Below are 57,671 nucleotides of genomic sequence, written 5' to 3'. Positions count from 1 at the left end.
TTATAGCATTTTGGTATTGGTGGCATTTTTGATTTATAGAAACCTGAACATTAACCAGAAGATGTTTAAGCTTCAGTATGATTTTATGAATAACCTTACTCATGAATTTAAGACACCAGTGAGTGTAATTAAAATTGCTGGGAACAATATTAAAAGTGCTTCAAGCCTTACTGATAAGGAATTAAAGCTTTATGGAAAAATCCTTGATGAGGAGGCGGATAAACTGAATGGATTAATGAATAAGCTACTTGCTTTTACACAAATAGAAAACAAAGCAATACAGCTAAATTCTGAGAAAATTAATATTGCAGATTTTATTGAAAGTACGGTTGAATCGCATCGTCTTAAACACCCGGATTTTGATTTTACCTTTGATGTGAATGGCTTCAAAACGCTTATAACTGATCCGGTGTTACTTGGCAGTCTATTCGACAATCTTGCAGAAAATGCCTATAAGTATTCACCTGTAGAACGTAAACGTCTTCATATATCTGCGCGTTTAATAAAAGGAAAGGTCGTATTTCGATTTATTGATCAGGGAATAGGGATTCCTTCGTCAGAAATTAATAATATCTTTAAGAAGTTTTTCCGCATTCAAAACCAGTACAACCAAAATGGAAGTGTGGGTCTTGGCTTGGCTTTCTGTAAGGAACTCGTTAACTTTATGAGTGGCGAGATTACGGTGAAAAGTAAAATTGATAAGGGAACAGAATTTAAAATTGTATTACCATATAATGACTAGAGTCATTATACGTTTGCATTTATAGTGAAATAAATAAAAAAAATATGTCTAAGGGAATTAAAATACTGATAGTTGAAGATGACGAGAATTTACGCTTTCTGGTTGTACATCGTTTAAAAGCTGAAGGCTATGATGTTTTAGAGGTTGGAGATGGCTTAGCGGCAGAGAAAATGATAATGGATGAGCAACCTGATATTGTTCTTTTAGATTGGATGTTGCCAGGCAAGCAGGGAGCAGAAGTTTGCGAAGAAGCCCGTAAGCAGGGATTTGAAAATCTTATTATCATGCTGACTGCTAAAGCCCAGGATGTAGATAAAATAGATGCATATAATTTTGGTGTTTCTGATTATGTAACCAAGCCATTTAATATGGATGTTTTGGTAGCGATGCTGGATAGTAAGGTTAAATATTTGCTTAATAATGATCGCTCTGAAGTACATCGTTTTGGAAATATGGAACATCATCCTAATGTTCACACCCTTTTCAGAAATGGGAAAAAGATAGAACTTACTATTCTTGAGAATAGAATTTTACTTTACTTTTTAAGAAATCCTAATAAAGTAATTAATAGAGATGAACTTATGTTAGTTGTTTGGGGATATAATTCTGATGTGAATACAAGAACCCTTGATATGCATATTGTACGCTTACGTAAAAAGATAGAGCTTAATCCGGATAACCCACAATTGCTACAAACAGTACGGGGTGTTGGTTATCGCTTTAATCCTGCATAATTTAAAGGAAAGTAAAAGAAGCAAATAATAATAGCGCGAGATATTGTAAGAGCATGGTTCCATCTAAGAAGAAGAAATAGTAATATTCATTCTTTTTGATGTTTGATTTAAAAATTAACCATCCTGTTAGGACTATGGTTAGGCTAAGGGCAAGGATATCTCCAGTTGTTGCTTGTTTAAACAGAATCAAGAGTACGATATAGAGGCCGAGTAAGAATTGACAGAATAAGTATGCTTTTTTCTCTCCTAGCATTACGGGTATTGTTTTAAGGGCATATAGCTTGTCCTGGAACAGATCTCTAATGTCAAAAGGAACAGTAATAGCTGCAATGAATAAAAAACGCTTGGCGACCAACAGAAGTGTCTCAGCTGTGGAAATGTTGATTGGACTGCTGCGTTCCAGCTCTACGATCGGTAATAATACACAACTGATAGACCATACCAAGGCTATGAGGAATAGCTTAATGCCAGGAATATTTCTTAAGCCAATTTGCTGCTTGTTAAGTGTTAAGAAAGGTATATTGTAACCTGCAGCCATTAGTCCTGTAAACACCATCAGCAGTTTTGATTCAAAACTGAGATACCATAAACCCAAAGGAATTAAGCACAAAATACAGATCAAGGTAATCGAAATGATTAGACGATGATGCGAGAATATCCACCTAACCCTAATATAGGGAGAGTTCCCGGGGTCTTTAGGCTTTGCTAACAACATACTAAAATTGTAAAGCCCTACAGTAGCAAAGAATAAGAAAGCAAGGATATATTTATCGGCAGGAACATGCAAAAGATGATAAGTTACCAAGCCCTGAGCAACAGCGCAAATGCCAATGAACAGGTTGCTAAACAGTAAGAAATCAAGAATAGAAAGGAGTACTCTTTTAATCATTTGCATGAAGCGGTTTTAATTATGCCCGCTTCAACTCAAATATCGTTATTTCCGGTAAAATTCCAACCCTTCCCGGGTAACCTAAAAATCCGTAACCAACATTTACATAAAGTTGTTGATTTTGCTCTTTATAAAGACCTGCCCATTCTTTATAAATATATTGTACCGGGCTCCATTGGTAATGCTCAGTTCTAACCCCAAATTGCATACCGTGTGTATGGCCACTAAACATGGCATCTATTTGAGGATATTTTTTCAGTACCTCTTGCCTCCAATGGGAAGGATCATGAGATAGTAGCAGTTTCACAGGTAAATCATCAGTATCCTTAGTTGCCAGGTCCATCCTGCCATATTTAGGGAAACGCCCCATTCCCCAGTTTTCAATCCCTAATATTCCAATCTCTTCACCGTCTACTTTTAGGCGTCGATGTTGATTCATTAATAAATCCCAACCCATTACTTTATGGGTTTTAATAACGTCTTGCAGATTTCTGGCTTTAGCAGCTGAGGGACCACCACCGAAATGATAATCGCCATAATCATGATTACCCAACACTGAATAAACACCCAGAGGTGCTTTAACCTTGCTGAATAAATCTTGATAATCACGCATTTCAGTAGCCATATCATTTACAAGATCTCCTGTGAAGAAGATAAAATCAGGCTTTTCTGCCAACAACATATCTACACCACCCTGTACAGCTTTCTTGTTGTAAAAACTTCCTGAGTGAATATCTGAAATTTGACCAAATTTAATCCCTTCAAATGCCTTAGGTAGATTAGGAAAAATTAATGTTCTCCGCTTTACCTTGTAGTCGTATGCTCCTGAGGAGATGCCCCATGTAAGAGAACTTAAGGGCACCGCTGCAGTAAGTAAACCTGCTTTGATTATAAATGATGAGCGGCTTATTGGTTTTTCAACGGCGTCAGCAACAGCAACTTTTTCAATAGAACCAACGGTATTCTTATTTTTAAAATGTCTGTTTATTTTGATGATTAATCTTCTGATGTCATCTATTAATAAAAACGGCAACATTACTACCTTGCAAATCAGCGTTAAAAAGAACGCGACAAGTATGATAGAGCGCAAGCTTAAATAGAGAGGTAAGTAAGAAGGCACATAGATCGCGGCAAACACGCCTATTACAAGGATACCCGTGTAAGTCCACCAAATTACAGAGAATAGTTTTTTTGTAGCTGGCTTCCATTTTTTAAACACGGATAATACTGCACGATAACAGTAGTAATCGAAAGCCAGCAGAAAAATAGATAAAAGTATAAGCGCGGGTAATCTTCCCATTTAAGTGTTTTTTATAGTAAAACTATCTGAAATTAATATCGTCTTCATCATCATCACCTAGCTCAGTGTTAAATAAGCTTTCAAACATATCCGAGAATCCGAAACCTCCTTCAAGATATTTTTTGTTTAATTGCGAATACTCTGCCAAGCCATGTAATACAAATTCCATGAGCAATAAAGTTTGAGCCTCACTTAGCTTAGGATGAAATTTCTTAACAAGATCATATAATCCATTAACCTCCATAAGCTGTTTTTCATATTTTTTCTGGCTCAGGGAGTCTGCAATATCTAAAGTATTTCCTTCAGTAAACCATTCTGTAATCTCATTATATGGATTTGCAGTTTTGCTTTTTTTGGCTCTTTCCGGATCAGGGAAATATCTGGCGAACGATGTTTTAATTGCTTTCCCAATAAGTGTATTTGCAACTTTTGCCGGGCCTTCCAATTCTCCTTCATAAACAAGCTCGATTTTGCCTGTTACAGCCGGGATGATACCAACTAGATCTGAAAGCCTAACAAAAGTGCTTTTCTCTCCATTTATTAGCATTCTTCGCTCTGCGGTACTAATCAGATTTTCATACGCAGTAATGGTTAGTCTAGCTGATACTCCTGATTTTTGATCAATGAATTCACTTTTTCTTGCCTCAAATGCTACCTGCTCTATCAGGTCTTTTACTAACCCGTCTACTTCAATATTTGCTTTTTGCTCTTCCGTAAGCTTGGCTTCCTGAAAAGTGATCATTCTTGATATCTCAATTGTTTTGGGGTAGTGGGTCAGAATCTGACTCTCAATACGGTCTTTAAGAGGTGTTACAATTGAACCTCTATTGGTATAATCTTCAGGATTTGCTGTAAATACAAACTGAACATCTAAAGGTAATCGTAATTTGAAACCTCTTATCTGAATATCTTTTTCCTGAAGCATATTAAATAATGCTACCTGTATGCGGGCTTGCAAATCGGGTAGCTCATTAATTACAAATATGCTCCTGTGTGCTCTGGGTATTAAGCCAAAATGAATTACACGCTCATCGTTATAGGTCAATTTTAAGGTTGCAGCTTTAATTGGGTCTACATCGCCAATTAAGTCAGCCACAGTTACATCAGGAGTAGCTAATTTTTCAGTATACCTTTCGCTACGGTGTTGCCAGCTCACAGGAGTATTGTCGCCATGAATCAAAATTTCGTGCTTTGCATACCAGGAAATAGGGTTCAATGGATCATCAAAAATCTCACTTCCGCTTATGTACGGTATGTATTCATCTAAAAGGTTTACCATTAATCTGGCAATTCGCGTTTTTGCTTGCCCACGTAAACCCAGTAATAAAATATTATGGCGTGATAGAATAGCTGTTTGCAACTCAGGAATTACTGTTTCATCATAACCTAAAATACCTTCAAATCCAGCGTCCTTATTTTGGAGCTGAATGATCAGATTTTTACGGAGCTCGTCTTTTACGGATAACGATTTATAGCTTGAGGCTTTTAACTGGCCAAGTGTTTTTATGTTGTTGTAATCCATGTTTTATTTTTATCTCACCGTTTTGCGTCTGTTCTTTATATAATCTTCAAATATGTATTCTCCAAGACCAGTTAAAGAACTATAAAAGGCTCTTCCACCATTAATTTGTGTAAACTCTCTTACGAACTGTTGAAGGTAGGGGTCTTGGGCTATCATAAATGTCGTGATTGGAATATTGAGGCGTTTACATTGCGCCGCCATATTCAGCGTTTTATTAATCACCTTTCTATCAAGCCCCATGCTGTTTTTGTAGTACCTGCCATTCTCTTTTAAACAAGTAGGTTTACCATCAGTGATCATGAAGATCTGCTTGTTATGGGTCTTGCGGCGGCGTAATAAATCGGCTGCCAATTCTAATCCTGCAAAAGTATTTGTATGATACGGCCCCACCTGTAAATAAGGCAAATCTTTTATTGATATAGGCCAGGCATCATTGCCAAATACTACTATATCGAGTGTATCTTTAGGATATCTTGTTTTTATAAGTTCAGCAAGCGCCATTGCCACCTTTTTGGCTGGAGTAATTCTATCTTCACCATACAAGATCATAGAGTGCGAGATATCTATCATTAGTACAGTGGAAGTAAGGGTTTTATAGTCTTTTTCCTCTACTTCCAGATCTCGTTCTGTTAAAGTGAAATTGGTAATGCCATGGTTTATTTGAGCATTTTGAATGGATGCAGTAATGTCAATCTGATCTAAACTATCACCAAAAGTAAATTCTCTTCTGTCTGCATTTTTTTCTTCACCAATGCCTGATATATTGGTGTTGTGATTCCCTTTCCCGGCTTTTTTTAACTTGCCGAAGATCTCTTCAAGGGCAGATTTACGTATAGTCTGTTCTGTTTTTGCGGTTATGCTTAAGTCTCCATTGGCTGGGTTTTCTTTCAGATAACCTTTTTCTTTAAGGTCATCAATAAAGTCGCCCATCCCATACTCATTGTTTGTAAACTTGTACTTCTTGTCCAACTCGTTCATCCAAGCCAGTGTTTCTGTTGCATCACCCGCAGTGTAATTCAGTAGCTGGGTGAAAAGCTTAAGCAATTCATCAAAGCCACCTTTAGGCAGATTATCCGGCTGGAAATTAGAAAAATGGAAACCTCTCATATATTCATTATAAACGAATTATCGAAGGTAAAAGTTTGAGGTGTTAATAATGTTATCCAGTTGTAAAAATACCTCAGACAGAGATGTTTCGACAGCCTATTTAGGGCTGCCGTTTGCCAATGCTCTCTCAGCGCGCTTTATTGCTAAGCGTTCTCTCCATTTTGCATAAGGAGCTTTAAAAGCCATTTTCAACACACTATCTAAACCACCTTTTATTGCCAGATTAAATACACTCTGAGCTTTTCTGGTAATCGAAGCATCCCAAGCCCTTAAGCTTAGTGAGAAAGACCCGTCAAGGTATTTCATCCAATGCCACATGCCAGTAGGCATAAATAAAGTATCTCCATGTTCAAGGAAAACCTCATAACCCTCAACCCCCTTAAGCGCCGGGAATTTCTCAAAGTCAGGGTTAGCTACATCATAATCTTCTAAGGCATAAGTTGCGTTAGGAATGCAGTATAGGCGTTTTTTCCATTTGTTATCAAATAGAATAATATGCTTTCTTCCACCAAAATGAGTATGGAAAAGGTGAGGTAAATCTATATCGTAGTGTAAAAAAGTAACTGAGTTTGATCCTCCAAAAAACATTGCAGGCATGCTTTCAATAAAGCCACCCATCAAATCTTTAGGGATAACGATGTCATCTACCAAGCCGGGAACATGCTTAAACAGATTAAAGAAAAAGATTCTTAATTCAGTTGGTTTAGATTTAATAAGATCAAGATAGTCTCCAAATCTCATTTCAGCTACCGATGCATTAATCGGTTTTGATGGATCAGCTTTAGAGTTGTCCATTAAACTTACTTTCAAATCGCCACCTATTTCCTTTAAATAGTCAGTAGTCCACTTTTCTCTTGCCGGCCATGTTTTTGTTAGTCCTTTAATAATTAAAGGGCGTCTGGCATCTAAATAATTTTTCTTAAAATCAGCAGGGCTGATGCTCTCAACGGTATCTACCGGCTTTAAAATAAAGCTCATAAGTTTTAATGATAAGATACTTGTTAACGACTAAATGCCTGTTTACCGACCTTATTTAAAGCAAACTTAGAGAAAAAAATCCTTGTCTCCATAACCCCATTCTTAATTTATTTTGCTCGCAGCTTCTAAGAGGTCAGAATCTTGAATATGTCATTCTATGAACATCTATCAAATCCTAAAAATATGTGTAAAGCCGTGCCTAATCCACAGGCAAATCACCTAGGGGTAAAGCAGGTTTTGGGCAGGGGCAACTCAGGCGTTTTACCTCAGGTAAGCCTGGGAAGAGCCTAATTATCCACGAGCCGGTACCCTTCAAATAGATGTGTGAATTGGGAAATTCTGACAAAATAAAAGCCGGTGCTTTTTCAATTACACCGGCCATCTCGATCACCACCCTAAAAGTCATCGAGATATTAAATTTTCAACGCTCTAGCAATATATACGATGGAAGTTCTTTAATGGATTTGCTTATTTTAGAATAAGTTATATTCTGATTAATCTTTTTGACGTTTTAATTGTCATACCAATATAATTCAACAAGATAACTATGAAAGCACCAATAAGGATTTTCTTTTCGTTTCTATTTGTCTTGTTTTTCACTATCCTCTTTTCTTCATTTCAGGGAGAGCCAATGTCCTTAAAATTTAAGTTTCCTTACAAGCAGGCCGGCTTAACCGAACGGCAGGCTGCGGCTCATCTTTTAAGCAGATTTACTTATGGTGCTAGCATAGGAGATGTAGATGCCGTCCTGAAAATTGGTTTGGAGAAATGGTTTATGCAGCAGTTGGAAGGGGATTTACAGGATGAAGCGCTTGATACAATATTATCTCAGTTCGATGATATCAATTTAACCAATACTGAAGTAGAAAATAAATATCCCAGAGCTGCCAGAGTATTACGGATGGCCATTAAAGATGGGACTATCAATAAAGATTCTGTAAATAAAGGAGATCAGGTTGCTTATAGAAAACAGATTAAAAGTTATATGGAAATGAACGGACTAAAAGCTCCACAGGAGTTGTACCGTCAGTTTATTAACCAAAAAATATTAAGAGCTACCTATACCAATAATCAATTACGGGAACTGCTTACCGATTTCTGGTTCAATCACTTTAATGTTTCCATTATCAAAAATCAATGCGCACCATTTATCCCTGCTTTTGAGCGGGATGTAATCAGACCTAATGTAACCGGGAAATTCAGTGATTTGCTATTGGCTACAGCAAAATCTCCTGCAATGCTCATTTATCTGGATAATTTTAACAGTAGCGGACAGCCTGTTCCAGTAGCCCAAAAGGACTCGAGCCTAATGGATGGAGAGACAAGGGTTAAGAAAATGCAGGTTAAAAAGAAACAGGGCGGATTAAATGAGAACTATGCCCGTGAGGTAATGGAATTGCATACCCTTGGTGTAGATGGAGGATATACTCAGAATGATGTAACTCAGGCTGCAAGAGTATTAACCGGATGGACCATTGCTCCAATGGGTGAAGAAGGTTATGGCTCAGCAATGAAAAAATTGATGGATAGGGTAGGTATTGATAACCTCGAAAAGCAGGGTTTTGTGCATCAGGGAGATTTCTTATTTGTACCGACTAAACATGACAATGGAGAGAAAACAGTTCTTGGTAAGCGTTTCTCTGCCAATGGTGGGTATGAAGAGGGTGTAACCTTATTAACCATGCTTGCTCACAATCCTTCTACAGCAAAGTTTATTTCAAAAAAGATAGCAACAAGGTTTGTGAGCGACCAGCCTTCTCCAAAATTGATAGATAAAATGTCAAAAACATTTATCAAAACTAATGGAGATATAAAACAGGTGCTGATTACTATGGTTTCTTCTTCTGAGTTCTGGAATGCCGATGCTTTAAGGGAAAAAACCAAATCGCCTTTTGAACTTGCCATTAGCGCAGTACGTAGCTTGGATGCTAAAATTACACAACCCTATCAATTGTTTAGCTGGATTAGTAAAATGGGCCAGAAGATGTACTATTATCAGGCACCTACGGGGTTTCCTGATAGAGGGCAATATTGGATCAATACCGGCGCTTTATTAAGTCGAATGAATTTTGGTTTAGCTCTTGCTTCACAACGTATCCCCGGAGTAAAGATTGATCTAGAAGCGTTAAACAACAACCATGAACCAGAAAGTGCTGAAGCGGCGCTAACTACATACAGTAAGATCATTATGCCGGAGCGTAATCTTGATGCTACTATAAAAAGATTGAAACCTTTGCTTAAAGAATCTGATTTAGATAAGAAAGTAGAAAAAGCTGCTAATACGATGGGTAATGATGATGGAATGGCTATTGTAAAAAATGACAAAATCAATAAAAAAGGGTCGGAACTTGCTCAGGTAGTAGGTATAATCCTTGGCTCTCCGGAATTTCAGCGTAAATAGGTTTAAACTAGAAGAACTATTATGACATCAAGAAGAGGATTTTTAAAAGCGGGAGGTTTAGCCTTATTCGGAATAGGGATGGGAGGAATACCAGGTTTTATTGTAAATGCAGTTGCAGGTATAAAGCAACCTGGCCTTTTTGAAAGAAAGAAAATATTAGTCTGCATTTTTCAGCGTGGAGCGATGGATGGCCTCATGGCAGTAACACCGTTTACCGACGAATATTTAAAAAACGCAAGGCCCTCGTTGTTTATGTCTGCGGCTAAGTCATCAGGCAATAATCCATTAATAGATTTAGATGGTCGTTTTGGGTTACACCCTTCGATGAGTGCTTTTGAGAAGGTATTTAGGGAGAAAAGAATGGGGATAGTACATGGGATAGGATCTCCAAACAATACGCGTTCACATTTTGATGCACAGGATTACATGGAGTCGGGTACACCTTTTAAAAAAGGCACTGATAGTGGATGGTTAAATAGGGTTGTTGGTTTGCTTGGGCATGATGGGGAGACAGCTCTTAGGGGAGTAAGCCTAACATCATCTTTGCCGAGATCATTTTATGGTGATAACCCTGCTGTAGCCATTGGCAGTTTACAAGATTTCAATATTCAAATGAAGGGTAATGTTAGCGGGGCTAATATGGCGGCCAAAAGCTTTGAAGATTTGTACGGTAAAACCTCTTCGGGACTATTAAAAGAAACTGGAAAGGAGAGTTTTGAGGCCATAAAAATGCTTCAAAAAACAGATGTAAAAAATTATAAACCTATCAATGGAGCTATTTATCCTAATTCGGCTTTAGGGAATTCTTTGAAGCAGATTGCACAGCTCATTAAGATGAATGTAGGAATGGAAGTGGCATTTGCTGAATCGGGAGGTTGGGATACGCACTTTAATCAGGGTAGAGAAACGGGAATCTTTGCAAGAAATGTAAATGACCTTAGTGAGAGTATTATGGCTTTTTGGGCAGATATGGGTACTATGCAGGATGATGTAACGGTTATGACCATGACTGAATTTGGCCGTACTGTAAAACAAAACGGAACAGGTGGTACTGATCATGGTCGGGCTTCATGCAATTTTATTCTTGGAAATGGAGTAAATGGCGGGCTAGTGCATGGAATAGTAAATCCGATGGCAATTGAAAACCTTGAAGATGGAAGGGATCTTGCTGTTACCACCGATTTTAGAGCGGTATTTAGCGAAGTGGCCGACAAGCATTTAAAAATCAATAATGATAAAGTGCTTTTTCCTGATTGGAGCGGTACGAAAATAGGAATGATGAGTTAGAAAGAGGGTGTCAGATCCTGAATTTATTTTAGGATCTGACACCCTCCTCAAGAAACTACCCCTTACGGCAGTTTTTTGAAATCAATTTCAGGATGTTCTTTTCCTGATGCTTTCCTTTGTAAAGGAGTCCTTATAGGAGTGAAATCATTAAAAAAGCCACAATTCTTTAAAAAGAACGATGAACCTTCTGTTCCTCCTGCATAATCTTTTCTGTAATTTTCTCTCGCGGTATTATCAGCAGTAAATGTTGCTGCGGTAACTTCATGCCAGTTTCCTTCTGAATCAATAGCCCATTGGTTTTTATAATTTGCCTTGCGCGATTGATCGCCGGTTGATGGATTGAAGTTCTCTAGAAAGGAGTGAAGCCCTTTTAAGTATTCTCCAGATTTTGGACGGTCAAAGCTGGCTACAAGCTGCCAGTTTCCCTTTTCTAAATCTTTAAAATAGGCAGTATAGGTAGTTGTTTTTTTATCTGCATCAGGCTGTGCTCTTATTAAGAAAGCATAACTCTTGCCTGCTTTCCAGGGATAAAGCATATAGCTTTGTCCGCCAGAACCTTCATTGCCAAATTCACCTGTTTTAGTTGTACTACCTTTTTTAAGTAATACTACCTTCATGCTATCAGGAATAGATTTAGGATCATCAGTAGAGAAAGGGCTCCAGATAGAAAACAACACTCTACGCTCTGTCGGTGAGTTCACTTGCATTCCGAAATATCCTCCGCTAAATCCATTAGACATGAAGTAAGTTCCCTGTTTATCTTCACCAACTGGAACCTGGATTTCATTATAAAACCATTCTGTATTATTTTCTGCTTCGGCAGGTATTTTGTATCCTAAATGTACAGATGGGCCTCTGTGACCCCAGTAAAAGTAATTTCCTTCATTGTTTTTAACATATGCTGCTCCTTTTAAAATGTCAGTTCCGCTAACTAATAGGTCAGATATTTCTGCAAAAACACCGCCGGTTTTCGATAAGCCCTTTAATTCTACTTTTACATAGCCAGGGTTCTTAATGTTAATACTTCCTATTTTAACAATGGCAGAGCCAAGGTTTCCTACCTCTTTAACGAGGGTAGTACCTTCTGCTGTTAAACTTATTTTACTTTTTCCTTCAGGGACACTCAATTTTAGCGCAAATTCTGCAGTTCCTGCGGCTTCGGTTCTAAAATAAATGGTAATTACATCGCTAGCGGCCGACCAATTGGCAATACCATCATTTTTAATCTTGGCGGTAGCATTTTCGTTTACCCATCCATTGCCGCCAATCGGTATGGTAATGGTTTCAGGTTCTGCTTTATCTTTTGTTTTTGCCAGGCAAATGGTGCTAAGTAAAAACTGAAATGCAAGCAGAAACAATGTGGTTCTTTTCGTGTTCATTTATGTGTAGTTTGTGTTATAAATTAAATGTATGAAAACGATGATAAAAACATTAAACTAAAATTAAGTCAAACGTTTGCGCTAATGTTTTAGCCAAAATATATTTAGGTTCGACTGCAGATAATACAATCTAATTATTCAGATGAAAACTTTTTTTACCACCCTATCTCTATTATTGGCCACTTCGGCAGTAATTGGGCAGCAGTTACCTACTGAATTGCAAACACCCGAAGTGGTTTCTGTAAATAGAATGCCAATGCGGGCATCAGCGTTTGCATTTGAAAACCAGGATCTGGCTTCTAAAAGAGAGAAAGAGAAATCTAACTACTTTTTGACGCTAAATGGTCAATGGAAATTTAATTGGGTTCAGGATCCACGTAAGCGACCGGAAGATTTCTTTAAAACGGATTTTGATGATAGTAAGTGGGATAATTTTAAGGTTCCTGCGAATTGGGAAACCAACGGATATGGCTTACCTATTTATGTAAATCAACCCTACGAATTTGCAGGGCGCAAAAATACTGGGGCTAGAATGAATCCTCCATTTGATATTCCTGTAGATAACAATCCGGTTGGATCCTACAGGAAAAAAATTACCATTCCAAAAAATTGGGACGGAAAACAGGTATTTATACATCTTGGAGCTGTAAAATCAGCCTTTTATATTTGGGTTAATGGTAAAAAAGTAGGCTATAGTGAAGATAGTAAGCTTGCCGCAGAATTCGACATTACGGAATATGTAAAACCAGGAGAGAACCTGGTCGCTTTGCAAGTTTACCGTTGGAGTGATGGCAGTTATTTGGAGTGCCAGGATATGTGGCGCATATCTGGAATAGAACGTGATGTTTATTTGTATGCTACTCCGAAATTGGACATAAGAGATTTCAAATCAATAGCCACTCTTGATAAATCTTATAAAAATGGAGTTCTTTCTTTAACAGCGGAAATAGACAACTATAAGATAGAGAAAAATACTATGCACAGCAAGCCAGATACTTTTGCTGTTGAACTGAACTTAGTAGACCCTAAAGGGAAATCAGTTTATAAAGACGAGACTAAGGGTGTTAAAACAGTTCTTGGAAATTATAAAAGTACTGTAAGTTTTAGCACTCAGATTGAGAATGTAGCATCATGGACAGCAGAGACACCAAATCTTTATACGCTTTTTATCACTTTAAAAGATAAAAAAGGAGAAGTATTAGAAGTTATTCCTCAGAGAATAGGTTTCCGTACTGTTGAACTTGTGAATAATAATTTCCTTGTGAATGGGAAAAGGGTGTTCTTTAAAGGGGTTAACAGACATGAGCACAATGCAACACAAGGGCATACCCTTACTCATGCTGATATGCGAAAAGATATGGAGATGATGAAAAAGCTGAATGTAAATTCAGTAAGGCATTCTCATTATCCTCCTGATCCGTATTGGATGGAGCTTTGTGACGAGTATGGTCTTTATGTTGTTGACGAGGCAAACATAGAATCTCATGGTCGTTATTATGACTTGGCGTATACGTTAGGTAATGATAAGCAGTGGAGAATTCCTCATTTGGAACGTATTAAAAGAATGTATGAACGCGATAAAAATCATTCATCAGTAATTACCTGGTCATTAGGAAACGAGGCAGGTAATGGTTCGAATTTCTATGAGGGGTATGATTGGTTAAAATCAAATGACATCAGACCTGTACAATATGAACGTGCAGAAGAGGATTACAACACTGATATGATTGTTCCTCAATATCCAGATCCGAACTGGCTTAAAGAGTACGCAAATAGCAAACCAGACAGACCGCTAATTATGAGCGAATTTGCACATATTATGGGTAACAGTTTGGGTAACTTTAAAGAATATTGGGACGTGATAGAAGGTCAGCCTAATTTACAGGGTGGTTTTATCTGGGAATGGATTGATCAGGCAATTGATACAGTGAAAAATGGTAAACGCATCAATGCTTATGGTGGCGATTTCCCACTAAGTGGTCCGGTTAATCAGGATTTTAGCGATAATGATTTCTGTGTAAAAGGTGTGGTTACCAACTACAGGGGAATGACACCTATGGCGGTTGAAGTGAAAAAGGTTTATCAATACATCAAAACTGCTTACAAAGGCGACAATAAGGTCAACATCAATAACTCTTATTTCTTTAAAAACCTGGATAACGTGGGCCTTGTTTGGGAGCTTCTGGAGAACGGAAAGGTGATAGAGAAAGGGAATCTGAATACTTTAAATATAGCGCCTAGAACAGAAAAGGAGATCAGTTTACCTATTAAAACCAAGGCTAAGCATGGTGCAGAGTACTTCTTAAATGTTTATTATAACCTTAAACAAGAAGAACCATTTCTTCCTGTTGGATACAATATAGCGGCCGAACAGTTTGTGTGGAGTGGATCTGCTAAACCTCTTGAGAGAATAGCTGTTAATGGCAAGTTGTCCATTGAAAAAGAGTCGGGAAAAACCCTTGTAAAAGGCAAAGACTTTTCTATAGTGTTTGATACGACAAATGGTACTATGAGCGGTTACAGTGTTAAAGGAACTCAATTGCTTAGCGAAGGGCCAATCCCTGCATTTTGGAGAGCACCTACTGATAATGATATCGGTGCAGGTTTTAACAGTAGCTTAAGGAAATGGCGTAATGCTTATACTGAGGGCAAACTAAGTTTGGCAGATATTAAGCAAGAAACCTCTGGCGATGTAACTGCAACTTTTACAAAAGAATTGATAAATGGTGATGCAAGTGTAACGCAAATATTTACAATCAAAGCTGACGGAACAGTTAAAGTTGACAACAGATTTACAGCTAACAAAGGGAAATATCCATTAATGCAGCGCATTGGTAATGATTTGCAATTGAGTAAGGAATTTAATAATATAAAATTCTATGGTCGTGGCCCCGGAGAGAACTATTGGGATCGTAAAACAGGTTCATTTGTTGGTTTGTACACCCAGACTATTGATGAGCAATATTTCCCATATGCTCGCCCTCAAGAAAGTGGGAACAAAACAGATGTGCGTTGGGTAAACTTTACTGATAAAAAAGGCAAAGGCTTAAGCTTTGGTATGGCTGATAGCTTATTGAATTTCTCGGCACTACCATATTCATTAAATGATTTGGATCCGGAGGAGCAGAAACAGCAATATCATTCAGGAGAGTTGGTAAAACGTGATAAAATTTATATGCACCTGGATTTGATTCAAAGCGGCGTTCAGGGAATTGACAGTTGGGGTTCTATGCCACTTGAGGAATATAGGGTTCCTTTTGTAAAGCATGAGTATTCTTACTGGATTAAACCAATAAAGTAATAAAGCAAAAAGGGAACGTCATGACGTTCCCTTTTTGCTTTATTACTGCTTTGATATTGAAATGATTGCGCAAACGTTTGCAATTTTGAGACATTACAAATCATTGCCGCTATATCAGGTAACTTTTGCTGTTCTCAGGTATTTGGAGAATCTTAATGGGAAAAGTCTTTTAAATAAAACACCCTTCACTTCCTTGCCTCCAATATATACTTCCTCCTTGTTTGCTTTAACCGCTTGAACGATTTGTTTAGCACAATCTTCTGCCAGCATTCCGTTTTCCTGTGCGCTATCCATAGTGCCCTGAGGAGTGCCATCTGCTGTTAAAGCATTAAGAGTTACCTTGGTTTTAATGAACCCAGGGCATATAATCGTAATGTTTATTTTCTTGTCATATACTTCTGAACGAAGTGAGTCAAAATATCCATGTAATGCATGTTTAGATGCAGAATAAGCAGAACGCATTCTTGTTCCAAATTTACCAACCAAACTGCTTATGCAAACAATATTACCTCCTCCATTTGCAATCATATTGGGTAGTACAGTTTTGCTCAAAATAGTTGTTCCCCAAAAGTTAACATTCATTAATCGCTGTTCGGTTTCAAGGTCAGTCTCTAATGCCAATCCACGCTGACTAATTCCACCGCTATTGATTAAAATATCAATGCGACCATAAATACGAATGGCCTCTTCTGCTTTGCCACTTAAGGAAGCAGTGTTTTCAAGATCTAATGGCAATACATGAATGTTTACAGGGTTTTTGCAGGTAGTTTTAACTCTGTATAGCTCATCGCGATTGCGTGAGGATATGATCAGCTTTGCACCTGCTTTATTGTATTCATAAACCAAGGCCTCACCAATTCCAGATGATGCTCCTGTAATCCAAACAACTTTATTATTCATTACTTAATATTTAAGGTGATCATCTTCTGTTACAAATAACTCAGATGCAATATGATCTGCAAATAATTTTCCATTTGAAGTTAAAATAATATAGCTATCCTGATTCAGTAGCCAGTTTTTTTCTATAAAAGGCTTTATATTTTTTATAGTATCTGTTAAAAATATTTTGCCAAAATCTGCTTCAATTTTATTCAAACTAGTGCCCCACATTGTTCTGAGCGAAGTCATTATGTACTCATTAAACCTATCGTAAAGGCTAAGTTCTTCGATGGTTTCAGCAAGCTTACCTGCTCGTAATTCGCTTAAGTAAGCAGCATTGTTTGCAATATTAAGGTATCGCGTTGTACCACTAAAACCATGTGCAGAAGGCCCTATTCCTAAATATGGAATGCCGCGCCAGTAATTGGTGTTATGCACGGCATACTTGCCGGGTTTGCTAAAGTTCGAAATCTCATAATGCTCAAAGCCACCTTCTTTTAATTTATCAATAAGCGTGATAAACTGTGACGCACTTTGTTCGTCGTTAACAGGAGTTTGTTTGCCCTTTTTTATAGCACTTGCAAGTGCTGTACGAGGCTCAACTGTTAATGAATATGCCGAAATATGTGGCGTTTGGAACTCAATGGCTTTATTGATATTGCTCAGCCACTTGTTGTCAGTTAGTAATGGGTAACCATAAATAAGGTCGATACTTAAGTTTTCAAATCCTGCATCCTGACTGCGCTTAATACAAGTTTCGGCTTCTCCTGCATTGTGCGCCCTGTTCATCCAGATTAGGTCTTCATCAAAAAAAGATTGTATTCCAATACTGAATCTGTTAACGGGTAGTTGCCTTAATTCGCTGATCTTTTTAGCATCAAGATCGTCAGGGTTAGCCTCTATGGTGATTTCCGCATCTGATGATACCGAAAAGTGCTTGGTTATGGTGTTAAATATTTTCTCAAACCCTTTTGATGGGAGTACAGATGGGGTTCCTCCTCCAAAATAAATAGTGCCAACCTGGTCTGTTATTCTGGATTTTTTACGAATAATCTCTTCGCAAATAGCATCAGTCATCTCATCTACATACTTTAATGAGGTGCTGAAATGAAAGTCGCAGTAAGTGCAGGCTTTCTTGCAAAATGGAATGTGGATATAAATGCCGGACATAATGTTTTAAGGTCGATTATATAAAAGTAGCCTAATACAAGCGACGACAAAGGTAAGGTTATAAATTTACTGATCATCCAATAAGATCGATGTCATTTGCTCAGGATTATCTAGAAAACCCTTATATAATTGATACGTATCGGTCTTTTTATATTTCACTCAATTGTCAGGCGCATTATAAAGCAATTGATGTTTTTCTCCTTTTTGTTCTGCTTCCGCTGCTTTAGGTAAGTCTCCGGCGAGTCTATATAGGTTTGCCATTTTTTTATATTTCCCTGGCATATCACCATATTCCGGGTAGGGATTGCTATCAATTAGTGCCTGGTAACATTCTGCTCCTAGCCTGTAAATATTTTCGGGGATCTGTAATTTTTCAGAATTTTCCTCTATTTGTGTAATCAGCGTACCATATAGAGGGGCATCGCCATCAGTGGCTGTAGCCATTGCTTCTAAAGCATAGTTATATGCTTTCTGTGGGTCTGTTTCTAATAACGCAGGAAATTTAAATGCTATAATAAGGGAGAGATATTTTAAACTAGGTACGTTTTTTACCATTTCATCTACTACCAAAAGTATTGAATCGGGGCTAATCATTTTTCTGTCATAGGTATTGCCAGCTAAATTAACGCGATACCGCGTTATTCTGTGTAATAACTCCTCTGAACTGGTAGATTCCAAGTATTGTAAAAATAGTTGGTTGTTACGCTTGATCAATGCAAATTCCGGCCTCCAGGTTTTATTTAAGATTTTGATTAAAACACTATCAAGATCTTTTGGATGGCCAATCCAATCTATTTTACCATTATTAATAATAAATGTGCTCGGTATAGCCCTAGTTTCAGATGTATCAACCCAATTCTTGGCCATAAACCTATTTTCTTCAATACCTACGGTAAAATCCATACGGTTCCCCATACTGTTTACTAATTTTTTAATTTCTGTTATTGGAGTGTTTTCTTTTTCATAGATATCTATAGATAAAACGGTAATCTTATCTTGATATTTACGTGCCAATTCTGAAAGACGAGACATTGATGCCATGCATGGCGCGCACCAGCTTGCCCAAAATTCTACGACATAGATTTTATCTTTTTCAAAGCTTTGTATTGGCGTACCTTTAATCCAATCTTTTACTTTCAAGGGCGGCGTTGGATCCCCGATATTAAGTCCAATCTTAAAGCCAGTACTAATGAATTCTTGTGCGTTAATATTAAAACTTATTGCACATAACAATATCAACAATTGAAATTTCAGTTTCATATGGTCTGATAAGGAGGCTGTTTTACAGTTTCTAACATAGAAAGAGTGTTATCCTAAAAGTAATCAAAATAATATCTTTTGGAGCAGGAAACTTATGGGTTTCTGACATTGAAAAAGCAGAATAGGATGTTTAAGCCTTTTTAACAAGAAATTGAGTGGCTGATTTACAAGGGTGTTCTATTGAAAGGCTACCGTCACCTTTTGATTTTATCTTCTTAATCACACCATTTATGGTTAATTGGTAATTTTGATTGGCTTCCAATCCTTTAATTGTAAATTGATATTTATCAAGTGAGGTAATGGTCCAAGCAAACGCATCAGTTTTCCATGAATTAACTTCCATTTTAATACTGCGACTAGTAGCTGCCCCAATCTGAAGTGTCATGTTTTCTTCGTTGTTGGGGTAATAGGTAAGGATATTGCCCGTTTTATTTGCGCCAAAGCTTCCACTGCTTTTTATGGAAAAACCAGAGGTGCTCATTAAATAATCGTTAACACTTAGCTCCAGGTTATAAACCGTGTTGCGGTTCGTATAGGAGAACTTTGTTCCATTCAGGGTATTACTCATATTCGGTTCTAAGCCCATTCTGTTCCATTTGGGGCGAATTCCGTAAATATCTCTATAGAGAGCCGTTATGCTTGTACTTATTCCAGCCAAAATATCATCTCCTAATCCGAGTTGAGTAGTTCTGCTATATCGTTGAGAAGAAAGCCCGTCCTTTTTATATTGATCAAGGAGATTATTAATATACTTGAGTGCAATGGCCTTATCATAATTTGCATAAGCCCTTACGCCAAGGTAGCCCCAGGTTGGAAATATATCGCCATTTTCATATTTTGGAAAAGGCCAGTTACCCTCGCTAACTTCTTCCCTTTTGAAAGAATCAAAGCACAATGGCCAGTGAAAAAGATTTTCAGCCGCAGATCTTTGCTCTATCTGATCAAGGATCATTGCTGTTCTTTTTGGATCATCACATATACCAAATGCAATAGCTGCGAAATTTACCGGGGTAACCAGGTTGTCACCATGTACGGAGCCATCTTTGTCGCGCCAGTATACATATTGCTTTTTGGATGACGACCAAAAACCACCTTCTTCAATAGGCTTGTTAAATGCAGTTTTTAGACGTAGAGCCACTGCTGAATAATAATCTGCTTTCTGTTGATTGCCCAATACCTTTTCACATTTTGACCAAAGTGTTAATGCTTCATATAATTGAGCGTTTACAAAGGAGTTTTCAAAACTTGCCCATACAATATCTAACCAGTCACTGGCTTTTTGATCCGCAATACCATTGTTCATCATTTCAAAAATGCCGTTATTGTTTGAGTCGCGTCTGATTAGCCAATCCAAAGCTTTTTCACAACTCAATTGATGTGAGCGCAACCAATCAATGTTTCCATTCAAATCAAATTGTTCGCTTGCATTAATAACATAACCAGTTTGAGAATCTATAGTATAGCCCCACATTGCCTCATAATATCCGGTTTTGGAATTGTAGGTTCCCGGGATCTCATCACCCGCAGCATTGTGCCAGCGTGATAAAACACGACCATCGGAAAGCATAGCTAGATCACGTTCCTGATCAAGTGTTGACGACATGTTTTTGGTATAGTTCTGGTCGTTAACAGCCATCCCAATCTGGGCAAAGAAAGGTTCGTGCAAGCATTTCCAATTGGTTAGCCAGCCATTTGCGCCTATTATATTGTTGTCAACTACACCATATCTGCCGGTTGTATTCAGAAGCTCACGGACTGCGATTGCGTCAATACCAGGTAGTGTCCCCCTGGAATATTCACGGTTGTAATCAACATATTGCAATTCGAAACTTACTTTTGTTTTTCCCTTTTTTACTTCAAAAGGAGCAAATACATCAGCCCTTTGTGAGACAAATCTGCTTAAATCATAGCGTTGTTTTAATTGTGTATCGGTTACTAGTTGTGTACAGGTAAATTCATTTTTATCGCTGTGCGAATATTTTGCAGCAATCTCTTCCCCCTTTTCTGTTTTTGCTGCGATTCTTAATGCATCTCCGGAGTCGGCATTCCAGAATGTAACTCCGCCTGTATGTACACCATAAGTATCATTTACCTGCTTAAGGTACTTGCACCAAACCATACCTCCATTATCCATAATTCCACCTTTCCAAACTGATAGGTCGGCAAAGTTCCACTTAGGGAAAGCCATTTCTTCTAGTTGGATTGTATTGCTGTACTCACGGGTGATATCCCAAATTATTTTGTTGCCTTTCAGTTTAAAATTCCAGACTTCCGTAACTGAGATAGCCTCATTACCATAGCTAATACCACTTAATACTACCCCGTTTGTGTTCTTTGCTACCGTTACCCCACTATTCTGATCTGAAGAGGAGAAGCTAGCCTTGTTGGTTCTGATTCCGGTGTAGACACCGGAAGAGGATAGCACATTTTTTCCATTTAAACTCAATTGTTTAATTACACAGCCATTAGAATAATCAATTGTAACCGATGTTTTTTTGTCAGGAGTAATGATGGTAATGGCTTTAGCCTTAGGGTTATGCTTAATGTCATTATTACCGCCTCCAAAAGAAGAGCACGTATTATAAAAGAAAAATAGAAAAGCGGAAAGTAAGAGGGTGAATTTCATATCGAGTGTATTATCGGAGTATGCATCAAAGCTAAATTGAAATTAAAATAGAGCTTTTATAGTAAAGCACATTTTTTTTGTACTTTTTGATATATGGGGCGGGTGGGCATAACAGTACAGGATGGTTAAGGATTTCATAATATTAAATTTGTGGCTTTAGTTTAACCAAATATTTTCTTACTCAAAAACATCTTTTGATAGTTTCATAATCAATGAAAACCAATTACACACAGTTGAAAACCAGCTTTTTATTTTTATTTTGTTTGCTTACAAGCGTGGTTGCTCCACTATCTGGACATACGAAGGAAAAACCAAAACCCAAGATCATCAATATTGTAAACTTTATCCGTTTGCTCGAACCCAGAGATACAAAAATTACGGAAGAAGTGCTGTATCAAACCGTAGTTAAGCAAGTTGAGATGATGAAAAAATACAATTTAGGTGGTACTTTTTTATTGCAATATGATGCGTTGATGGACAGCCGGTATCAGAAATTGCTCAAAAGCTTACCTAAGGAAGCTTTTGAAATTGGTGCATGGTGGGAAATTCCACAGCCAATGGTAGAGAAAGCAGGACTCAAATGGCGCGGTCGTTATCCTTGGGACTGGCATGCAGACATCGGCTTTTCTACAGGATATACTCCTGAAGAGCGGGAGAAACTGGCAGATGTATACATGGCAGATTTTAAAAACATTTTTGGCTATTATCCTAAATCGGTAGGCTCATGGTTTATAGATTCTCATACCTTAAATTATTTGTACGAAAAATACCACATCGTAGCATCCAGCAATTGTAAAGATCAGGTGGGTACAGATGGCTATACCTTGTGGGGCGGTTATTGGAATCAAGCTTATTACCCCAGCAAAATAAACTCTTACATGCCTGCGCAAAATGAAAAGAATCAATTACCTGTCCCTATTTTCAGGATGCTAGGGAGCGATCCGATCCGTCAGTATGATAATGGTTTGGGCAGCGACAGACAAGGTGTGATTACCCTTGAGCCTGTATATCCTGCTGCAGGAGGTGATGCTACATGGGTAAACTGGTTCTTTAAAGAATTTGTTGAAGGGGAGTCTATGGAGTTTGCCTACACACAAGCAGGTCAGGAAAATTCATTTACATGGGATGCTATGTCGAAAGGATTTCAAATTCAGTTACCGTTAATTGCTAAACTTAGAGACGAGAAAAAAGTAAAAGTAGAAACACTAGCAGAATCAGGGCAATGGTTTAAAGACAATTACAAGGTTACTCCGGCAACTTCTGTTACGGTAAATAATGATCTCCCAGGCAGCAATCGTAAAACAGTATGGTTCAATAGCAGGTTTTATCGTGTTAATTTATTGTGGGAAAATGGAACTTTAAACTTCCGTGATATTCATATTTTTAATGAAGCTTTTCCTTCGGTTTATACAAAGAACAAAGCAACATCTAATGAGTGTGCTTTTTTTACACTTCCATTTGTAGATGGCTATATTTGGAGTAAGCCCGGAATAATAGCAGGTATGCGTTTTAAAGCTTTGATAGATGGTAAAGAAGAATTGCTTGAAGGCGGTACGCCAATTATAGAAAGCCCGGCTACCGGAAAGCTACATATTGTATGGCCGCTAAAAAACAATAGTGCGTCATTGGTAATGGATATTGATGAAAAACAAATGATGCTAAGCGTAAAAGGAGGGAAGCCTATGGATTGGTTTTTAGATATGACTGCTGCGGAAAATGCTGTACTCCCTTTTAAAGCAATCAGTGCTAATAAAATTGATTGCCAGTTTGAGGGAATGGACTATTCTATTAAAGCCATTAAAGGTAATTTTAGCAAGCCAAATGATAGAACAGTTTTCAGGATAAAGCCAAATAAGAATACTGTTCAGATTGATTTTTCTGGTAAAAATTAAAGAGGACTGAGATCATATGAGAAATTTAATAAAAGGTATTTTAATAGTATTATTGGTGTTTGGCGGATTGATTGGACGTGCTCAAACTGTAACCACAGCCTCCTTGCTTAAAGAAATGACAGATTTTAACACTGTTACTTATTGGCCCGAGCCTTATTATAGCGCCGGTATGGCCAGCAGTTACGATCGTCTTTCTATCTCTCCGGATAAACCGGGATGGTTTGCAAACGGTGATAAATCACAATTTATAAGAGTTGAGCAAAATGAAGGGCGTAAAGAATATGTAATGTTAGATGAAAAGGGGCCAGGTGCGTTAGTGCGTTTCTGGATAACCACTTTTAAAAGGGCAGGCAAACTGAGGATTTATTTTGATAATAACTCAACACCGGAAATTCTTATCCCATCTTATGATCTGATGAAGATAGACCTAAAACCAGGGCCTGCCTTACTGATTCCACATTCCAGCTATCAGCCTTTAGAAAAGGGAGGAAGCACACTTTATTTACCCATGCCTTATGCAAAACATTGTAAGGTTACCTGGGAAGATGCCGAACCTGAAATTAAAGAACCGAGGTACTATCAAATCAATTTCAGAAAATATGCTCCCAATACAACTGTAAGAACTTTCAGCCTAAAAGAGACTCGTAACTTAGCCGGTTTAATGGAAAAGGTTAATACTCAGCTTTTAAATCCTGTAAACATTACGAAAGGGAAGCAATCTTTAATAAACCAGACTATTTTGCCAAAGCAAATGGCCTCTGTAAACTTGCCTAAAGGATCTAATGCTGTTAAGTTTTTGAGTATAGAGGTTTCTAGTAAAGACAACAGTAGTTTGGAGAAGCTATTGAGGTCAACGATACTTAAGATCAAGTTTGATGGCGAGGAAAGTGTAAAATGCCCAATAGGTGATTTTTCTGGATCTGGAGTCGGTGGCAAGCCTCTTCAAAGCTGGTATAGAACTGTTACTGCGGAAGGAAAAATTATATCCCGATGGACAATGCCTTACCAAAAATCTGCTACAATATCATTGGAAAATCAGGGTGATGAATCGGTATCGATAACCTTAAAAGCAATCAGCCAACCTTATTCTTGGAATAGTAATAGCATGTATTTCAATGCTTCATGGAAGTTTACGGAAAAAGTGCCTATAAAGAACTGGGATGGAACTGGAGCAATTGAGTGGCAGCTTAGTAAGATTAAGGGGAAAGGTATTTTCTTAGGTGATAGTTTTGCCGTCTTCAATCACATGCATACATGGTATGGAGAGGGTGACCAGAAGTTATATGTAGATGCTGAAACTTTCCCTTCTGAATTTGGTACCGGTGCAGAAGATTACTATAATACTTCATGGGCACCGGTGGTACTTTATCAATCTCCTTTTGCCAACGCACCAAGGGCAGATAAGGAAGATTCTTATGGACATAACACTTTTACCAGAACAAGAAATCTTGATGGGGTAACCTTTAATACAGATTTTAAATATGATCTGGAAATGTTGGGTTGGGCAGATGGTGAGGCTGACTGTGCCGCAACAACTTATTGGTACGCATTTAGATGAGATTTGAACTCCCTTTTATTTAAGGGAGTTCAAAACCGTATTTGCTGTAAATGGTACGAGCCTCTTTACTTACAAGAAAATCCATAAAGTCTTTTGCTGCTTTAGGATGTGGTGCTTTTTTAAGCTGTCCGGCATAATATTGAGCTTTGATGTTTTCATTTTCAGGAATTTCGATTGACTCAATTGGATGGCCAATCATTTTCTGATAATGCACCTCTGAGTACCAAACTGGTCCGGCGTCACTCTGTTCATATAAAATACGCATAGGTGTTTGTCTGTGATGAATTTGAGTTAGGTATGTGGTAGAGTCTTTTACTTTAGTTTGCATAATAGTATTTCTTAGTGCTTCACCACCCACTTTTCTGTAAGCTTCTTCAATACGTTTTCCAATCCCTTCCCATTCAGGGTTAGGCATGCTTACACGTACATCGCTGCGGCCGAGATCAGCTAGCTTTTTTACCTGTTTTGGATTTCCTTTACGGGTCATAATAGCTAGCTTATTTTTAGCATAAAGTTCAGTTCTGCTAAACCATTCATGGTTTTCATCTATTCTGCTTTTACCGGCTGTATATACGTCAGGTTTCAAGGTTATCCGCATATTTCCAATAACAATACTTCCTTCCGCTATTTGTTTTGCCAAAATCCCTGGAGGTAGTGTTTCTGCAAGTACGCGTGTATATTGCGGGTATTTAAGCTTGAATGCTTTCATTAAATCATCTATAACCATAAACTGGTTGCCGGCAAAAAAAACAACCAATTGAGGGTCGTTTATGTCGCCATAAATGTCAGGTATATTGTCGATCCCTGGGATGGTAAACTGAACCTTTGCTTCGGGTGGCGTATTCCATGGCGGATCAAAACGATGATCCTGTGCTTTTACAATTGAATTATTGAAAAACAGTACCGTTAGTATGAGTATGATTAGTTTTGTTTTATTCATTATTAAGGGCTTAAAATTTTATTTAAAAGATGGTTATGGGTGCACGATTGCCCATCCTTCATAATGGCGGAGGATAATTTCGCCGTTACCGCTGGGAACATAGTTGATGAAATCATACAAGGAGCTCTTCTCAATTTTGCGTTCTCTAAGTGTGTTTTCGCATTGAACCAGGTCTACCCCACGAGATTTTAAATCAAGTAAAGTTTCCTTAAAAGGACTTTTCTTGTCGTAAACGGCTACACCAGCACTAAAGGCAATCAGCTCAATGTGAAGTTTTCCTTTTAGGCGTGGATCTTCCAATGCGTTTTTAATATTTCTTAAAGTTCCTGCTATCTTTTGCTCATCCCCACTGTTTAATGCATATAAAGCATTGTATTGTTTATTTTTACTTTTCGCTGCTTGAAACTCCTTAGTATTTTGAGCCATTGCCGGTTTAATAGCAGTAAATAATAAGATTGCAAATATTGCAAAGGCATATTTTGTTAAGTTTTTCATTTATGTTTTGGTTTTATATGTGTTTTTAATTGGTTGAAATGGTCCGTATTTATGCTGTTTTTCAGAAAATTGATCTCCGTATGGACCGTATGGAGCATCGATTGGTTTTTTCTTTAAATCAGGATAATCTGTTTTTTGGTCTTTGTGTGGCCGTGCTTGCGAGTTAACGAAAGCTGCAATATCCCACGATTCTTCATCTGTTAATATTGGATTTTTATAAGTCGCACCAAAGGGCATGTTGTTCTTAATAAATCCTGCAAAATTAGAGAGCCTGTATATTCCTGCACCATCGTTATAGCTCAATTTGCCCCACAATGGTGGATAAATAAAGGTTTTCCCTCCGGCAGCAGCAATACCTTCTCCATTCCCACCATGGCAGCTTTGGCATTTAGAAGAATAAAGTAAAGCGCCTTTTTTAGGGTCAGCAGGTCGATCCATTAGTGCTATTTTCTCTGTCCCTCTTCCGTACATATTTTCCGGATCTTTTACACCTTGATTAAGCCACTCCATGTAAGCAATCATTGCTCTTATTTCTTTTGATGTAGAATCGGGCATTTTACCATTCAAACTACGCTCAAAACAACCTTTTATTCGTGCAACAGGGCTGGTTACTTTCCCAGATCGTGCAGTAACTTTAGGGTAACTACTCATCACGGCTGCGTAGTTATTTGCAAATATCCTGGTGCCGCCATCTAAATGACAGTTTTGGCAATTCAATCCATTAGTAAATATACCTAATCTACCTTTGGGTCCAAAGTAAGCTGAGGTATTTGCAATTAAATCTTTGCCATAGCGGATCATTTCACCCTTGGCATTTTTGGGAATAGTGCTTTCATCAGGAGCTTGCCATACCTCTTTGGGAGTTATTGCGATATCCTTTGTAGTTTTAGCTACATTTTGCTGTGCGGGTGTCTTTTCTCCATTACAACTGCTAATTAAAGAAGTAGCTCCAATAACGGCGAAATAGATTTCAAAGAGAACAGTAGCCGCAATTACTTTTTTTGGAATCATTGTGCATTGCCGTTCTAGAAATTTTAATTGGTTTCTTAACATGATTTTTCATTTGTGTGTAAACCAAAGATGGCATTAATGGATTTAACTCTAAAGATGTTTATCGTTATAGGTTATAACAAAATGTTATCACAGGTCATTACATAATTCTATGGATATTTATATCTTGCGCATATGATATTTGATTTTCGGTTAAAGGTATTTCAGACAGTTGCGTTAAAACTTAGTTTTACTAAGGCTGCTGCCGAGTTATTTATTACGCAACCGGCGGTAACTAGGCATATTCGTGAACTCGAAAAGCAATTAAATACGGCATTATTTGTTCGCAATGGGAACCATATTGCCCTAACAACTGCCGGTAATATTTTATTAAAATATGCTGCAAAAATATTTGAAACATATTTATTGTTTGAAAGTGAGCTAGCCCAGTTAAATGATGGGCTTAAAGGAAACCTTCGTATTGGGGCAAGTACCACATTGGCACAAACTATTATGCCTAAAATTCTGGCTTTATTTAAGACAGCGTATCCCGAAATTCAATTCACCTTTACAAGGGGTAATACAGAATCTATGACCCAACAGGTAATAGAGGAAAAGATTGATGTGGCAATAGTTGAAGGGCAGATGCACTATCCACAGATAAATTATGAGAAATTTAGTGATGATGAATTGGTTTTAGTAACAAAATCTGGGAACCCTTTGGCTAGAAAAGGAGAGATTATTCCGCAACAGTTATTGGATTTACCATTGGTACTAAGAGAGCATGGTTCAGGTACACTCGATGTGATTTCGAAAGCATTAAGTGACGTTGGTATAAATCTTAAAGACCTGCGAATTGAACTACAACTCGAAAGTAATGTCAGTATTAAACAATACCTTCTGCACTCAGAATCGGCGGCATTTTTGTCAATGCAAACCATTATTGGTGAATTGAAGCGAAATGAGCTTAGCATTGTCGATATAAAGGGAGTTGAGATGTTTCGTGCATTTCAATTTATTCAGTTGCATGGTAGAACATCAAAAATTATAGAGTCATTTAAACTTTTTTGTCGAAGCCATAGTAATATTTGATCAACTTAGTAGTGATGCTACAGTGAGTAACTTCTTCAAAAGTTTTATCTAAATTTGGAGCAATGAATTTGAGTCGTATTATTCTTGTTGTCTCGTTTTTTTTTATTTTGAGCTTTAACCGAGTTCATGCGCAGGTAGAACAGGAGATTGTAGATACTGTTGCATCAACAAATACCTATACACGTAAATTTGTAAAGGATCCAGCTTTTCTTGCTCGCCAGAAATTTGTGACAGACTCCATAATGACGCATAGCTGGCTTTTTCCAGATTCTATGATCAATAAACATATGATTATGGATAGCATCATTAAGGCAAATGTGGAAGGTCGATCTAATTTACTTTCTAGATATAAAGAGCTTACTGCAATGAAGGTGAGTAAGTATCGGTTGGGAAAACCTGTGCCAAAAGGAGCGCTTTGGGTGCCAGCTGTAGTTGCCCTGCTCTTAGTTTTATTTGCGGTGCTGAAAATATCCTTTAATAAACAGCTGCAGACAATTGTGCAATCCTTTTTTAGTAACAGGGTATTGAATAACCTAAATAAAGAGGATAATCTGTTTACATCCTGGCCATTTTTGCTTTTATTTGTTCAGTTTGGATTTACAATCGGAATGTTTTTTTACCTCGTTTCGGGCTTTTATCATATTTCTTTTCCAGGTACAGGTTTTCAATTTTACCTCAGTATTTCTATTCTTATTGTGGTTTTGTACATTATGAAAATTGTTCTTTTAAGGATATTAGGGCATCTTTTTAACATTCAGAAACCGGTTAATGAATATGTTACAATATTATATTTGAGTTATTTTAACCTCTCATTAATCTTTATTCCGCTGGTTGTAGCTTTCGCATTATCCCCCTTAAAGTATGGGCCTTACTACATTGCGATCTCTTTTATACTGTTAGGGGTGATTTTTGCTTTTCAATTTATAAGGGCAGGTGTTAACATTTTATCTCATCATCGATTTTCAAAAGTCTATTTGTTTTTGTACTTTTGTGCCCTCGAAATTTGCCCTATATTAATTTTAATCAAGGCAATAGGACTATAACCGTGTAATTTGTAAAATGCAAGAAAAGACAGAAGATAGGTTGCGTAAGGTAAAGAGTATCTTAATCACATTACCTAAACCAGAAACGGAGAAATCTCCTTATTTTGACTTGGCAAAAAAGTATAACTTGAAAATTGATTTTAGATCATTTATTCATGTTGAAGGAGTGCCTGCCAGGGACTTTAGAAAGGACAAGATTACATTAAGTGATTTCACTTCAGTGGTATTTACCAGCAGAAATGCCGTTGATCATTTTTTCAGAATTTGTGAGGAAATGAGATATGAAGTACCTGCCGATCTGAAGTACTTTTGTATTTCAGAATCTACAGCACTTTATCTGCAGAAGTACATTCAGTATAGAAAACGTAAAATCTTTTTTGGAAAGCAAACTGCAGCAGATTTAGCTGAAGTGTTGAAAAAACATGCCGGAGAAAAATTCCTTTACCCTTGCTCTGATGTAGCTACCGAGGATACAATGAATTTCTTGCAAAAGAATGGTTATGATTTTACTCCAGCTGTTTTATTTAGAACAGTAGTTTCAGATCTTTCTGATTTGGCTGAGGTATTTTATGACGTCATTGGTTTCTTTAGTCCATCAAGTATTCAGTCGTTGTTTACCAACTTCCCTGAATTTAAACAGAACAACACACGTATTGCTGCTTTTGGAGTAAATACGCATAAAGCTGTTAAAGATGCAGGTTTGATTGTAGATATAGCTGCACCTTCACCGGAGGCTCCTTCGATGATTATGGCCATAGAGAATTATATAAAAAAGTCTAACAAATAGTAAACAAGGCTTAACTTTTTGTTAAGCCTTGTTTCGTTAAAGTGTTATTTGTTGTGTTGTTTTGAATTAAATTCTGTTCATTTTAGTTTTTAAGCATATTTTTGCCCCCAATAATTGTATATATCAATCATTATTGATAAAATTGTTATGAAATTGCTTGACGCTAATATGAGAAACAGATACTTATTAGGTTTTTTTATTGTTACAATATTACTTTCTAGTTGTGGAAAGGGTGGCCAGGGAGAACTGGTTGGAGTGTACAATAAAAAATTCAGAAATAATAGGATTCCTTTGGGTATGGTATACATCCCCCCTGGTAGAACCCTTATTGGGATATCTGACGAGGATATTAATAACTCACAGAGTTCTCCTAGTAAAATGACTTCCTTTAGTGCCTTTTTCATGGATCAGACCGAGATTACAAATGCTGAGTACAGACAGTTTGTAAACTGGGTTAGAGATTCAATAGCTGTAACTTCTTTAGGCCCATCCGGTGCCCCTGCTTATTTTCAGGCGCAGCCACAAGGTCCGGCAGGCTCAACTCCTCTTGGAGGAACAAGAAATATCGACTGGAGAAAGGTTGGGAACGGATCGCAATTATGGAGCAATAAAAGTGGTGGATATGGTAGTAAACTTACCGATATGTATTATAGCGGTGCCGATGCCATTCCTGGAAGAAATGAAATTGATATCAGAAAATTAAGATATGCTTACAGTTATGTAAATACTGATCTGGCTGCGGAAGGTAGAAATGACCCGTCTAAAAAGAGACAGGATTTTATAGTTACCTATACTGATCTGCCTGATCCTTCTAATCCTAATCACCATTCATCTATTCCGGTTTATCCTGATACCATGGTTTGGAAGGTAGATTATTCTTATTCTCAGAATGACCCTATGGTTAAAACTTATTTTAACCACCCATCATATGATGATTATCCTGTAGTTGGTGTAAACTGGGAACAAGCTTCTGCATTTTGTGTATGGCGTACAAGGTTCTATGAATCTGTTGCTGTAGCTAGAAAACAACCACTTAATGCCAGACCTGAGTATCAATTGCCAAGTGATGCACAGTTTGAATATGCTGCCAGAGGTGGTAATGTGAAAACAAAATATCCATGGGGCGGACCTTATGTGCGCAATACCAAAGGATGTATGCAGGCGAACTTTAAAGTTGGTAGAGGAAATTACTCTGATGATGGAGGTTTATATACCGTAAATGTTAAATCTTATTTCCCGAATGACTATGGGTTGTATAATATGGCAGGTAATGTTGCCGAGTGGACTATAACCGCTTACAACCCATCAGCAGCTCCGATGCTACACGACTTTAATCCTAATTTTACTTATGTTGCCAAAACTACCGACAGCAAATACAAAAAGCGTAAGGTAGTAAGAGGTGGCTCATGGAAAGATATAGGTTTCTTCCTTCAAAATTCTGTTGGCACTTATGAGTATCAGGATGAAGCAAGATCTTATATTGGTTTCAGATGTATTTCTGCATATCCTGGAACTGATATTTCTTACAAAAACTAACAACTAAAATCCTAAAATCAAAAATCCTTATTTTAATAAAATGGCAACAAATAGAAAATTTGATAAGATGCACTTAGCTATATCACTTGGTGCAAGTGTTGTAATTCTTGGTGCACTTTTCAAAATCCTTCACCTTGGTGGTGTTTGGGGTAATTATATGATTGGTGCAGGACTAGGAGTAGAGGCAATTCTTTTTGCACTTACCGGATTTATCCAACCAGAACCAGAACCAGCATGGGAAAAAGTATATCCTGAATTAAGAGATGATTTTGATGGTGAATTACCAAAGGCTTCGGCAAGACCGGTTGCTGCACCTGCTGCAAGTTTTTCTTCAACCGCTGCTTTAGATAAAATGTTAGTAGATGCTAAGATTGGTCCGGAATTGATTGAAAGTCTGGGGACGGGTCTACGTACATTCGGTGATAAAGTTGCTGCTATATCTAACGTTGCTGATGTTTCAACAGCAACAGCTGAGTTTACAGGTAAAATTAAAGGTGCATCTGCAAGTTTTGATAACTTAAACAATGCTTTTGAAAAAGCTACTTCTCAATTGGTTGAAATGGGCGAAAGCAATGTTGCTTCTAAATCTTACCATGAGCAGGTTAATGCTTTAGCTAAAAATTTATCGGCTTTAAATGCTGTATATGAATTAGAGTTGCAGGATTCAAGCGCTCACTTGAAATCTATGAATAAGTTTTACCAGAATTTATCACTTACTATGAATAACTTTAATGAGTCAATGGAAGACTCTAAACAGTTTAAAGATGAAGTGGGCAAACTGGCTAAAAACCTGGCATCATTGAATGCTATTTATGGCAATATGTTATCTGCTATGAATCAGCCTCGCGGATAATTAGTAATTACTTATTTATTAATTAACCAAACAGACCTTATTTAGAATGGCCGGAGGAAAACAAACAACGAGACAGAAGATGATCAATATCATGTATTTGGTATTGTTAGCTATGCTCGCTTTAAACGTATCAGATACTATACTAAATGCTTTTAAAAATATCAACGACAGTTTAGTTAGCTCAAAAAATAATGTAAACACAAGTATAGAGCAATTATTTACATCTTTTCAAAATACAAAGCTAAAGGATGAGCCTGCTAGGGCTCAACCAATTTGGGAAAAAGCAAATAAAGCCAAAGCATATGCAGATGAGTTGAATAATTATGTGCAGAAGCTTAAGGATCAGTTTAATGCTGAAGGTAAAGGTATTGATGAAGAAACAGGTGACCTTGTTGAAAGAGCAAACCTTGATATTGCACAAGGTATTATGATTAACCAGAAGGAAGGTCAGAAGCTAAAAATTAAAATAAATGAAACCCGCGAAAAATTAATTGCTTTGCTAGATGAAAAAGATCGTGCTGGGGTAACTTTTACGCTTGAGGCTAAGGATGCCGTGAAAAGTATCAATGGCAACAAGAAATGGGAAGATATTAATTTTAGCGAAGGTACTCCGCTTACGGCAGCAAATACAATTTTAACTAAGATACAGTCTGATGTTAAAAATGCAGAAGCAGAAATTGTAAAGAAATTATTCGGCAACATGGACAAGGCACTTGTAAATTTAGACCAGTTCGAGGCTGTTGCTGTAGCACCAAGTTCTTATGTGGTACAAGGCCAACCGTACACTGCACAGGTTTTCTTAACTGCCAGCGATTCAAGATCTAATCCTGAAATTTCTGTGGACGGAAGTGCATTGTCTGTTAAAGAAGGAAAAGGAACTTATTCAGGAAGTACCGGTAGTGTTGGTGTTTTCAGATGGAAAGGTATAATCCGAGTTAGACAAACCGATGGTCAGATTAAAGAGTATCCAACTGCTGAACAAAGTTATCAGGTGGCGAAACCTTCAGCAACGGTGTCTCCTGATAAAATGAATGTTATTTATGCAGGTATACCAAATCCATTCTCTGTTTCTGCTGCAGGTTTTCCTTTAGAGAGCGTTCACGCTTCTATTTCGGGTGGATCTATTTCTGGAAGTAATGGTAAGTATACTGTTAATGTTGATGGTGGGCAGGTTGGTAAAACATTAAATATAAGTGTTTCTGCAACTAATGCTGGTAAAACATTAAACTTAGGTTCTCAGCAATTCAGAGTTAAAGGTTTGCCTACACCTAGAGCATATGTTAAAGGAAAAGCTGGAGGAAATGTTCCTTTGGAATGGTTGGAAGGAGCTGGTGGAATTGAGACTCAACTTGAAGATTTCGTATTTGACGTTAAATTCAAAGTGATCAGATTTTCTGCTACTTTTATTAATCCTAAAGCCGATGCTGTTACGATTCAATGTAATGGTGGTGGATTTAATGGACAGATTAAAGGGGCTTTAAATTCTATTAAACCTAATGCAACAGTTATCTTTAAGGATATTGTTTGCGAAGGTCCTGATGGAAGACAAAAAGTTTTAGATGGAATTACATTTGTAGCAAAATAGAATATTATGAAAAATGTCTTAGGTATTGTTGCATTATTGTTGTTAAGTATAGGTGCTTATGCACAGGTTTCCGAAGCTCCGGCTAAAGTAGAACCACTTAAGAAAACTAAGATTAAAACACCTCCAAAGGATGGATTTGCTGTGCGAAAGGACATTGATAGTAATGTAATGGTTCCTTATGCCAATGTAAGAGAAGAGGATGTATATTATGCGAAAAGAATTTGGCGTGAAATCGATTTAAGAGATACGATCAACTCAGTACTTAAATCTGAAGATGGTAAATTAATTGATGTATTGTTAGAAGCAATTGGAAACGAGGAACTAACAGTGTATTCTAATAAAGATACAACAGCAGGTAAGATTCTTGATGATAATGATTCATTTCGAATTGCTTTAACAGCTCAGGAGGCTTTACAAAGTGCAAGAGGGGTGAGTGAAGGAGTAGCTGATTCTGCGACCGGTAAAATTGCTGAGCCTTCTTTGAGGAGATTAAGATCAGATGAGTTTTTAAAATATAGAATAAAGGAAGATTGGATTTTAGATTCCAAACGTTCTGTGTTTGAGCCTAGAATAGTTGGTATTGCACCAATGAAAGAGATCGAAGGACACTGGCAGCCAGTATTTTGGGTTTACTATGATGATGCCCGTGAGTTGTTAAGTAAAAAGCGCCTAACCAATCCTGGGAATGATGCTTCTACTTTAACTTTTGATGATTTCTTCGTTAGAAGGTTATTCTCTAGTTATGTAGTTAAGGAAACAAATCCTGGAAATAAAAACATTGTGGACATGTTAGGACTTACAGATCCTAAAGATCCCAAGAAACTATATGAGTCTGAGCGTATAAAGAAATCAATTTCTGATTTCGAGCAAAGTCTTTGGGAATACTAAGACAAGATTTAGATATTATAAATGCCTCAATGTTTTACATTGGGGCATTTTGTTTAGTAAAATAACTCAAAAGCTTTTGAGTTTGCGCTTTATTTAAAACCTCTGCCAATTCTGCTTCTGAGGCCTCCTTTATTTTTTTTACAGACTTAAAATGTCTTAAAAGCTTATCGGCAGTAGTTTTACCTATACCTTCTATTTGCTCTAATTCTGTTTTTAAAGTTCCCTGATCCCGCTTCTTTCTATGGAAAGTAATACCAAACCTGTGGGCTTCATCTCTTAATTGCTGGATAACTTTTAGTGTTTCAGATTTCTTATCAAGGTATAACGGAAAAGAGTCTCCAGGATAATATAACTCTTCCAGGCGCTTGGCAATCCCTATTACCGTAACCTTTTTGTCTATCCCCAGCTTTTTCAAGCTTGTTAATGCAGATGATAGCTGACCTTTACCGCCGTCAATGATGATAAGTTGAGGTAATGTGTTCTCTTCTTCCAACATGCGCTTATATCGCCTGTAAACGGCCTCTTCCATTGTGGCAAAATCGTTAGGCCCTTCAACTGTTTTTACATTAAAATGCCTGTAATCCTTTTTTGAAGGCTTGGCATCCTTAAAAACTACAATTGCCGACACAGGATACTTACCCTGGAAGTTGGAGTTATCAAAGCATTCTATATGTTTTGGTAACTGAGTTAGCCTTAAATCCTTCTGCATTTGACTAAGGATGCGGTCCGTTCTCAAGTCCGGATTAAGTTTTTCGTATTGATTTAACTTTTCCTTCTTGAAAAATAGCACGTTCTTTTGAGAGAGTTCCAATAATTTTTTCTTTTCCCCTAGTTTGGGTACTGTGAATTTAAGGTTAGTGTCAAGAAGTACAATGTCGAAGGGAACGATAATCTCTTTAGATGTGCTGTGGAATTTTGTTCTGAACTCTGTAATTGCAATAGTTAATAATTCTTCATCAGTTTCATCTAATCGTTTCTTGATTTCAATGGTCTGCGTTTGAATAATACTACCATTCATTACCTTCAGATAATTTACGAAAGCATACCGTTCATCAGAAGCAATACTCACCACATCTATATTGGTAATGGCGCTATTTACTACGGTCGATTTGCTTTGATATTTTTCAAGTACCTGAAGTTTTAACTGGTACTGATGTGCATATTCAAAATTTAGCTGATCTACAGCATTTTTAATTACCTGTTTTACATCACGTATTACATTTCCTATTTTTCCATTGAGGATGTCTTTAATCTCTTCTATGCTGTTGTCGTAGTCCTCATGTGCTTGGTAAGCCTGACAAGGTCCTTTGCAGTTACCAATCTGATATTCCAGGCAGACTTTAAATTTGCCATCGCTTATGTTTTTATCTGTAAGCGGGAGGTTACAGGTACGTAGTGGATATGTTTCTTTAATTAGATCCAGGATGGTATGCATCATGCCAACGGAAGCATAAGGACCAAAATAAGTTGACCCATCTTTAATCATCTTTCGGGTCCAGTACACACGTGGGAAAGCTTCCTTCTTTATAATAATCCAAGGGTATGTTTTATCATCCTTAAGCATGATATTATACCTTGGCTGATGCTTCTTTATCAAACTGTTTTCAAGCAGCCACGCATCAATTTCTGTATCAACAATGGTAAAGGAAATCTTTCTGATCTTGGAAACAAGTACCCTTGTTTTTCCATTCATTTGATTATCCTTATTGAAATAGGAGCCAACCCTGTTCCTTAAATCTTTTGCTTTACCGATATAAATTAGGATGCCCTCGCTATCCCAAAACTGGTATACACCAGGTTTATGAGGAATATCACTAACAGCCTTTTTATGGTCAAAAGCACTCATTGAATTTAAGACAGATTAAGGTGGTTAAAAACCTAATTTTTCATCAAGTTCAGTTTTTTGCTCCTGTTGTTGGTACTGATTACAGTCAAAAGTGATGGAAACGCCACTTTTAGGAGATTCAAAATCTGCTTTAGAGATATTTATTTTAGGATTTGCATATACACGTTTCATGAAGCCGGCAAAGATAGGTAAGGCTGTGGTCGCTCCATCACCCTGTGCAGTACTGGTAAAGTGAAATGCGCGGTCTTCGCAACCTGTCCATACACCTGCAACCAGTTGCGGACTGATTCCCATAAACCATCCATCTGAATTGTTTTGTGTTGTTCCGGTTTTACCGCCAATTGGAGTTTTGATTCCAAATTTGCCGGCTAATCTCCATCCTGTCCCATTGCTTATAACACCTCTTAGCATGCGAGTCATTACATATGCAACTTCTTCATTCATCGCCGGAACCGGGATAGCTTTTTCACTGTGTAGTACTACACCGTTCTTATCTTCTATTCTTAGAATATACATTGGCTTTGTCCAAACACCCTTATTAGCAAAAACACTATATGCTCCAACCATATCGTAAACAGAAGCATCAAATGAGCCTAATGCAATTGATGGATAAGCAGGAACCTCTGATGTAATACCCATCTTTTTAGCAAGAGTGGCTACAGCAGTTGGTCCTACCTGCTTCATTAAATAAGCAGCAATATAGTTTTGTGAAAGTGCGAGTCCTTTTTGTAGAGTTAAATAACCGGGAACAGTACCTCCAGAGCGAGGAGTCCATGGTGGACTGCCAGGAATCTCAATAGTAACAGGTTCATTAAGCACAGAAAAGCAAGGCGAGTAACCATTTTCTATTGCCACAGCATAGGTAAAAGGTTTCGCTGTTGAACCGACCTGCCTTGTTCCCATTTTAACCTGATCGTATTTAAAATGCTCATAATTAATGCCACCAACCCAGGCTTTAACATATCCTGTTTGCGGGTCCATGGCCATCATTGCATTTCTTAATAGCATTTTGTAGTACTTTACTGAGTCAATTGGCTTCATTAAAGTATCTATATTGCCTTTCCAGGTAAAGATGGTTAATCGGGTAGGGGTATTAAAGTCTTCCTTAATCTCGGCTTCTGATTTGCCTTCAAGTTGTAATGCTTTATATCTGTCAGATCTTTTAACACCTTGCTCTATCTGGGCTTCTTTTCCTTTAAATGGATTTCTGCCTTTCCAGCTGTTTGTAAATGATTGCTGAAGGGTTTTCATGTATTCCTTTTGGGCATCCTCAGCTGCAACCTGCATATCGTAGTTTAAGGTTGTGATGATTTTTAAACCATCTCTGTCAAGGTCATAAGGGGTGCCATCTGGTTTTGTTATCGAACGTTCTTCAAATATTTTTCTGATGTCATTCTTTAATACTGCTCTAAAATATGGAGCAATTCCGTCGTTTACAGTTGCTGCGCTAAACCTTAAACTTAAAGGTTTTTGTTGTTCGGTATCAAATTGTTGTTGAGTAAGCAGGTCCTCTTTAACCATCAATCCCATAATTGTATTTCTTCTGGCTAAAGCGCGATCAGGGTTACGGGTAGGGGAATATCTTGTGATACCTTTAAGGATACCAACAAGAGTTGCCGCTTGCGAAACACTCAGTTTATCGGGAGTTGTATTGAAGTAAACTCTTGCGGCTGACTTAATTCCGTAAGCCTGATTCCCGAAATCTACCGTGTTAAGGTACATAACAATAATCTCTTCTTTGGTGTAGTTACGCTCTAATTTTACTGCAATAACCCATTCCTGAAATTTCTGTAGAATACGTTTGGCAAAGTTTTTTTGTCTTCCTTCTTCAGAAAATAAATTCAAAGCAAGTTGTTGAGTGATGGTACTACCTCCTTGTTTTTTACCTACAATCGCATAAAGAAATATAGTAAACGTACGTTTGAAATCGATGCCTGAATGTTCCCTGAATCTGATGTCTTCGGTTGCAATTAAGGCATTAATTACATTTGGTGAAATTTCGGGGTAGGTTACATTTGATCGGTTTTGCACAAAGTAGGTGCCCAGAACCCTACCATCATCAGTTACAATTTCTGATGCCTGATTACTTTTAGGGTGTTCAATATCTCTGAATGAAGGAAGCTCTCCAAATAATCCAAATCCAATGCAAACAATAAACAGGGCAAACAAAACGATTCCCCCGATTAATAATTTCCATAATGTAAAGTTATACTTTCTAATGTCCTCCTGGGAAAGTGCTTTCCTCATTTTTAATAGTTGTTTTTATAAAATTCTATATACTTATCCAATAAAGTTTTACTGGTAAGCTTATCGAAATTCTCTTTGCTAATGATGAAACCGGTGTAAATATTAACGGGAACTTTCATAATTTGTTTTAGCTGCGGAGTGATTCCGGTCGCATAGGTTTTTGCGTCGTCAAAATTACTAAAGTTCCCCACATAAATGAGTTGATCATTGTCAAATTCTTTTAACTGGTGTTTTAGATTACTCCCAGCATAGTTTCCGCGGTTAAACTGACCAATACCAAAACGAGATGAACTAAGAGTTAACGAGCCATCAGCCACATCTATTACGTAGTAATAAACTGTTGATACAGCCGTACTGAAAGGACCATCAACCTTTACTGCCGGAGCTTTAGGAGCATCTGGAGTTGTTGGTTGTGACGGTACAGGTTTAGCTATCTCCTGAATTTTTGCAGTCTGATCTGGTTTTTCAGGCGCAACTGGCTCATTGATTTTTGAAACTGTAGAGGTTAGTATGCGTGGACCAAAATAAGGCGGCTCATTTGGATCAAAATCTATAAGAGCCGTATCTCTTTTCTGAAAATCGGCAAGATGTTCATTTATATAGATAAGATTCCCTTTAACTAATGGGGTAATCAGTTTGTCGTCTGGAAATTGTTCAGTAATACTACCGAAAGCTGTTAATAAAGCATCTACTTTGCTTGTTCTTCCAATTGCAATTGCTTTTAAATAGGCAAACTGTGGCGCAAGAAAACTACCTGAACTACTTTTTGAAGTTTCGTTTACCCGACCGATAACAGTATTGAAATCTTTTTTTAAATATTGTTCAAAGATTTCATTGTATTGTGTATTGATTGCCGTTTCAAGCTCAGACTGTTTTAGAGAGAATGACGGGTCAATAATGATCTTTGCATAAATAGTTGACGGAAAATCTTTAAGTACTTTGTTTTTAAAGTCACTTGATTTAGGCTCATCAATACCTTTGTTTATTAAAAACAAGCTATAATAAGTGGCAGCAAGATGGTTGTTTGCAGGGAATCGGTTTAGCAACAACTGATATGCTTCTGCGGCTTCTTTGGGGCTATTCAGCTCCTGTAAGTAGAAACTCGCAATTTCGTAATATGCATCAATTATCTTTTGGTTAGATTTTGCCAGCAGTTCAGGAGTAACAGGTAGAGAATCTGTGTACTGTTTTAAAAGGGTTTGGGCATCTTTCACAACAGGAACTGCTTCATCAGGACTAATCGGCGTGTTTATGTTGTTGGCAATTTCTTGTGAAGTTTCCTGCGCAGATGTTCTGATACTTTGGCGCCAGTTGTTCTCTAATTTTCTATTTCCCCACTTTCTTTTAAAATCTGAAAATCCGATAGTTATCGCCGTTGGATTGCTGAAATAAAATGAACTTTGTAACTGAGCATTGTTGTTGCGTCCATAGGTGGGTTGGTAACCCGCAGTTGAAGAGGTATTTGAAGGCTGAACGGTGGCTACTACAGGGTTAGCTAACAGCTTTATTTTTTCTGCACGACTAGCTTCGGGTAATTTTGCAATGCTTTGTAAAGAGTCTTCGATGCTTATAATCTGATATCGATTGGTTAAATACTGAAGGTTTAAGTTCTTCCTAAGAATAAGATCATATCCCGGATAGGTTTTAGGAAGCGTATTCACAGTACTGTCGTAATAAGATTTTGCTTTAAGGTAATCCTTAAAAACCCTGAAGTTTAAATCAGCAATTCTTAAATAAGAAAGCCCCTTTTGGTATTGGTTTGTGGTGCTTTTCTGAATAGATAATTCATAATATTTTAGTGCTTCTTTGAATTCCTCATCAGCAGCATGGCTTTCAGCGATTTGAAAATATACCTGATCATTATAATCCAGGTTTTTATCGTCTTTTAATAAACCAAGCAATTGATCCTGTTTGTTGGCCTTCTGTGGACCACCCTCAAGTGTTTTTAACTTAATTTGATTTAGGTTAGCATTGAAATACATTTCAAAAGGGGCATTGCTTTTTACTACTTTTCTATAGTTTATTAATGCGTCAGAAGAGTTTTTTTGTTTTTCATAAAGTTGAGCAAGAATATATGTCCATCTTATTCTATTGTCAGTTCCTGTACCAGCTTTAATTGCATCTTTTAAATAAGAAATAGCCGCTGCATTATTATCGAGATAGATGCACATTTGTGCCAGCGTAGCAAAGGGCTCAGCTAGATTTCTTTTCTTTTTAATATCTGGAAGGATAGACTCAAGAGTATCTAGTACTTTGTTAGCCTCACTGATTCTTTTAAGTTGCATAAGACTACGCGCTTTCCAGTTCAGTGCCTCCAGATAACTGTTTATGTTTTTTTTATAGGTTCTGGCAGTATAATCAAAATACTCTGCGGCGTTAAAGTAATTGCCATTAAAAAAGTTAGCTTTTCCTAGTAATATATAAGCGTCATCGGTATAGTTGCTATAACTTTTTTCGAGGATGATGGTTTGGGCTTTTTTAATAATATCATCCATTGGCTTCAGATTCAGTGAGGTATTTACCTCATTGTTGTCTGTTACGGGACCTAAGAATACGGGTAATATCTGGTCATAATTGTCCACATAGGTTTCTGCAAGTTCTTGTTGATGAGTTATTAAAAGAACCTTAGAGTTGTATATGTAATTGTAGCGAGCGGTTAAGTTTTGCACGCCTCTGCTTGAGGCAGTGTCTTTGTGAGTGCTGCAGGAGTAAACTATGCAGACGCATAAGCTAAATAATATTACCTTTAGATTGTAGATCGCGTAATTTTTCAAAAAATACAAATTTAGTTGATGCTTAAAAAACAAAATATATACAAAAGTATTTTATTCAACTATAACTTCTTAACAAAACCGATTTTATTTAACTATATCAGTTTATGACAGATCCTGAAGAAAAGAAAAAAGGCTTAAACACGTTTGCTAAATATTCTTCAATTAGTTTTCAAATGATTGCTATAATAGGTGTATTTGCCTTTATCGGTTATAAGATTGATAAACATAGAGGGAGTAAGACGCTTATTATAACAGCAATATTTAGTTTGATAGGAGTTGGCGTAGCTATGTATCAAGTTGTAAAACAGTTGAATAAAAACTAAAGTTGATTATTTTAAGCCAAGGTAAATACCTACTTTTGTAAAAAATATAAATTTTGAGTCTAGCACGTTTTACTGTTTCTTATTTACTGTATTGTATAGTTTTGGCTGGTATAGCCTATTTGTTGCCGATAATTTTCCCTGATGCTCGCATTCTGACTAGTAAGTTCTGGCTCATATATTCTTTCTTTGCCGGCATTACCTATATCGCTTATTTCTGTGCTGATTTGGGCCTGAAACGTAATCCAGAAGTAGGAATTATGGCGATTATGGGGTCTATTGCAGTGAAAATGTTTTTTTCTTTGGCTTTCGTGCTGATTTACAGTCTAAATGCTAAGGAAAAGGGGCTAATTTTTGTGCTGAATTTTTTTTCTTTATATTTATTGTTCAGCTTCTTTGAAATATACTCTTTGTTACGTAACTTGCGCCACCAAAATAAATAGTAAAAATCTGCGACTAAATGGATTGTAGCCACGTTTTTAAGTTTAAAGTTAATAGGTTAATTGTTGTTTTTGCGCTTTTTTTAGCGTTTTTCTCTGTTGCGTCACCAGCTTTTTCGCAGGTTGACAGTGTTGTTGTTGCCCAGGATACTGCGGTTGTTGCTGCGCATGCCGAAGGAGAATCGCACGGTGCTAAACATGGAGCTGAAAAGTTCGAACCGACAAAAGTAATTATGGAGCACATTGCAGACTCGCACATGTGGCATTTATGGGGGCACACTTCGTTGCCGCTTCCTGTAATTGTATATACTCCTGCAGGTCTTGATGTGTTTTCTTCAGGTAATTTTCACCATGGAGAGCATGACTATACCAGTGCCAAAAACACGTATCGTCTGGTAGAGGATAAAGTGAAAATTGTTGGTGCAGATGGTCAGATTGATGAAGCTGCCAGTGCTAAACTGTTAGATTTTTCAATCACCAAAAACGTTGCAGCCATGTTTGTTGCAATTGCTTTGATTCTGATTGTGTTTTTATCTGTGGCGGGTTCTTATAAGAAACGTGCGGGTAAAGGTCCAAGAGGTTTGCAGTCTTTCATTGAACCAATCATTATTTTTGTGAGAGATGATATTGCTAAACCAAACATTGGTCATAATTATGCGAAGTTTATGCCGTATTTATTAACGGTGTTTTTCTTCATTTGGTTTAACAATGTGTTGGGCTTAGTTCCAATCTTCCCAGGTGGTGCCAATGTAACTGGTAATATCTCCCTGACTTTTGTATTGTCATTCTTTACAATGATTATTGTAAATATCAATGGTAATAAGAATTACTGGAAGCATATCTTTTTACCTAACGTGCCATTTTGGTTATGGCCACTGATGGTTATTGTAGAGGTTATTGGTGTGGTGTCTAAACCATTCGCTTTGATGATTCGTTTGTTTGCAAACATTACTGCAGGACACATCATCGTGTTGAGTTTGATTTCACTGATTTTTATTTTTGAAACGGTGGCCATGGCTCCGGTATCTATTGCATTCGTTTTGTTTATGGATGTATTGGAATTGCTGGTAGCATTTTTACAGGCCTTTATTTTTACGTTGCTTACTGCCTTGTTTATTGGTATGGCAGTAGAAGAGCATCATTAATTAGAAACTATATTTTACAAATTATATAAATTAAATTAGTTATGGTAGGTTCAATCGCGGCAATTGGTGCCGGTTTAGCAGTAATTGGTGCCGGTATTGGTATCGGTCAAGTTGGTGGAAAAGCAATGGAAGGTATTGCTCGTCAGCCAGAGGCTGCATCAAAAATTCAAACTGCAATGATTATTGCTGCTGCTCTTATTGAGGGTGCTGCATTATTCGGTGTGGTTGTTGCATTATTAGGAAACAATCCTGTATAGTTCAACCAACAAAATTTTGGCAGGTAAAGGCGATTGGCTTTTTACCTGCCTTCATATCAAAGAATAAGTTTAAAAGTATTATATAAGATGGAATTAGTAACCCCGAGTATTGGATTAGTTTTTTGGACAGGCATAGCCTTTATTTGCTTGTTGATTTTACTTAAGAAATTTGCATGGAAGCCGATATTAACTGCTATTCACGAGCGTGAGCAAAGCATTGATGAAGCACTTAATAAAGCAGAGTTAGCTAAAAATGAAATGGCTCGTTTAACTACTCAGAATGAGGAGTTGATGAAAGAAGCTCGTGCTGAACGTGATCATATCTTAAAAGAAGCAAAAGCATTAAAAGATAGCATTGTTCATGAAGCAAAAACACAAGCTCATACTGAAGGCGCTAAATTAATTGAAAAGGCTAAAATTGAAATCGAGAATCAAAAGAAAGCTGCTTTAGCAGAGCTTAAGAGTCAAGTTTCAAGTTTATCTTTAGAAATTGCTGAGCGTGTATTACGTAGTCAGCTTGAAGATAAAGCAAAACAACAGGATTTAGTTGCTAATCTTTTAAAAGATGTTGAATTAAACTAATTGATAGTTTGTTTAGCTAGATATACCAAAGAAAATGTCAGAAAATAAAGCAGCATCGAGATACGCCAAATCACTAATAGATCTTTCTATTGAGCAAAACGCTTTAGAAGAGATCAAAAATGATATGGTCTTTTTAGAAAAGGTAATTAATGATAATTCTGAATTAGAAGCTATCCTTAAAAACCCAATAGTTCCCCTAGATAAAAAAGCAGGGATTTTAGAGAACATATTTGGTGCTAAAGTTCATAAGGTTACAACTGCCTTTATGAAATTGCTTGTAAGCAAAGGTCGTTCTTCGATTTTATTTGATACAACAAAATCTTTTATTGCGCAATACAATGCAATTAAAGGTATTGTTACAGCAGAGGTAACTTCTGCAGTTGAGCTTACACCTGCAAGCAGAGCTGAAATCATAGCTATTGTTAAAAAGGAAATAGGAGCTAATGAAGTTGTTGTTAAAGAAAAAGTTAATGACAAACTAATTGGTGGTTTTATTTTAAAAGTTGGAGATAAACAATTTGATGCAAGTATTTCAAGTGGTTTAAGTAAACTTAAAAAAGAATTTACTCTGGGGATTGTTTAATCCTGAGATGATATAACAAGAGATAACATATACTGAATTTACAAAAGAAATAATATAAAATTATGGTAGAGGTAAGACCAGACGAAGTATCGGCAATTATCAGGCAACAATTGGCGGGCTTCAAATCAGAAGCAGAACTTGAAGAAGTTGGCACCGTATTGCAGGTGGGTGATGGTATTGCCCGTGTTTATGGTTTAACTAAAGTTCAATCGGGCGAATTAGTTGAATTTGAAACCGGCTTGCAAGGTATTGTTTTGAACCTTGAAGAAGATAATGTTGGTGTGGTTCTATTGGGCCCTTCAGACAAAATCAAAGAAGGTGATACTATTAAACGTACTAAAAAAATTGCCTCTATTAAAGTTGGTGAAGGTATGTTAGGTCGTGTTGTTAACACACTTGGCGAGCCAATCGACGGTAAAGGTCCTATTTTAGGAGAGACTTATGAAATGCCGATTGAACGTAAAGCACCTGGTGTAATTTATCGTCAGCCGGTGACTGAGCCTTTACAAACTGGTATTAAAGCTATCGATGGGATGATTCCTATTGGCCGTGGTCAACGTGAGCTTGTTATTGGTGATCGTCAGATTGGTAAAACAGCTGTATGTATTGATACCATTATCAATCAAAAAGAATTTTATGAAGCAGGTAACCCTGTATTCTGTATATATGTAGCTTGTGGTCAAAAAGCAAGTACTGTAGCAAACATTGTGCGTACTCTTGAAGAGAACGGTGCAATGCCATATACAGTAGTTGTTGCTGCTTCTGCTGCTGAACCTGCTCCATTGCAGTTTTATGCTCCTTTCTCTGGTGCGGCGATAGGTGAATTTTTCCGTGATACTGGAAGACCAGCTTTAATTGTTTATGATGATTTATCTAAACAAGCTGTTGCTTACCGTGAGGTGTCATTGTTGTTACGTCGTCCACCGGGTCGTGAGGCTTATCCAGGTGACGTGTTCTATCTTCACAGTCGTTTATTAGAGCGTGCTGCTAAGATCAACTCAAATGACGAGATCGCACAAGCAATGAACGATTTACCAGAATCATTAAAAGGTATCGTTAAAGGTGGTGGTTCATTAACTGCATTACCTATTATCGAAACTCAAGCTGGTGACGTTTCTGCATATATCCCTACTAACGTAATTTCAATTACTGACGGTCAGATCTTCTTAGAAAGTAACTTGTTCAACGCAGGTGTTCGTCCGGCAATCAACGTAGGTATCTCTGTATCACGTGTGGGTGGTAACGCTCAGATCAAGTCGATGAAGAAAGTTGCAGGTACATTAAAGTTAGATCAGGCTCAATACCGTGAGTTAGAGGCTTTCTCTAAATTCGGTTCAGATCTAGATGCAGCTACTAAATCAGTTCTTGATAAAGGTTCTCGTAACGTAGAGATTTTGAAACAAGGTCAGTTCTCTCCAATGACTGTTGAGAAACAAGTTGCTATTATTTACATTGGTACTAAAAACTTAATGCGTTCAGTTCCTGTAAATAAAGTAAGAGAGTTTGAAGCTGAATATTTACAGCAATTAGAATTGCGTCATCCGGAAACTTTAAAAGCTTTAAAAGCTGGTAAATTAGATGATTCAATCACTGGAGTATTAGAAACTGTGGCTAAAGAGCTTTCAAGTAAATACTAATAAAAGCTGAACTGAAGATAAAGAAGAATGGCTAATTTAAAAGAAGTAAGAATTCGAATAGCATCGGTACAATCTACTCAGCAGATTACCAAAGCCATGAAAATGGTTTCGGCTGCGAAGTTGAAGCGTGCAACTAATGCTATCATACAGTTACGTCCTTATGCTACCAAGCTAAAAGAGATCTTAGGAAATCTTTCTGCAAGTTTAGAAGGATCATCGTCACCTTTTATACAAGAGCGTGAACCTAATAAGGTTTTGATCATTGTGGTTTCTTCTAACCGTGGTTTAGCTGGTGCGTTTAATATGAACGTAATTAAAGCTACTAATAATTTAATTGCCGATAAGTATAGCGAACAGTTTAAAAATGGTAATGTAAGTATAGTTGCTATCGGTAAGAAAGCTCAGGATTTCTACGAGAAACGCAACTACAGCGTAATTGGAAACAATAACGAAGTATATGCTGATCTTACTTTCGAAAATGTAACCAAAATCACTGATACTATCATGGCAGGCTTTGCTAAAGGCGATTATGATAGAGTTGAATTGGTATACAACAGATTTAAAAATGCTGCTGTTCAAATTTTAACGACAGAACAACTAATTCCATTAACTAGTGGACAGGATGCTGCAGAAGAGAAATCTTCTAATGTAGACTATATTTTAGAGCCTTCACAGGAGGAAATAGTTGAGCAGTTAATACCTAAGTCAATTAAGATTCAATTGTACAAAGCAGTATTGGATTCTCATGCTTCAGAGCATGGTGCCCGTATGACTTCAATGGATAAAGCAACTGAAAATGCCGGTGACTTGTTGAAAGCCTTAAAACTTTCATACAATCAAGCTCGTCAGGCTGCAATTACCACTGAGCTTACAGAGATTGTAAGTGGTGCAGCTGCTTTAAACGGATAGAATTGAGTGATATAAAAAGATCAGCGTAATATGCTGTATTAGTTTAAAAAATATTATTTTTGCGCAGTAAATAAAAACAGTAGAATGGAACAGACACCAAAGCACAATACAGAAAGCATGAAAAGGGCTAATGATACGTCAATTTATAAATTGATAACCATTGGGGTTTTAGTTGGTATTTTAGGCGTTTTTTTACGCTTTGCTGGTGACTCTACCACACTTTCTATTATCTCTTGGGCAATCTTGGGTGTAGGATCTGTAATCGCTTGTAAAGGTGTATTTAAAATACTAGACGCATAGTATTTAAAACATAAGTTTTTTAGGAACGTCCTCATTAGCAAATGCTAGTGAGGACGTTTTTTTTTGTAACATTTATATGGATTAAAGTGCACTTGACCTTATTTGCTGGAATTTTAAGGTTACCTAATTTGATATTTTGTATTAAGAGAAAAAGCTATCTATTAATATTATGAAAAAATATTTAATTTATTGTGTATTCACAATAGCTATGTTCTCGTGTAATTCAAAAAGAGAATCTAATTTAGAAAATTCAGATGGAACTGCAGCCAATCTTGAAACAACAGACTCACTTTTAAGTGAGAAAATTATCAAGACAGCAGATATGCGTTTCAGGGTTAAGGACGTTCAGAATACGAAAGAGAAGTTAAGCTCGGCAATCAAAGCAGAAGGAGGAACCGTTGCAGAGTTTACTGTGCAAAGTAATATCCAGCAAACTGAAAAGGTAAAGTATTCGACGGATTCATTACTAGAACTTACTTCTTATCGGACTGAAGGATTAATAATAGCAAAAGTTCCATCAGAAAAACTGGATGAGTTTACAAATAAAGTGGCAAAGATGGCCGTATTTATTGACCAGCAATCACTGAAAATGGATGATCAGAGTATTGTTTATTTAAGCAACAAACTAAAGAATCAGAATAGAGTTGAGGCCGTGGATCAGCTTAACAAGCATGCCAATAAGAAAAGCAATAATGTTGAAACCTCCCTATCTCTTAAGGATGATTACGTAGATAAAAAGATTGAAAATCTGATGATTGATAGTAAGGTTCAGTATAGCACAATTACACTTAATTTTTATCAGGACAACACGGTTAAGAGCCTTCTAGTTGGAAATGATGATTTGTATAGTTACCGACCAAATTTCTTTACCAGATTAGGACTAAGCTTTCAAAATGGATGGTATATTTTTAAAGAATTTATACTCGTTGCAATGAACTTATGGGTATGGATATTAATTGGGGTAGCTGCATACTTCAGCTTTAAATACTACCGAAAAAGAAAAGTAGCAAACGCTAATTAAGTTACTGCTTAAGGCGCTTTTTATTGTCTTTAGCAAACGCTTCCCAACCGGAGTAGGATTTGCCTGCTCCGCTGGTGCTTACCTTCTGAAATGAATGGCAAACAGCAACAGCTAATCCATCGGTAGCATCCAGAAATTCGGGTGTTTCCTTAAAATTTAACAATCGTTGCAACATGGCCGCTACTTGTTCTTTGCTGGCATTTCCGCTTCCTGTTATAGACTGCTTAACTTTTCGGGGTGCATATTCTGTAATCGGAATATTTCTGGACAGGGCCGCTGCCATTGCTACACCTTGCGCACGACCCAATTTTAGCATCACCTGAATGTTTTTCCCATAAAAAGGAGCTTCAAGTGCCAGGAAATCGGGTTTAAATTCATCCAAAAGTGTTATTGTCTTTTCAAAAATACGCTGAAGCTTCAAAAAGTGGTCATCCATATGATCCATCCTCACTATCCCCATGGTAACTAATTCAATTTTACTTCCCTTCTCCAGTACTACTCCGTAGCCCATTATTGAAGTTCCCGGGTCTATACCCATAATCACCCTTTCCTTTTTTTCAGCCAACATAGAACAATATTAAGCATATTTGCAGATAGTAAATACAAAAAAGTTGACATCACAGTACAAAAAACTACTTTCTTACTTCATAAAAACAGCAATTGTTGTATTTGCCTTTTGGATCATTTATAACAAACTGTCAGATAATGAGAATTTAAGCTCATTTAGAAGTCTGTTACAACAAATTCCTCAGTCAGAAATCATTTTGGTTATGACTACGGTTGTTGCACTCATGTTTTTGAACTGGGGCCTGGAGGCTTTAAAGTGGAGAAGATTAATTTCAGGAGTAGAGAAAATTAGCGTCTGGAGATCTATTGAGTCCGTATTTTGTGGTTTAACATGGGCAGTTTTTACACCTAATAGAATTGGGGAATATGGTGGCCGGGTTTTCTTTTTATCGCCCAAAAGAAGGATTGTGGGAGTGGTGGCCATGGCAGTCGGAAATATTGGTCAAATGGTGCTTACCAATGTATTCGGTGCCATTGCATTATGCGTATTCATTTACAAATTTGTCAATATAGATTATCGCTTATTTTATGCTCTGGTAATCCTTTCTACAATGTTTTGCTTGTTTTTTATTATTTTCTATTTTAATATAAAATGGTTAAACGGAATTTTGGTTTCCATGCGTTTTACACGTAAATACAAAAAATTCTATAGCATTCTTGCACGTTATCAGAAAAAGGAATTATTAAATATACTTTTGTTTTGCTTGGCAAGGTACGTTGTATTTAGTACGCAATATTTTATCCTTTTTTATTGGTTGATACCAGAATTACACTATTTGGATATTTTGATGATGGTAAGTATTCTATTTTTTGTTCAATCTACCTTACCTTCGCTTGATCTTTTTGATATTGGAGTTAGAAGTGTTACTGCATCGTACTTTTTTAGTTCAATAACAGATCAGAATGTCGCAGTTATAGCTTGTACAGCTAGTATCTGGTTAATAAATATTATAATTCCTGCTATATTAGGCACTTATTTCGTTTTTAAACTTAATTTCTTTGGAAATATTCAGCGCAGTTAGTTACCTCTCCTCTTTTTTGACTATTTTATATGTAATAGTAGTTATTGCCTTTATAAAAGGATGGCACAGTCTAGTTTATTTTAAGACTTCGGAAGGTGAAGGGAAAACTAAAGTATCTATTTTGGTGGCTGCACGTAATGAGGAAACAAATATTTCTAAAACAATAGAAGATCTGCTTGAACAAAATTATAGTAAAGCCCTTACAGAAATCATTTTTATAGATGATCATTCGACAGATGACACTGCTAAAATTATAGGTTCGTATGCAGATAGGGGGGTAAAACTAATTTGTCTTAATGAAGATCAGCCATTAAACTCTTATAAAAAGAAGGCGATACAAACTGCGATAAGACAATCAAGCGGTACTTTAATCATCACTACAGATGCTGATTGCAGAATGGGACCCGAATGGCTAAATACGGTTGTTCAGTTTTATGAAGCTGGTGATTATAAAATGATTTCCTCTCCGGTTGCTTATTTTCAGGAGAGAAGTTTCTTTGAGCGTGCACAATCGCTGGAGTTTCTTTACCTTATAGGTTTAGGGGCATCAACAATAGGGAATAAACAACCCTCTACTTGTAATGGAGCCAATCTGGCTTATGAAAAGGAAGCTTTTTATGAAGTTGGGGGCTTTAAGGGAATTGATGACTTAGCTTCGGGAGATGATGAATTGCTTTTGCATAAAATAGCAGCCAGATATAATAACAATATTGGATTTTTAAAAAACGAGGATGCCATTGTTTATACCCATGCAAAATCTACTTTGAAGGAATTTATTCAGCAGCGGAAACGTTGGGCTTCAAAAAGCACCAGGTATAAAAACAAATCTATTATAGTTTTAGGTGTTTGCATTTGGTTGTTTAATCTAAGTATACTGATGAACCTAGGTGTTGGTTTGTTCATAGGGTTCTATTTTAAACTTGCCATCTTCCAGATATTAGCAAAAATTATAGTCGAATTCTTATTTTTATATGATGTGACTGGTTTTGCTAAAAGGCGCAAACTATTGATTCTGCTACCGGTTCTCAACATATTGCATATGATTTATATCGTTTACATTGGTATTGCCGGCAACTCCGGGAAATATAACTGGAAAGGAAGAATGGTAAAATAGTGGAAATAAGTAATAGCCCTTCACGAAAAGTCTGGAGACGGTTTAGAAAAAATAAACTGGCTTTGGGAGGGTTATTATTTATCATCATGCTTATTCTTTTAGGGATTCTGGGTTTCGCAATTACTCCTGATCAAACCCCGAATGCCAATACCATGCATCTTCAACTTACCAATAAGAAACCGGGAAGGTCTTTTGACTTTTTAATCATCAGCAGAAGTAAAAACATAAAGCAGGTTAACTTTTTTCAAAAGATGCTCTATGGTCAGGCTGCTAATTTTAAAAGTATACCTATTACTTCTTATCGTGAAGATCAGGGAAAGGTTTATGCAAGAGCATATATTGGGGATGATGAACAGGGTGAGGAAATAAGCTTTCCTTTGCTTAAAGGAGATAATCACTACAGGCAAACCTTTTGGCTGGGGACAGATGTTTATGGTCGTGATTTGCTCAGTAGACTTATCCTTGGAATCCGAGTTTCTTTATCTGTTGGATTAATGGCTGTCCTCATTTCTCTTTTTATTGGGGTTAGTTTAGGCGCATTGGCCGGCTATTTTGGGGGTAAAACTGATGCGGCTATTAGCTGGTTTATGAATGTAATTTGGTCGTTGCCATCCGTGCTTTTGGTTATTGCAATTTCCTTTGCACTAGGTAAAGGCTTCTGGCAAATATTTATCGCTGTTGGTTTGTCCACCTGGGTTGATGTGGCCCGTTTGGTTCGAGGACAAGTGCTGGCATTAAAAGAAGTTGAGTTTATAGAAGCCTCAAAAGCGCTTGGTTATTCTTCTCCAAGAATCATCATAAAACATATCTTACCTAACATTGCCGGCCCCATATTGGTTGTTGCCTCAGCAAATTTTGCTTCAGCAATACTTTTGGAATCTGGATTGAGCTTTTTCGGGTTTGGTGCACAGCCACCAATGCCGAGCTGGGGAGGTATGATTAAAGAACATTATGGATACATAATTATGGATGCAGCATACCTGGCCATTTTACCCGGACTTGCAATTATGCTTACCGTTTACGCATTTAATTTATTGGCAATTGGACTGAGAGATGCATTTGATGTAAAGTCGCAAAACATCTCAGTATAGTGAACCTTTTAAATTTGCTAACTTTGTTGTAATATGTTATTGAACAGTTATCAGAATGAATTATTAGAAGCCGGATGTGATGAGGCCGGTAGGGGTTGTTTGGCAGGGCCTGTATTTGCTGCTGCTGTTATTTTGCCTCCCGATTTTATTGCAGGTGAGTTAACTGATTCTAAAAAGCTTACCCATAAACAGCGCTGCAATTTAAGAGTGATTATAGAGAAGGAAGCAATTGCCTGGGCGGTAGCTGAAGTTGATAATCTGGAGATTGACAATATTAATATCTTAAATGCTTCCTTTCTGGCTATGCATAGGGCAGTAGAAAAGTTAACCGTGCAGCCAAAATATCTGAGTATTGATGGAAATCGCTTTAAAGCATATCCAAATATCCCTCATACTTGCATTGTTAAGGGGGATGGTAAGTATTTAAATATCGCAGCTGCCTCTATTCTTGCTAAAACACATAGAGATGAGTTTATGGAGAATATATCTTTACAGTATCCTCATTATCAGTGGCAACAGAATAAGGGCTATCCTACAATAGTACATAGGTCGGCCGCTTTAAAACATGGTTTGTCGCCATTTCATCGTAAAACTTTCACAATTAGTAACCCACAGCTGGCTCTGTTTTCTGAAAACGAAGGATAATTAGTATTTTCACATGATTTGAAAATATTAATTCTTACAAATAGGGTCCCTTTTCCGCCAAACAGCGGATATCCAATAGTAGTTTATAACACTATTAAGGGGTTGCTACAGCTTGGTGTAGAAATTACCCTATTTAGTATTAACACTAATAAGCATAGAATTGATGTTGATGACATCTATGATCCCGTTTTTGACGGTATAAAATTTCATTCCTTTAGTTTGGATACTGAAGTAAATATCTGGGGGGCGTTATTTAATATTTTCTCTAATGAATCTTATAACGTTTCGAGGTATTTTGATGATGATGCGGCTAAACTTCTTGAAGAGATTTTAAAGGAAACTGAATTTGATATTATTCAATTTGAGGGGCTTTTTGTAGTGCCATATTTAGATGTTGTTAAGGAAAATAGTAAAGCTAAAGTAGTTTACCGAGCACATAATATTGAGTTTGATGTTTGGGAGCGCATTGCCAGAACTGAAAAGTTTACGCCCCGACGCAGATATTTACAGTTTCTTGCACGCCGGTTAAAAGTTTATGAAACCGAGCAAATGAACAGGTTTCATCAGGTGTTTGCCATAAGTGAACAGGACAGACAAAGCATTCTTCGATTCGGTTGCGAAACTGCTCTTGACGTTTTTCCTGTGGCACTTGATTTTGAAAAATATGTTACTGATCCTTCGAAAACCAGCTTCCCGACATTGTTTCATTTGGGGGCAATGGATTGGCGACCAAATAAAGAAGGATTGGAGTGGTTTCTAGATGAAATATGGCCGGATATAGAAAAGCTAAGCAGCGAGTTGCGTTTCTATATTGCGGGAAAGAACATGCCTAGAGAATTTTTTGAATATGATTCCGAAAATCTGGTAGTAGAAGGTGAAATTTTTGACGCCGTAGAGTTTATAAATTCTAAAGCGATTATGATAGTTCCGCTCTTGTCTGGTAGTGGAATGAGGGTAAAGATTATTGAAGGTATGGCCATGAGTAAATGTATTATTGCTACAAGTATGGCAGCCGAGGGAATCAAGTGCGAGCATGGTAAAGATATTCTTATTGCTAATACTGCTGATGAGTTTTACAGGTCTATTCTGCAATGCATCACTAATCCAAAAAAATGGCGTGAAATAGGTGAAAATGCAAGGAAAACAGTAGAACGTGATCACGACTTTTTTACGATCTCTAAAAGGATGTTGAAAGTCTACCAAAAGTTAGTAAGTGCTTAAATTTTATATACCTTTGCCCACGTTTTTACAGATATAGAATATGAAGAATACCGCATTAACAGAAAAACACATCTCTTTAGGGGCTAAAATGGTGCCATTTGCAGGTTACAATATGCCGGTTCAATACGAAGGTATAAATGCAGAACACGCTGTGGTTAGAAACAGTGTTGGCGTTTTTGACGTTAGCCATATGGGCGAATTTATTTTAAAGGGCGAAAATGCGCTTGATTTAATTCAACGTGTTACCAGCAATGATGCTTCAAAGCTTTACGATGGAAAAGTGCAATACTCTTGCCTTCCAAATGAAGATGGAGGTATTGTTGATGACTTATTGGTTTATCGCATAGATGAAAAAACCTATATGCTGGTTGTTAATGCTTCTAACATAGATAAGGATTGGAATTGGATTCAGAAATTCAATGATAAAGGTGTAGAAATGCACAATATTTCTGATAAAACATCTTTACTTGCGATACAAGGCCCTAAAGCAGCAGAAGCCTTACAAGATTTAACAGATGTTGATCTTGCTTCTATGGAGTACTACAACTTCGTTAAAGGTACATTTGCAGGTGTTGATAATGTAGTAATCTCTGCTACCGGTTATACGGGTGCCGGTGGTTTCGAAATCTACTTTGATAACGAACATGCTGAGAAAATCTGGAACGCAATTTTTGAAGCTGGTGAACCTTTCAATATTAAGCCTATTGGTTTAGGTGCCCGTGATACTTTACGTTTAGAAATGGGTTTCTGTTTATATGGAAATGATATTGATGATACCACTTCACCAATTGAAGCTGGATTAGGATGGATTACTAAATTCACTAGGAAATTCACTAATTCTGATGCTTTATTGGCTCAAAAAGAAGCTGGAATAACCCGTAAATTAATTGGATTTGAAATGATCGACAGAGGGATTCCTCGTCATGATTACGAGATCGTTGATGCAGAAGGTAATGTAATTGGTAAAGTTACATCCGGGACTCAAGCTCCGTCTTTACAAAAAGCAATTGGAATGGGCTACATTTCAAAAGGTATGGACAAAGAAGGAACCGAGATCTTTATCAATATCCGTAACAATAAAATTAAAGCTAAAGTAGTTAAGTTCCCTTTTTATAAATAAAAGCCATATCCTTATATCCTGTCAATGCACAAAAGTATAGAAGTTTGTTTAACGCCCGCATTATTAGATCTGTATGCTATTGAAGATAGCATCGTAGTAGTTATTGATGTACTCAGAGCTACATCGTCCATTGTATATGGAATAGATAATGGCGCAACTGCAATTATACCGGTAGCAAATGTTGAAGATTGTCTTAATTATTCTGATAAAGGATTTTTATTGGCAGCTGAACGAGATGGACAGGTGGTTGAAGGATACGACTTTGGAAACTCACCATTTTCATATACAACTGAAAAAGTTGGAGGCAGAACTGTAGTACTTACTACCACTAATGGTACAAAAGCCCTTCATTTGGCAAGAAAACGAGCTCATCAGGTTGTGATGGGCTCGTTTTTAAACTTACAGGCTTTGTGTAACTGGCTTAAAACTCAGGATAAAAGTGTTTTACTGCTTTGTGCCGGCTGGAAAGATAAATTTAATCTGGAAGATACCTTGTTTGCAGGGGCAGTAGTTGCCGAATTGCGTAAGGAGTTTACACATTTTGACGATTCTTCTGTAGCAGCCGAAGACCTATATCAACTAGCGAAAGATGATTTGAGGACTTATCTTCATAAGTCTTCTCATAGTCACAGATTAGCTGAATTAAATATAGAAGAAGATGTACAGTTCTGTTTGCAGTTGAATCTCTGTACAGCTATTCCAGTTATGGACGGAGATGCTTTGGTTCCTCTAAAAACTATTTCAGTTCTTTAATCGGAACCTGTATCAGGTTTTTGAAGCTTTCATTATTTTTAATAGCTTTTAGCGTTTCTTCGTACGCAAGCCAGTAGATCGTTTCCGCTTTTTTCATATCGAAAGTGCTGATTTCCCCCATGCCTTTTGGTTCAATTAGCACATTGCAAAAGGCAGCCTTTTCTTCCATATCTTTATTTACAGACATTAATCCGGCTCTTGCCATTAAAGCTGTAATCTTGGTGATCTTTTCTACAGGTTTTAAGTGGTTGCAGGACGATCCGATAATGAAATCGCAGTTGTTTAATAGGGGCTCAACCGGAAAGTTATTTAAAATACCACCATCAACATACATTTCATCATCAATCATAATCGGTCTAAAAATTCCGGGAATGCAACTTGATGCCTGTATGCTTCTAATGAGTGGCCCTTTGTTGAAATATACGAGTTCTCCTTTGCTAAAGTTAGTGGTAGCAATGGTAAGTGGAATTTTGAGGCTTTCTATTCTGTCATCAGGGAAGTATTCTTTAAATAAACTCGATGTATTTTCGATGTTTACTATACCTAATGATCCAACTGCAGGCCTTAAAAATTTTAGCAGTTTTGTTTTTATAAAAATATTTAAAATATCCTCCGGGTCGATGCCTGAGGCAAATAGTGCGCCTGCAATTGAACCGGCACTGGTGCCGCTAATGTGACTAAACTTAATACCTGCATTTCCAAATGCCTTTAAAACACCAAGGTGTGCAACTCCTCTGATTCCGCCACCAGATAATACGATCCCAATTTTAATCATTTAGCATTATTTAGGTTTGTACTTTGATAAATTTAATATTTTTTGAGAATCCTGATCAGCCATTAACT

The 57,671-nt window shown here is 37.1% G+C and carries 50 protein-coding genes (2 of these 50 cut by a window edge); 31 read left to right on the top strand and 19 right to left on the bottom strand.

Annotation, left to right across the window (positions count from 1 at the left end; all coding sequences use genetic code 11):
- Both J1905_RS09175 and J1905_RS09170 read left to right on the top strand, forming a co-directional pair.
- Positions 1-742: the 3' end of a sensor histidine kinase gene (locus J1905_RS09175; protein WP_214226996.1), read on the top strand. It extends 926 nt beyond the left edge of the window; only the last 742 of its 1,668 coding nucleotides appear in the window; its start codon lies off the left edge, out of view; the stop codon is at positions 740-742.
- Positions 743-786: 44 nt separating this feature from the next.
- Positions 787-1,476, top strand: a complete 690-nt coding sequence (locus J1905_RS09170; RefSeq protein WP_214226995.1) for a response regulator transcription factor — start codon at positions 787-789, stop codon at positions 1,474-1,476.
- A 1-nt stretch (position 1,477) separates the two neighbouring features.
- Here the strand turns inward: J1905_RS09170 and J1905_RS09165 are convergent, their stop codons facing one another.
- From J1905_RS09165 to J1905_RS09145, 5 genes are all read right to left on the bottom strand, one after another.
- The gene (locus J1905_RS09165; protein ID WP_214226994.1) at positions 1,478-2,365 is read right to left on the bottom strand and encodes a UbiA prenyltransferase family protein; all 888 of its coding nucleotides are present in this window, start codon (positions 2,363-2,365) and stop codon (positions 1,478-1,480) included.
- A 19-nt stretch (positions 2,366-2,384) separates the two neighbouring features.
- Positions 2,385-3,665, bottom strand: a complete 1,281-nt coding sequence (locus J1905_RS09160) for a metallophosphoesterase (RefSeq protein ID WP_214226993.1) — start codon at positions 3,663-3,665, stop codon at positions 2,385-2,387.
- 22 nt (positions 3,666-3,687) lie between these two features.
- Positions 3,688-5,187 carry a sigma 54-interacting transcriptional regulator gene (locus J1905_RS09155; protein WP_214226992.1) on the bottom strand — a complete coding sequence of 500 codons (1,500 nt, stop codon included), beginning with the start codon at positions 5,185-5,187 and terminating at the stop codon, positions 3,688-3,690.
- Positions 5,188-5,196: 9 nt separating this feature from the next.
- On the bottom strand, positions 5,197-6,294 hold the full coding sequence (locus J1905_RS09150; protein WP_214226991.1) for a vWA domain-containing protein: 1,098 nt from the start codon (positions 6,292-6,294) through the stop codon (positions 5,197-5,199).
- Between the two features lie 96 nt (positions 6,295-6,390).
- Positions 6,391-7,272 (bottom strand): cupin-like domain-containing protein, encoded by an 882-nt coding sequence (locus tag J1905_RS09145; RefSeq protein ID WP_173089957.1) that lies wholly within the window; start codon positions 7,270-7,272, stop codon positions 6,391-6,393.
- 547 nt (positions 7,273-7,819) lie between these two features.
- On the opposite strand from J1905_RS09145, the gene J1905_RS09140 reads away from it, so the two are divergent.
- Positions 7,820-9,673: a DUF1800 domain-containing protein gene (locus tag J1905_RS09140; RefSeq protein ID WP_214226990.1), complete on the top strand. Its 1,854-nt coding sequence runs from the start codon at positions 7,820-7,822 to the stop codon at positions 9,671-9,673.
- 21 nt (positions 9,674-9,694) lie between these two features.
- Positions 9,695-10,960 (top strand): DUF1501 domain-containing protein, encoded by a 1,266-nt coding sequence (locus tag J1905_RS09135; RefSeq protein WP_214226989.1) that lies wholly within the window; start codon positions 9,695-9,697, stop codon positions 10,958-10,960.
- A 62-nt stretch (positions 10,961-11,022) separates the two neighbouring features.
- Here the strand turns inward: J1905_RS09135 and J1905_RS09130 are convergent, their stop codons facing one another.
- Positions 11,023-12,339 carry a DUF3472 domain-containing protein gene (locus J1905_RS09130; RefSeq protein ID WP_214226988.1) on the bottom strand — a complete coding sequence of 439 codons (1,317 nt, stop codon included), beginning with the start codon at positions 12,337-12,339 and terminating at the stop codon, positions 11,023-11,025.
- 142 nt (positions 12,340-12,481) lie between these two features.
- Between J1905_RS09130 and lacZ the strand changes: the two genes are divergently transcribed.
- The gene (lacZ, locus tag J1905_RS09125; protein ID WP_214226987.1) at positions 12,482-15,640 is read left to right on the top strand and encodes a beta-galactosidase, LacZ type; all 3,159 of its coding nucleotides are present in this window, start codon (positions 12,482-12,484) and stop codon (positions 15,638-15,640) included.
- A gap of 114 nt (positions 15,641-15,754) precedes the next feature.
- Here lacZ and J1905_RS09120 read toward each other — a convergent pair whose 3' ends face one another.
- From J1905_RS09120 to J1905_RS09105, 4 genes are all read right to left on the bottom strand, one after another.
- On the bottom strand, positions 15,755-16,540 hold the full coding sequence (locus J1905_RS09120; RefSeq protein ID WP_214226986.1) for an SDR family oxidoreductase: 786 nt from the start codon (positions 16,538-16,540) through the stop codon (positions 15,755-15,757).
- 3 nt (positions 16,541-16,543) lie between these two features.
- Complete coding sequence (gene hemW / locus J1905_RS09115) at positions 16,544-17,689, bottom strand: radical SAM family heme chaperone HemW (protein ID WP_214226985.1); 1,146 nt, start codon at positions 17,687-17,689, stop codon at positions 16,544-16,546.
- A 159-nt stretch (positions 17,690-17,848) separates the two neighbouring features.
- Entirely contained in the window at positions 17,849-18,949 is a 1,101-nt protein-coding gene (locus J1905_RS09110) for a TlpA family protein disulfide reductase (RefSeq protein WP_214226984.1), read from the bottom strand.
- A 130-nt stretch (positions 18,950-19,079) separates the two neighbouring features.
- Positions 19,080-21,575: an alpha-L-rhamnosidase-related protein gene (locus J1905_RS09105; protein WP_214226983.1), complete on the bottom strand. Its 2,496-nt coding sequence runs from the start codon at positions 21,573-21,575 to the stop codon at positions 19,080-19,082.
- Positions 21,576-21,787: 212 nt separating this feature from the next.
- Between J1905_RS09105 and J1905_RS09100 the strand changes: the two genes are divergently transcribed.
- The gene (locus tag J1905_RS09100; RefSeq protein WP_214226982.1) at positions 21,788-23,467 is read left to right on the top strand and encodes a hypothetical protein; all 1,680 of its coding nucleotides are present in this window, start codon (positions 21,788-21,790) and stop codon (positions 23,465-23,467) included.
- 16 nt (positions 23,468-23,483) lie between these two features.
- A complete protein-coding gene (locus tag J1905_RS09095) occupies positions 23,484-25,025 on the top strand; it encodes a glycoside hydrolase family 172 protein (RefSeq protein WP_214226981.1) in 1,542 nt (513 codons plus the stop codon).
- Positions 25,026-25,044: 19 nt separating this feature from the next.
- Here J1905_RS09095 and J1905_RS09090 read toward each other — a convergent pair whose 3' ends face one another.
- Genes J1905_RS09090 through J1905_RS09080 form a run of 3 tightly spaced genes read right to left on the bottom strand, consistent with a single transcriptional unit; the run spans position 25,045 to position 27,471 of the window.
- Complete coding sequence (locus J1905_RS09090; RefSeq protein WP_214226980.1) at positions 25,045-25,965, bottom strand: molybdate ABC transporter substrate-binding protein; 921 nt, start codon at positions 25,963-25,965, stop codon at positions 25,045-25,047.
- A 33-nt stretch (positions 25,966-25,998) separates the two neighbouring features.
- Positions 25,999-26,460 (bottom strand): DsrE family protein, encoded by a 462-nt coding sequence (locus J1905_RS09085; RefSeq protein WP_250318056.1) that lies wholly within the window; start codon positions 26,458-26,460, stop codon positions 25,999-26,001.
- Positions 26,461-27,471, bottom strand: coding sequence for a c-type cytochrome (locus J1905_RS09080; RefSeq protein WP_250318055.1), 1,011 nt, complete (start codon positions 27,469-27,471; stop codon positions 26,461-26,463).
- Between the two features lie 174 nt (positions 27,472-27,645).
- On the opposite strand from J1905_RS09080, the gene J1905_RS09075 reads away from it, so the two are divergent.
- From J1905_RS09075 to porN, 7 genes are all read left to right on the top strand, one after another.
- The gene (locus J1905_RS09075; RefSeq protein WP_250318054.1) at positions 27,646-28,542 is read left to right on the top strand and encodes a LysR family transcriptional regulator; all 897 of its coding nucleotides are present in this window, start codon (positions 27,646-27,648) and stop codon (positions 28,540-28,542) included.
- A 62-nt stretch (positions 28,543-28,604) separates the two neighbouring features.
- Positions 28,605-29,585 (top strand): DUF4271 domain-containing protein, encoded by a 981-nt coding sequence (locus J1905_RS09070; RefSeq protein WP_214226978.1) that lies wholly within the window; start codon positions 28,605-28,607, stop codon positions 29,583-29,585.
- Between the two features lie 16 nt (positions 29,586-29,601).
- Positions 29,602-30,372 (top strand): uroporphyrinogen-III synthase, encoded by a 771-nt coding sequence (locus tag J1905_RS09065; RefSeq protein WP_214226977.1) that lies wholly within the window; start codon positions 29,602-29,604, stop codon positions 30,370-30,372.
- 168 nt (positions 30,373-30,540) lie between these two features.
- Positions 30,541-31,908 carry a T9SS ring complex lipoprotein PorK/GldK gene (gene porK / locus J1905_RS09060; protein ID WP_214227032.1) on the top strand — a complete coding sequence of 456 codons (1,368 nt, stop codon included), beginning with the start codon at positions 30,541-30,543 and terminating at the stop codon, positions 31,906-31,908.
- Positions 31,909-31,948: 40 nt separating this feature from the next.
- Entirely contained in the window at positions 31,949-32,761 is an 813-nt protein-coding gene (gene porL / locus J1905_RS09055; RefSeq protein WP_214226976.1) for a type IX secretion system motor protein PorL/GldL, read from the top strand.
- A gap of 46 nt (positions 32,762-32,807) precedes the next feature.
- A complete protein-coding gene (gene porM, locus J1905_RS09050; RefSeq protein WP_214226975.1) occupies positions 32,808-34,346 on the top strand; it encodes a type IX secretion system motor protein PorM/GldM in 1,539 nt (512 codons plus the stop codon).
- Positions 34,347-34,352: 6 nt separating this feature from the next.
- Positions 34,353-35,234, top strand: coding sequence for a type IX secretion system ring subunit PorN/GldN (porN, locus tag J1905_RS09045; RefSeq protein WP_214226974.1), 882 nt, complete (start codon positions 34,353-34,355; stop codon positions 35,232-35,234).
- Positions 35,235-35,268: 34 nt separating this feature from the next.
- On the opposite strand, the gene uvrC is transcribed toward porN, so the two are convergent.
- Genes uvrC through porW form a run of 3 tightly spaced genes read right to left on the bottom strand, consistent with a single transcriptional unit; the run spans position 35,269 to position 42,101 of the window.
- Complete coding sequence (uvrC, locus tag J1905_RS09040) at positions 35,269-37,080, bottom strand: excinuclease ABC subunit UvrC (RefSeq protein WP_214226973.1); 1,812 nt, start codon at positions 37,078-37,080, stop codon at positions 35,269-35,271.
- A 24-nt stretch (positions 37,081-37,104) separates the two neighbouring features.
- Positions 37,105-39,327 carry a transglycosylase domain-containing protein gene (locus tag J1905_RS09035; RefSeq protein WP_214226972.1) on the bottom strand — a complete coding sequence of 741 codons (2,223 nt, stop codon included), beginning with the start codon at positions 39,325-39,327 and terminating at the stop codon, positions 37,105-37,107.
- A gap of 2 nt (positions 39,328-39,329) precedes the next feature.
- Positions 39,330-42,101 carry a type IX secretion system periplasmic lipoprotein PorW/SprE gene (gene porW, locus J1905_RS09030; RefSeq protein ID WP_214226971.1) on the bottom strand — a complete coding sequence of 924 codons (2,772 nt, stop codon included), beginning with the start codon at positions 42,099-42,101 and terminating at the stop codon, positions 39,330-39,332.
- Positions 42,102-42,205: 104 nt separating this feature from the next.
- Between porW and J1905_RS09025 the strand changes: the two genes are divergently transcribed.
- The 10 genes from J1905_RS09025 to J1905_RS08980 all read left to right on the top strand — a co-directional run bounded on the left by J1905_RS09025 (position 42,206) and on the right by J1905_RS08980 (position 49,295).
- Complete coding sequence (locus J1905_RS09025; protein ID WP_173089982.1) at positions 42,206-42,424, top strand: AtpZ/AtpI family protein; 219 nt, start codon at positions 42,206-42,208, stop codon at positions 42,422-42,424.
- A 53-nt stretch (positions 42,425-42,477) separates the two neighbouring features.
- Complete coding sequence (locus J1905_RS09020; RefSeq protein WP_250318053.1) at positions 42,478-42,864, top strand: hypothetical protein; 387 nt, start codon at positions 42,478-42,480, stop codon at positions 42,862-42,864.
- 17 nt (positions 42,865-42,881) lie between these two features.
- Complete coding sequence (atpB, locus tag J1905_RS09015; RefSeq protein WP_214226970.1) at positions 42,882-44,006, top strand: F0F1 ATP synthase subunit A; 1,125 nt, start codon at positions 42,882-42,884, stop codon at positions 44,004-44,006.
- A 41-nt stretch (positions 44,007-44,047) separates the two neighbouring features.
- A complete protein-coding gene (gene atpE / locus J1905_RS09010; RefSeq protein ID WP_121269539.1) occupies positions 44,048-44,263 on the top strand; it encodes an ATP synthase F0 subunit C in 216 nt (71 codons plus the stop codon).
- Positions 44,264-44,350: 87 nt separating this feature from the next.
- Positions 44,351-44,845, top strand: a complete 495-nt coding sequence (locus J1905_RS09005) for a F0F1 ATP synthase subunit B (RefSeq protein WP_214226969.1) — start codon at positions 44,351-44,353, stop codon at positions 44,843-44,845.
- A gap of 34 nt (positions 44,846-44,879) precedes the next feature.
- The gene (gene atpH / locus J1905_RS09000) at positions 44,880-45,428 is read left to right on the top strand and encodes an ATP synthase F1 subunit delta (RefSeq protein ID WP_173089985.1); all 549 of its coding nucleotides are present in this window, start codon (positions 44,880-44,882) and stop codon (positions 45,426-45,428) included.
- A 62-nt stretch (positions 45,429-45,490) separates the two neighbouring features.
- The gene (atpA, locus tag J1905_RS08995; protein WP_108204987.1) at positions 45,491-47,065 is read left to right on the top strand and encodes a F0F1 ATP synthase subunit alpha; all 1,575 of its coding nucleotides are present in this window, start codon (positions 45,491-45,493) and stop codon (positions 47,063-47,065) included.
- 27 nt (positions 47,066-47,092) lie between these two features.
- Positions 47,093-47,974, top strand: coding sequence for an ATP synthase F1 subunit gamma (gene atpG / locus J1905_RS08990; protein ID WP_214226968.1), 882 nt, complete (start codon positions 47,093-47,095; stop codon positions 47,972-47,974).
- An 84-nt stretch (positions 47,975-48,058) separates the two neighbouring features.
- Entirely contained in the window at positions 48,059-48,274 is a 216-nt protein-coding gene (locus J1905_RS08985; RefSeq protein WP_214226967.1) for a hypothetical protein, read from the top strand.
- A gap of 169 nt (positions 48,275-48,443) precedes the next feature.
- Positions 48,444-49,295: a DUF4349 domain-containing protein gene (locus tag J1905_RS08980; protein WP_214226966.1), complete on the top strand. Its 852-nt coding sequence runs from the start codon at positions 48,444-48,446 to the stop codon at positions 49,293-49,295.
- Between the two features lies 1 nt (position 49,296).
- Here the strand turns inward: J1905_RS08980 and ruvC are convergent, their stop codons facing one another.
- Positions 49,297-49,863, bottom strand: coding sequence for a crossover junction endodeoxyribonuclease RuvC (ruvC, locus tag J1905_RS08975; RefSeq protein WP_214226965.1), 567 nt, complete (start codon positions 49,861-49,863; stop codon positions 49,297-49,299).
- A 43-nt stretch (positions 49,864-49,906) separates the two neighbouring features.
- Here ruvC and J1905_RS08970 point away from each other — a divergent pair, with 43 nt between their 5' ends.
- From J1905_RS08970 to J1905_RS08940, 7 genes are read left to right on the top strand one after another with little or no spacing between them, the layout of a single operon-like run.
- Positions 49,907-50,884: a hypothetical protein gene (locus tag J1905_RS08970; RefSeq protein ID WP_214226964.1), complete on the top strand. Its 978-nt coding sequence runs from the start codon at positions 49,907-49,909 to the stop codon at positions 50,882-50,884.
- Positions 50,862-51,998, top strand: a complete 1,137-nt coding sequence (locus J1905_RS08965) for a glycosyltransferase family 2 protein (protein WP_214226963.1) — start codon at positions 50,862-50,864, stop codon at positions 51,996-51,998. The genes J1905_RS08970 and J1905_RS08965 overlap by 23 nt, the downstream gene beginning before the upstream one ends.
- Complete coding sequence (locus J1905_RS08960; protein ID WP_214226962.1) at positions 51,998-53,089, top strand: ABC transporter permease; 1,092 nt, start codon at positions 51,998-52,000, stop codon at positions 53,087-53,089. The genes J1905_RS08965 and J1905_RS08960 overlap by 1 nt, the downstream gene beginning before the upstream one ends.
- A gap of 33 nt (positions 53,090-53,122) precedes the next feature.
- Positions 53,123-53,734, top strand: coding sequence for a ribonuclease HII (rnhB, locus tag J1905_RS08955; protein ID WP_214226961.1), 612 nt, complete (start codon positions 53,123-53,125; stop codon positions 53,732-53,734).
- 18 nt (positions 53,735-53,752) lie between these two features.
- A complete protein-coding gene (locus J1905_RS08950; RefSeq protein WP_214226960.1) occupies positions 53,753-54,955 on the top strand; it encodes a glycosyltransferase family 4 protein in 1,203 nt (400 codons plus the stop codon).
- A 40-nt stretch (positions 54,956-54,995) separates the two neighbouring features.
- On the top strand, positions 54,996-56,075 hold the full coding sequence (gene gcvT, locus J1905_RS08945; RefSeq protein ID WP_214226959.1) for a glycine cleavage system aminomethyltransferase GcvT: 1,080 nt from the start codon (positions 54,996-54,998) through the stop codon (positions 56,073-56,075).
- 24 nt (positions 56,076-56,099) lie between these two features.
- Positions 56,100-56,828, top strand: a complete 729-nt coding sequence (locus J1905_RS08940; RefSeq protein WP_214226958.1) for a 2-phosphosulfolactate phosphatase — start codon at positions 56,100-56,102, stop codon at positions 56,826-56,828.
- Here J1905_RS08940 and J1905_RS08935 read toward each other — a convergent pair.
- Both J1905_RS08935 and gldB read right to left on the bottom strand, forming a co-directional pair.
- Positions 56,812-57,603, bottom strand: coding sequence for a patatin-like phospholipase family protein (locus J1905_RS08935; RefSeq protein WP_214226957.1), 792 nt, complete (start codon positions 57,601-57,603; stop codon positions 56,812-56,814). The genes J1905_RS08940 and J1905_RS08935 overlap by 17 nt on opposite strands.
- Positions 57,604-57,609: 6 nt before the next feature.
- On the bottom strand, positions 57,610-57,671 hold the 3' portion of the coding sequence (gldB, locus tag J1905_RS08930; protein WP_214226956.1) for a gliding motility lipoprotein GldB. The gene runs 982 nt beyond the window's last position; only the last 62 of its 1,044 coding nucleotides appear in the window; its start codon lies beyond the right edge, outside the window; it ends in the stop codon at positions 57,610-57,612.

This window comes from Pedobacter sp. B4-66, from assembly GCF_018492665.1.
Classification (GTDB): domain Bacteria; phylum Bacteroidota; class Bacteroidia; order Sphingobacteriales; family Sphingobacteriaceae; genus Pedobacter.
Note: the sequence above shows the minus strand (reverse complement) of the source record. Positions and strands in the feature narration are given on the sequence as shown.

Coding starts and splice junctions, on each gene's coding strand:
- J1905_RS09120 (WP_214226986.1), bottom strand. CDS start 16,540: ATGAATAATAAAGTTGTTTGGATTACAGGAGCATCATCTGGAATTGGT.
- atpE (WP_121269539.1), top strand. CDS start 44,048: ATGGTAGGTTCAATCGCGGCAATTGGTGCCGGTTTAGCAGTAATTGGT.
- rnhB (WP_214226961.1), top strand. CDS start 53,123: ATGTTATTGAACAGTTATCAGAATGAATTATTAGAAGCCGGATGTGAT.
- J1905_RS09110 (WP_214226984.1), bottom strand. CDS start 18,949: ATGAAACTGAAATTTCAATTGTTGATATTGTTATGTGCAATAAGTTTT.
- J1905_RS09005 (WP_214226969.1), top strand. CDS start 44,351: ATGGAATTAGTAACCCCGAGTATTGGATTAGTTTTTTGGACAGGCATA.
- J1905_RS09070 (WP_214226978.1), top strand. CDS start 28,605: ATGAATTTGAGTCGTATTATTCTTGTTGTCTCGTTTTTTTTTATTTTG.
- J1905_RS09025 (WP_173089982.1), top strand. CDS start 42,206: ATGACAGATCCTGAAGAAAAGAAAAAAGGCTTAAACACGTTTGCTAAA.
- J1905_RS08980 (WP_214226966.1), top strand. CDS start 48,444: ATGAAAAAATATTTAATTTATTGTGTATTCACAATAGCTATGTTCTCG.
- J1905_RS09080 (WP_250318055.1), bottom strand. CDS start 27,471: ATGATTCCAAAAAAAGTAATTGCGGCTACTGTTCTCTTTGAAATCTAT.
- porN (WP_214226974.1), top strand. CDS start 34,353: ATGAAAAATGTCTTAGGTATTGTTGCATTATTGTTGTTAAGTATAGGT.
- J1905_RS09145 (WP_173089957.1), bottom strand. CDS start 7,272: ATGAGCTTTATTTTAAAGCCGGTAGATACCGTTGAGAGCATCAGCCCT.
- J1905_RS09065 (WP_214226977.1), top strand. CDS start 29,602: ATGCAAGAAAAGACAGAAGATAGGTTGCGTAAGGTAAAGAGTATCTTA.
- J1905_RS08940 (WP_214226958.1), top strand. CDS start 56,100: ATGCACAAAAGTATAGAAGTTTGTTTAACGCCCGCATTATTAGATCTG.
- J1905_RS08985 (WP_214226967.1), top strand. CDS start 48,059: ATGGAACAGACACCAAAGCACAATACAGAAAGCATGAAAAGGGCTAAT.
- J1905_RS09135 (WP_214226989.1), top strand. CDS start 9,695: ATGACATCAAGAAGAGGATTTTTAAAAGCGGGAGGTTTAGCCTTATTC.
- J1905_RS09130 (WP_214226988.1), bottom strand. CDS start 12,339: ATGAACACGAAAAGAACCACATTGTTTCTGCTTGCATTTCAGTTTTTA.
- J1905_RS09140 (WP_214226990.1), top strand. CDS start 7,820: ATGAAAGCACCAATAAGGATTTTCTTTTCGTTTCTATTTGTCTTGTTT.
- J1905_RS09165 (WP_214226994.1), bottom strand. CDS start 2,365: ATGATTAAAAGAGTACTCCTTTCTATTCTTGATTTCTTACTGTTTAGC.
- J1905_RS09105 (WP_214226983.1), bottom strand. CDS start 21,575: ATGAAATTCACCCTCTTACTTTCCGCTTTTCTATTTTTCTTTTATAAT.
- porM (WP_214226975.1), top strand. CDS start 32,808: ATGGCCGGAGGAAAACAAACAACGAGACAGAAGATGATCAATATCATG.
- porK (WP_214227032.1), top strand. CDS start 30,541: ATGAGAAACAGATACTTATTAGGTTTTTTTATTGTTACAATATTACTT.
- J1905_RS08935 (WP_214226957.1), bottom strand. CDS start 57,603: ATGATTAAAATTGGGATCGTATTATCTGGTGGCGGAATCAGAGGAGTT.
- J1905_RS09095 (WP_214226981.1), top strand. CDS start 23,484: ATGAGAAATTTAATAAAAGGTATTTTAATAGTATTATTGGTGTTTGGC.
- J1905_RS09035 (WP_214226972.1), bottom strand. CDS start 39,327: ATGAGGAAAGCACTTTCCCAGGAGGACATTAGAAAGTATAACTTTACA.
- J1905_RS09170 (WP_214226995.1), top strand. CDS start 787: ATGTCTAAGGGAATTAAAATACTGATAGTTGAAGATGACGAGAATTTA.
- atpH (WP_173089985.1), top strand. CDS start 44,880: ATGTCAGAAAATAAAGCAGCATCGAGATACGCCAAATCACTAATAGAT.
- atpB (WP_214226970.1), top strand. CDS start 42,882: ATGGATTGTAGCCACGTTTTTAAGTTTAAAGTTAATAGGTTAATTGTT.
- J1905_RS09155 (WP_214226992.1), bottom strand. CDS start 5,187: ATGGATTACAACAACATAAAAACACTTGGCCAGTTAAAAGCCTCAAGC.
- J1905_RS09100 (WP_214226982.1), top strand. CDS start 21,788: ATGAAAACCAATTACACACAGTTGAAAACCAGCTTTTTATTTTTATTT.
- porL (WP_214226976.1), top strand. CDS start 31,949: ATGGCAACAAATAGAAAATTTGATAAGATGCACTTAGCTATATCACTT.
- lacZ (WP_214226987.1), top strand. CDS start 12,482: ATGAAAACTTTTTTTACCACCCTATCTCTATTATTGGCCACTTCGGCA.
- atpA (WP_108204987.1), top strand. CDS start 45,491: ATGGTAGAGGTAAGACCAGACGAAGTATCGGCAATTATCAGGCAACAA.
- hemW (WP_214226985.1), bottom strand. CDS start 17,689: ATGTCCGGCATTTATATCCACATTCCATTTTGCAAGAAAGCCTGCACT.
- atpG (WP_214226968.1), top strand. CDS start 47,093: ATGGCTAATTTAAAAGAAGTAAGAATTCGAATAGCATCGGTACAATCT.
- uvrC (WP_214226973.1), bottom strand. CDS start 37,080: ATGAGTGCTTTTGACCATAAAAAGGCTGTTAGTGATATTCCTCATAAA.
- ruvC (WP_214226965.1), bottom strand. CDS start 49,863: ATGTTGGCTGAAAAAAAGGAAAGGGTGATTATGGGTATAGACCCGGGA.
- J1905_RS09085 (WP_250318056.1), bottom strand. CDS start 26,460: ATGAAAAACTTAACAAAATATGCCTTTGCAATATTTGCAATCTTATTA.
- J1905_RS09160 (WP_214226993.1), bottom strand. CDS start 3,665: ATGGGAAGATTACCCGCGCTTATACTTTTATCTATTTTTCTGCTGGCT.
- J1905_RS09090 (WP_214226980.1), bottom strand. CDS start 25,965: ATGAATAAAACAAAACTAATCATACTCATACTAACGGTACTGTTTTTC.
- gcvT (WP_214226959.1), top strand. CDS start 54,996: ATGAAGAATACCGCATTAACAGAAAAACACATCTCTTTAGGGGCTAAA.
- J1905_RS09150 (WP_214226991.1), bottom strand. CDS start 6,294: ATGAGAGGTTTCCATTTTTCTAATTTCCAGCCGGATAATCTGCCTAAA.
- J1905_RS09075 (WP_250318054.1), top strand. CDS start 27,646: ATGATATTTGATTTTCGGTTAAAGGTATTTCAGACAGTTGCGTTAAAA.